General features: G+C 63.5%; 40 protein-coding genes and 1 tRNA gene (1 of these 41 cut by a window edge). 19 read left to right on the top strand and 22 right to left on the bottom strand.

All coding sequences use genetic code 11. The features are described 5' to 3' along the window. Positions 1-163 precede the first annotated feature (163 nt). Complete coding sequence (locus BLS48_RS11175; protein WP_091577540.1) at positions 164-307, bottom strand: hypothetical protein; 144 nt, start codon at positions 305-307, stop codon at positions 164-166. A gap of 156 nt (positions 308-463) precedes the next feature. On the opposite strand from BLS48_RS11175, the gene BLS48_RS11170 reads away from it, so the two are divergent. Continuing rightward, a complete protein-coding gene (locus BLS48_RS11170) occupies positions 464-1540 on the top strand; it encodes a LacI family DNA-binding transcriptional regulator (protein ID WP_091577538.1) in 1077 nt (358 codons plus the stop codon). A 21-nt stretch (positions 1541-1561) separates the two neighbouring features. Here the strand turns inward: BLS48_RS11170 and BLS48_RS11165 are convergent, their stop codons facing one another. Beyond that, entirely contained in the window at positions 1562-2809 is a 1248-nt protein-coding gene (locus tag BLS48_RS11165) for an OpgC family protein (RefSeq protein WP_091577536.1), read from the bottom strand. Positions 2810-3011: 202 nt separating this feature from the next. On the opposite strand from BLS48_RS11165, the gene BLS48_RS11160 reads away from it, so the two are divergent. Beyond that, positions 3012-3671 carry an alpha/beta hydrolase gene (locus BLS48_RS11160; RefSeq protein ID WP_091577625.1) on the top strand — a complete coding sequence of 220 codons (660 nt, stop codon included), beginning with the start codon at positions 3012-3014 and terminating at the stop codon, positions 3669-3671. A gap of 135 nt (positions 3672-3806) precedes the next feature. Here the strand turns inward: BLS48_RS11160 and sthA are convergent, their stop codons facing one another. Then, on the bottom strand, positions 3807-5195 hold the full coding sequence (gene sthA, locus BLS48_RS11155; protein ID WP_091577624.1) for a Si-specific NAD(P)(+) transhydrogenase: 1389 nt from the start codon (positions 5193-5195) through the stop codon (positions 3807-3809). 209 nt (positions 5196-5404) lie between these two features. Here sthA and BLS48_RS11150 point away from each other — a divergent pair, with 209 nt between their 5' ends. The 3 genes from BLS48_RS11150 (at position 5405) to BLS48_RS11140 (ending at position 7793) form a co-directional block, all read left to right on the top strand. Next, complete coding sequence (locus BLS48_RS11150) at positions 5405-5875, top strand: RDD family protein (protein WP_091577534.1); 471 nt, start codon at positions 5405-5407, stop codon at positions 5873-5875. A 138-nt stretch (positions 5876-6013) separates the two neighbouring features. Beyond that, a complete protein-coding gene (locus tag BLS48_RS11145; RefSeq protein WP_091577533.1) occupies positions 6014-6778 on the top strand; it encodes an arginyltransferase in 765 nt (254 codons plus the stop codon). Positions 6779-6896: 118 nt separating this feature from the next. Continuing rightward, a complete protein-coding gene (locus BLS48_RS11140; protein ID WP_091577531.1) occupies positions 6897-7793 on the top strand; it encodes a DMT family transporter in 897 nt (298 codons plus the stop codon). 26 nt (positions 7794-7819) lie between these two features. Here BLS48_RS11140 and BLS48_RS11135 read toward each other — a convergent pair whose 3' ends face one another. Continuing rightward, the gene (locus tag BLS48_RS11135) at positions 7820-9034 is read right to left on the bottom strand and encodes an AI-2E family transporter (RefSeq protein ID WP_091577529.1); all 1215 of its coding nucleotides are present in this window, start codon (positions 9032-9034) and stop codon (positions 7820-7822) included. 235 nt (positions 9035-9269) lie between these two features. Next, a complete protein-coding gene (gene parC, locus BLS48_RS11130) occupies positions 9270-11522 on the bottom strand; it encodes a DNA topoisomerase IV subunit A (protein ID WP_091577527.1) in 2253 nt (750 codons plus the stop codon). Positions 11523-11850: 328 nt separating this feature from the next. Here parC and BLS48_RS11125 point away from each other — a divergent pair, with 328 nt between their 5' ends. Beyond that, positions 11851-13041 (top strand): hypothetical protein, encoded by a 1191-nt coding sequence (locus tag BLS48_RS11125; RefSeq protein ID WP_091577526.1) that lies wholly within the window; start codon positions 11851-11853, stop codon positions 13039-13041. 118 nt (positions 13042-13159) lie between these two features. Here the strand turns inward: BLS48_RS11125 and aspS are convergent, their stop codons facing one another. Further along, positions 13160-14950, bottom strand: a complete 1791-nt coding sequence (gene aspS / locus BLS48_RS11120) for an aspartate--tRNA ligase (protein WP_167365041.1) — start codon at positions 14948-14950, stop codon at positions 13160-13162. Between the two features lie 198 nt (positions 14951-15148). Between aspS and BLS48_RS11115 the strand changes: the two genes are divergently transcribed. Both BLS48_RS11115 and rnd read left to right on the top strand, forming a co-directional pair. Continuing rightward, complete coding sequence (locus tag BLS48_RS11115) at positions 15149-16393, top strand: MFS transporter (RefSeq protein ID WP_091577523.1); 1245 nt, start codon at positions 15149-15151, stop codon at positions 16391-16393. Between the two features lie 76 nt (positions 16394-16469). Continuing rightward, positions 16470-17621 (top strand): ribonuclease D, encoded by a 1152-nt coding sequence (rnd, locus tag BLS48_RS11110; RefSeq protein ID WP_091577521.1) that lies wholly within the window; start codon positions 16470-16472, stop codon positions 17619-17621. Between the two features lie 37 nt (positions 17622-17658). On the opposite strand, the gene BLS48_RS11105 is transcribed toward rnd, so the two are convergent. The 3 genes from BLS48_RS11105 to guaB are packed head-to-tail and all read right to left on the bottom strand — an operon-like array spanning position 17659 to position 20181. Then, entirely contained in the window at positions 17659-18078 is a 420-nt protein-coding gene (locus BLS48_RS11105) for an MAPEG family protein (RefSeq protein WP_091577520.1), read from the bottom strand. Between the two features lie 29 nt (positions 18079-18107). After that, positions 18108-18728, bottom strand: a complete 621-nt coding sequence (locus BLS48_RS11100) for a hypothetical protein (RefSeq protein WP_091577518.1) — start codon at positions 18726-18728, stop codon at positions 18108-18110. Then, positions 18679-20181 (bottom strand): IMP dehydrogenase, encoded by a 1503-nt coding sequence (guaB, locus tag BLS48_RS11095; protein ID WP_091577517.1) that lies wholly within the window; start codon positions 20179-20181, stop codon positions 18679-18681. The genes BLS48_RS11100 and guaB overlap by 50 nt, the downstream gene beginning before the upstream one ends. A gap of 283 nt (positions 20182-20464) precedes the next feature. On the opposite strand from guaB, the gene BLS48_RS11090 reads away from it, so the two are divergent. Then, positions 20465-21886 (top strand): MFS transporter, encoded by a 1422-nt coding sequence (locus BLS48_RS11090; RefSeq protein WP_091577515.1) that lies wholly within the window; start codon positions 20465-20467, stop codon positions 21884-21886. A 10-nt stretch (positions 21887-21896) separates the two neighbouring features. On the opposite strand, the gene BLS48_RS11085 is transcribed toward BLS48_RS11090, so the two are convergent. Both BLS48_RS11085 and BLS48_RS11080 read right to left on the bottom strand, forming a co-directional pair. After that, positions 21897-22688, bottom strand: coding sequence for an RlmE family RNA methyltransferase (locus tag BLS48_RS11085; RefSeq protein WP_091577513.1), 792 nt, complete (start codon positions 22686-22688; stop codon positions 21897-21899). Between the two features lie 136 nt (positions 22689-22824). Continuing rightward, on the bottom strand, positions 22825-24264 hold the full coding sequence (locus BLS48_RS11080; protein ID WP_425284676.1) for a Ppx/GppA phosphatase family protein: 1440 nt from the start codon (positions 24262-24264) through the stop codon (positions 22825-22827). Between the two features lie 291 nt (positions 24265-24555). On the opposite strand from BLS48_RS11080, the gene BLS48_RS11070 reads away from it, so the two are divergent. The 3 genes from BLS48_RS11070 (at position 24556) to BLS48_RS11060 (ending at position 26489) form a co-directional block, all read left to right on the top strand. After that, positions 24556-25488, top strand: coding sequence for a lysylphosphatidylglycerol synthase domain-containing protein (locus tag BLS48_RS11070; protein WP_091577508.1), 933 nt, complete (start codon positions 24556-24558; stop codon positions 25486-25488). Between the two features lie 173 nt (positions 25489-25661). After that, positions 25662-25735, top strand: a tRNA-Gln gene (locus BLS48_RS11065). 133 nt (positions 25736-25868) lie between these two features. After that, positions 25869-26489: a hypothetical protein gene (locus tag BLS48_RS11060; RefSeq protein ID WP_091577622.1), complete on the top strand. Its 621-nt coding sequence runs from the start codon at positions 25869-25871 to the stop codon at positions 26487-26489. 384 nt (positions 26490-26873) lie between these two features. On the opposite strand, the gene BLS48_RS11055 is transcribed toward BLS48_RS11060, so the two are convergent. Further along, complete coding sequence (locus tag BLS48_RS11055; RefSeq protein WP_091577621.1) at positions 26874-27560, bottom strand: D-lyxose/D-mannose family sugar isomerase; 687 nt, start codon at positions 27558-27560, stop codon at positions 26874-26876. 291 nt (positions 27561-27851) lie between these two features. On the opposite strand from BLS48_RS11055, the gene BLS48_RS11050 reads away from it, so the two are divergent. Further along, positions 27852-28910 carry a D-TA family PLP-dependent enzyme gene (locus BLS48_RS11050; RefSeq protein ID WP_167365039.1) on the top strand — a complete coding sequence of 353 codons (1059 nt, stop codon included), beginning with the start codon at positions 27852-27854 and terminating at the stop codon, positions 28908-28910. Positions 28911-29057: 147 nt separating this feature from the next. Next, the gene (locus tag BLS48_RS11045; protein WP_091577505.1) at positions 29058-29348 is read left to right on the top strand and encodes a hypothetical protein; all 291 of its coding nucleotides are present in this window, start codon (positions 29058-29060) and stop codon (positions 29346-29348) included. A gap of 57 nt (positions 29349-29405) precedes the next feature. Here BLS48_RS11045 and BLS48_RS11040 read toward each other — a convergent pair whose 3' ends face one another. From BLS48_RS11040 to hutI, 9 genes are all read right to left on the bottom strand, one after another. After that, positions 29406-30164: a heme ABC transporter permease gene (locus tag BLS48_RS11040; protein WP_091577503.1), complete on the bottom strand. Its 759-nt coding sequence runs from the start codon at positions 30162-30164 to the stop codon at positions 29406-29408. 108 nt (positions 30165-30272) lie between these two features. Next, positions 30273-32057, bottom strand: coding sequence for a glucan ABC transporter ATP-binding protein/ permease (locus BLS48_RS11035; RefSeq protein WP_091577502.1), 1785 nt, complete (start codon positions 32055-32057; stop codon positions 30273-30275). Positions 32058-32572: 515 nt separating this feature from the next. Beyond that, positions 32573-41155 (bottom strand): glycoside hydrolase family 94 protein, encoded by an 8583-nt coding sequence (locus tag BLS48_RS11030; protein ID WP_091577500.1) that lies wholly within the window; start codon positions 41153-41155, stop codon positions 32573-32575. 267 nt (positions 41156-41422) lie between these two features. Continuing rightward, a complete protein-coding gene (locus tag BLS48_RS11025; RefSeq protein ID WP_091577619.1) occupies positions 41423-42010 on the bottom strand; it encodes a HutD/Ves family protein in 588 nt (195 codons plus the stop codon). Between the two features lie 12 nt (positions 42011-42022). Continuing rightward, on the bottom strand, positions 42023-43696 hold the full coding sequence (gene hutU, locus BLS48_RS11020) for a urocanate hydratase (protein ID WP_208604607.1): 1674 nt from the start codon (positions 43694-43696) through the stop codon (positions 42023-42025). Beyond that, complete coding sequence (locus BLS48_RS11015) at positions 43693-44067, bottom strand: hypothetical protein (RefSeq protein ID WP_143019407.1); 375 nt, start codon at positions 44065-44067, stop codon at positions 43693-43695. The genes hutU and BLS48_RS11015 overlap by 4 nt, the downstream gene beginning before the upstream one ends. 27 nt (positions 44068-44094) lie before the next feature. After that, entirely contained in the window at positions 44095-44913 is an 819-nt protein-coding gene (gene hutG / locus BLS48_RS11010; protein WP_091577496.1) for an N-formylglutamate deformylase, read from the bottom strand. Continuing rightward, a complete protein-coding gene (gene hutH, locus BLS48_RS11005) occupies positions 44913-46454 on the bottom strand; it encodes a histidine ammonia-lyase (protein ID WP_091577494.1) in 1542 nt (513 codons plus the stop codon). Before hutH ends, hutG begins: the two co-directional genes overlap by 1 nt. Then, the gene (hutI, locus tag BLS48_RS11000; RefSeq protein WP_091577617.1) at positions 46451-47683 is read right to left on the bottom strand and encodes an imidazolonepropionase; all 1233 of its coding nucleotides are present in this window, start codon (positions 47681-47683) and stop codon (positions 46451-46453) included. Before hutI ends, hutH begins: the two co-directional genes overlap by 4 nt. A 97-nt stretch (positions 47684-47780) precedes the next feature. Between hutI and BLS48_RS10995 the strand changes: the two genes are divergently transcribed. Next, complete coding sequence (locus BLS48_RS10995; RefSeq protein WP_091577493.1) at positions 47781-49133, top strand: formimidoylglutamate deiminase; 1353 nt, start codon at positions 47781-47783, stop codon at positions 49131-49133. Next, the gene (gene hutC, locus BLS48_RS10990; RefSeq protein ID WP_091577491.1) at positions 49130-49870 is read left to right on the top strand and encodes a histidine utilization transcriptional repressor HutC; all 741 of its coding nucleotides are present in this window, start codon (positions 49130-49132) and stop codon (positions 49868-49870) included. Before BLS48_RS10995 ends, hutC begins: the two co-directional genes overlap by 4 nt. 44 nt (positions 49871-49914) lie before the next feature. Here hutC and BLS48_RS10985 read toward each other — a convergent pair whose 3' ends face one another. After that, a complete protein-coding gene (locus BLS48_RS10985) occupies positions 49915-50259 on the bottom strand; it encodes a RidA family protein (protein ID WP_091577489.1) in 345 nt (114 codons plus the stop codon). 226 nt (positions 50260-50485) lie between these two features. Here BLS48_RS10985 and aztA point away from each other — a divergent pair, with 226 nt between their 5' ends. The 3 genes in view from aztA to aztC are tightly spaced (at most 33 nt apart) and all read left to right on the top strand, a layout consistent with a single transcriptional unit that may run on beyond the window. After that, complete coding sequence (aztA, locus tag BLS48_RS10980; RefSeq protein WP_091577488.1) at positions 50486-51313, top strand: zinc ABC transporter ATP-binding protein AztA; 828 nt, start codon at positions 50486-50488, stop codon at positions 51311-51313. Further along, positions 51313-52188 (top strand): zinc ABC transporter permease AztB, encoded by an 876-nt coding sequence (aztB, locus tag BLS48_RS10975; protein ID WP_091577486.1) that lies wholly within the window; start codon positions 51313-51315, stop codon positions 52186-52188. Before aztA ends, aztB begins: the two co-directional genes overlap by 1 nt. 33 nt (positions 52189-52221) lie before the next feature. Beyond that, positions 52222-52259, top strand: partial view of a zinc ABC transporter substrate-binding protein AztC gene (aztC, locus tag BLS48_RS10970; RefSeq protein ID WP_091577485.1) — the start only. 904 nt of this gene lie beyond the right edge of the window; only the first 38 of its 942 coding nucleotides appear in the window; its start codon is at positions 52222-52224; its stop codon lies beyond the right edge, outside the window.

Raw genomic sequence — 52259 nt, 5'->3', positions numbered from 1 at the left:
CGAACCCCAATAAGGTAAGCCGAAAGGCTGGAAGTGTGACTGTCCCTCGATCATCACCTGCATCTCAGTGATCCGTTCTCTCTGCGGGTGCGGCCATCTTTCATGCCACCTCCTTTAAAAATTTGAATCGATCCAATCGATCAGCAAGAAAATGCGGCGCCATTCAGCTCCGCTTGCGCTCCACGAGGAACCGCAACTCACGAACCCATGGGCTGGCGATGCCACGGCGCCTCTGCGTTGTGGTGCACGAGGCGATGCTCCAGTCGTTGCGATAGATGTCCTCGAACAGAAAATTGACGGGGTGCATGGCACATCTCCCTCGGCCATGAGTTGAATCGATCCAATTGTTAGACCGCTATCCACTTGGATCGATTCAAATATATCCCCCGCCGAGCCTTTGATCAAGTCAAAATTTGAACCGATCCAACGAAAGTGTTAGGTAGGACGCAGTCAGGAGACGAAGATGGCGCCAATGACCTCTGGAAAGACAAGACCGGTCCGGCTGGCAGACATCGCCAAAGCGGCCGGCGTGTCGCACGGTACCGCGTCCAATGTGTTCGCGCGCCCGGAGATCGTGCGCGAGGAAGTCCGCGAAAGGGTCAAGGCCGCGGCCGAGGCAATGGGATATGGCGGACCGGACCCCAAAGGACGGCTGCTGCGCGCCGGCAAGGTCAACGCCATCGGTGTCGCCACTGGCGAACCCCTGTCCTATTTTTTCGACGACCCTTTTGCCCGGGTGATGATGGCCAGCATTTCGCAGGCTTGCGACGCTACCGGCGCCGGGATCTCGCTGGTCTCGGCCGCCAACAGCGAACAGCTGGCCTGGAACATCCAGAGCGCCCTGGTCGACGGGTTCATCGTCTTCTGTATGGAGGGCGATTCGCGACTGGTGCAACTGGCACGCGAACGCAAGCTGCCCTTTGTGGCGCTCGATCTCGATTCGGACGACCAGACGGTCGCGGCGATCGGTATCGACAACATCGCCGGGGCTGGCCTGGCGGCTCGCCATCTGGCCGAGCTTGGGCATCGTCGCTTTGCCGTGCTTGCCCTGCCCTGCGCGGACGCCGGCTTCGGTCCTACCACCCAGGCACAAGTGGAGATGGCCCTCTATTCCGGTACGCGAGACCGCCTGCGCGGCTATTTCGCGGAACTCTCCAGTTTCGACATCGACGTCTCGCTTGTGCCGATCTACGAAACCGTCAATGACGAGAAAAGTGTCTGGGCCGGCCTCGACCATATTTTCGCCGGCGCCGAGCCGCCAACGGCAATCCTGGCAATGTCGGACAGGATCGCCCTGCATGCACTGGACTGGCTGCGACAGCATGACATCGCCGTGCCGGGCGACGTTTCGATCGTCGGCTTCGACGGTGTCCCGGAAGGCGCGATCTCCGAGCCGCCGCTGACCACCGTCGCCCAGCCGATTGCCGAGATGGGCCGCCGCGCCGTCAAGGCGATCCTGGAAAATGACGGCTCGCTCAGCCGGCAATTGCTGCCGGTCGACCTCGTGGTGCGGGCCTCGTCCGGCCCCGCGCCGGCCTGAACCGCCGGCCGCCTCAAAGCGTCATCGGCTCACTCTTGCCGTCATGGGTGACATGCCGAAAGATGCGTGGACGGGCGGCGGCGCGTTTGGAACTGGCCTGCTTTTCCCCGACCAGCCAAGGCCTGAAAGCCATTCGAGATAATAGGCAAGCGCGAACTGCATGGCGATGCCGGCGGCAATCAACAGGCTGTCATAGGCGAACCCGCCAGGATTGATCTGCTTGAGCACCTGCGCCGCCATGGCGAGCACCGTGCCGGCAATGAAAACCGGCAGCGATCGCTTGCCCAATATGGCAAGCGGGTGATCGCGCCCGGTGCGAAACAGGTTGGAAATCGCCGGGAATGCAACGATCAGGTAGCTCACCGCCAGGATATGCAGCAGCCTCGGCAGCGACAGAAACGTCTTGTCAAAGCCGGTCAGCACGGAAGGCAGGCCAAGCCAGGAGATCTGTCCCCAGAGCGGGCTGTGCACCCACACCAGCGCCGTGACGGTGTAAGCCAGAGCCGCGCCAACCACCCAGCGATTGACCGGGATGCTGCCGCCGCGACGCACATGCAGTGTGCCCGCCAAGCCGATGTTGAAAAGGAACTGCCACGACAGCGGGTTGAGGAACCAGAATCCGGGCTCGGGATAGTTCGGCGGCGCGATCTGGTAGATCCCCGCCACCAGCCATAGCACGCCAGAAGCGGCCAGCGCCGGCAACGGCCGGTGGCTGACAACAAGCAGGAAGACCGGCGCCAGCAGCAGCAGAACCGCATAGACCGGCAGGATGTTGTTGTAGCCGAGCTGATGACCGAGCGTCACGATGCCGACCAGAACTTCCGGCGTGTTCTTCATGAGCGGCTCGATGTTGATCAGCTTCAATAACTCCGGCCGCCTGGCGAATACCGCCGCGGCGCAGAACAAGGCCATGACCGCCATGGTGGTGACGATGTGGGCGGCATAGAGCACGCCGGCGCGTCGCCACATTTTCAGGGTCGCCAACAGCCGGTTGCCGGGCTGAAATTTCCGACCATAGGCAAGAGCGACCGAGATGCCGGAAATCAGCACGAAGACCTCGGCCGCGTCCGAAAAGCCGAAATTCTTGTAGGTCAGATATTCGAAGGCGGTGCCCGGTACATGGTCGACATAGATAGTCAGCAGAGCGAGAGCGCGGAAGACATCAATGCGCGTGTCGCGCTCCGTGACACGCGCATTGCCGTCCGGGACACGCGTGTCGCGATCGGGGATACGCGCAGAAGCGCGATCCGGGGAAATTGGGGTGGTCATCGACAAAAGGCCTCAAAGCTGGTTGTTCATGCCGGCAATGCGACCCCCGGCGCACCGCTTCGATTCCTCCCACGGGAATGATATCGGCGAAGAAACGGACTGTAATGCGCCCGGTTCAATCAACTTTCGCGGAGCTTGAAAATATTGCGTTTTGAAGCCGGCAAAATGAACAAAAGCAACTCGAAATCAAAAGGCTGTGATCGTGACTGAACAAGCCTTCGAAGACGTCGTCTCGCGGCGCGATCTGGGTTTTTTCTACCGCCTCTACCGGCCCGCCAATGCGACAGGCGAAGTGCTTTTTCTGCTGCATGGATCCGGCGTCGACGAGACCACTCTGGTCCCACTCGGGAAACAGATCGCGCCGCGCGCGGTGCTGGTGGCGGTGCGTGGCCGTATCGCCCAGGAAGACGGGTTCCGCTGGTTCACGCGGATCACCCCGACGCGCTTCGAGCAGCATAGCATTCGCGAAGAGGCGGACGCGCTTGCCGGGTTCATCGGCGAAGCGGCGCGACATCACAATCTCGATCTCTCCCGCACGACGTTCCTCGGCTACTCGAACGGCGCCAATCTGCTTTCCAGCGTTATGCTGTTGCATCCCGGCCTTGTCGAACGAGCCGCATTGCTGCGGCCGATGCCGGTGCTGGACGATGTACCGCCGACGGATCTGTCAACGGTGCGGGTGCTCATCATCGCCGGCGCCGCCGACCTGACCTATGCGCCCTTCGCGCCGGCACTGGTGACGCTGCTCAGCCAGCACGGCGCCGACCTTGACGCCCGGATCGTTCCGTCGGGCCACGAATTCGGTGGCGCGGATGCGGCAATCGTCAGGCAGTGGCTGACAGCGCCTCCCGAGGCTGGTTGACGGCGGCGAAACCATCATCCGGGGCTGGTATGCAGCGCGGGGCGACGCTCTAACTGACTCAATGTGCCTGCCGTTGCTTTTCACTCGCGCTACTGGCGGATCGATGGCGGGAGAGCGGCCGAATGAACTGGTCGCCTACCCTCGCCCCATCCTGTTCCACGCGTCGAGCCCGGCAATCTTGTAAGCCTCGGCGAGCGTCGGATAGTTGAAGGTGTTGTTGACGAAGAAATCGACGGTGCCGCCGAGATTGATCACCGCCTGGCCGATATGGATCAGCTCGGTGGCCCCCTCGCCCACTATATGCGCGCCAAGCAGCCGGCGCGTCTCGATCGAGAACAACAGCTTCAGGAAGCCGGTGTTGACGCCCATGATGTGGCCGCGCGAGGTTTCGCGGAAGCGCGCCACGCCGACCTCGTAGGCGGCCCCACTCTCGCGCACCTGTTCCTCGGACTGGCCGACTGTCGAGATCTCCGGCACCGCATAGATGCCGTAGGGAAAGGTTTCCGGTGGCGGCGGCAAGGGCACGCCGAATGCGTGGCAGGCCGCCACTCTGCCTTGCTCCATCGAGGTGGAGGCGAGGCTCGGAAAGCCGATGACATCGCCAGCGGCGTAAATGTTTGCCACGCTGGTCTGGAAAGTCTGCTGATCGACCTTGATACGTCCCCTCGGGTCGGCGTCGATGCCGACAATATCCAGCCCCAGGCTGCCGACATTGCCGGTGCGACCGGCGGCGTAGAGCACGACCTCCGAACGAATGGTGCGGCCATCAGCCAGTTCCACCTCGGCGGTGTCCGGCTTGGATCGGATTTCCTTCACCGCGCTGCCCAGGCGGATCGTCATGCCGCGATCGCGCATCTGGTGGATGAAATCGTCAACGATCTCACGGTCGACGAAATCAAGGATCGAGTTGCGCGGCTCGACCAGCGTCACCGGCACATCGAGCGCGGAAAAGATCGTCGCGTATTCGACGCCGATGACGCCGCCGCCGATCACGGTCAGGGTTCGCGGCAGACGGTCAAGCTCCAGCATCTCGTCGCTGTCGAAGACGCGGGTCTTGTCGAAAGGCACGTCGCGCGGCCGGTGCGGCCTTGTGCCGACAGCGATCAGTGCATGGGCGAAACCGACCTCGCTGTAGTCGCCGGTGTCGGTGGTCAGGCTGACCTTGTTGGGGCCAAGAAATTTCACATCCGCGCGCGCGCTCTTGACCGTGTTGCGCATGAACTGATGCTGCAGCACCTCGACCTCGTGATCGAGCGTCTTGTGCAAGCGTTCGATCAGGTCGCCGACCGAGATGTCCTGCTTGACCCGATAGCCGCGGCCGTAGAAGCCGCGCTCGCGCCAGCCCGAGAGGTTGAGCACCGTTTCGCGCAGCGTTTTCGATGGGATGGTGCCGGTATGCACCGATACGCCGCCAAGACGCCGGCCCCGGTCGACCACCAGCACCGATTTGCCGAGCTTGGCCGACTGCACCGCTGCGCGGCGCCCGGAGGGCCCGCTGCCGATGACCAGCATGTCGTAGTCCATGGTGCCCCGTCCCTCTGCCCTGCGCGCTTTGTTGCGCCGCAGCAAGCTAATGCTATCCGCAAAGCAAATTCAACCGATTCGCATTGCATCTCGTGCCGTCCGAACCTTGCCCGCCGTGAAAAGCTCGATCTTGATTCCGCCGCGGGCCTTCACCATTTCAATGCCGAGCGGCCCGCACCCTATGTCGGGCCCTATTACGAGGAAATGACATGAACGCGCGCGTTCTCGACGGAGAAATCATCATAACCAGGCTTGACGACGTGCGGGCCTATGACGGGGTGCGCACGCGGCGCATCCTGGCCTTCGTGATCGACTATGTCATTGTCGCGCTGCTCACCATCCCGTTCGCCATACTGGTGTTTTTCCTCGGGTTGCTGACCCTGGGCCTTGGCTGGATGCTGTTTGGCGTCCTGGTGCCGGCCGTCGCCATCCTCTACATCTGGAACACGCTGGGCAGCGCCGACCAGGCCACGACGGGCATGAAAATGATGGGCATCCGCCTCGACCGGCTCGACGGCAGGCCGATCGACGGTCTCACCGCCGTCGTCCATTCGGTGCTGTTCTGGGCCGGCAACGTCATCCTGTCGCCGCTGGTCCTGCTGGTGACTTTGTTCGCCGATCGCAAGCGCACGCTGCACGATCTGCTGCTTGGCACGGTGGTCAGCCGCACCGACCGCTGACAGCATTTCCGGGAGCGCCGCGGGCCGTTTCGGTGCAAATGTGAAGCGTCGTCTCAACCACGCCCACACAATCCTGTTGAATTTTTCGCCGTCCGCGCCAAAGGTAGAGCGATTCGAAGGAGTGTATCCAAAGACTCGATGACGCAGCATCCGACCCAGTCGCCGCAGTTCTTCCTGACCGCGCCGTCGCCGTGCCCCTATCTCGACGGCCAGTTCGAGCGCAAAGTGTTCACGCACCTCGTCGGCGACAAGGCGTCGGAGATGAACGACCTGCTGACGCAAGGTGGCTTCCGGCGCTCGCAAAACATCGCCTACAGGCCGGCGTGCGAGACCTGCCGCGCCTGTGTTTCCGTGCGTATCCTGGCCCAGGAATTCGTCACCAGCCGCAGCATGAAACGCGTGCTGCAGCACAATTCCGACCTCGTCGGCGCCATGCACGGCGCCGAACCCTCCACCGAACAATATTCCCTGTTCCGCAGCTACCTTGATGCCCGTCACCGTCGTGGCGGCATGTCCGACATGACGGTGCTCGACTACGCCATGATGGTCGAGGACACCCATGTCGACACCAAGGTGATCGAGTACCGGCGGCGCGGACCCGACACCTTCATCACCGGCAAGGGACAAGGCGAGCTGATCGCGGTGGCGCTCACCGACAAGATGGCCGACGGCCTGTCGATGGTCTATTCCTACTTCAATCCCGATTTCGATGAGCGCTCGCTCGGCACGTTCATGATCCTCGACCATATCGCGCGCGCCCGGGCGATGGGCCTGCCCCATGTCTACCTTGGCTACTGGGTCAACGGCTCGCGCAAGATGAATTATAAGATGCGCTTCATGCCGCAGGAGCATCTCGGCCCAAAAGGCTGGGAGCGCTACACCAACGAAGCGGTTGCACGCTGAGTTTTTCCACGATCCACGCTTAAATTGTTTCAAGGCAGGGATGCCGGTCTTTCAGCCGGTTGGCTGGAGAGTGCGCCATTGCGCCGGGTCACCTGCATCTCATTGCGAAAGTTGCCGCATGTCCTCCCACAACGACCACCAGAAGGGCCTTTTGATAACCGCCATTGGCGGACTGACACTGACCGTCGACATTCCGCTGATCCGCCTCGCCGACGGCGGCGCATGGACGATCCTGTTGCTGCGCACCGGCACCACCTTCGTCGCGGCCATGATTATCTGGTCGATCTGGCGCGCGCTCAGCCGGAACGCCCCGCAGCTCATCCCCGGCTGGTCCGGCCTCGTGGTGGCGATATGCTACGGGCTGACCTCGATCACCTTCGTCACCGCCGTCTATCACACCTCGACCGCCGACCTTGTGTTCATCCTGGCTTTCAACACCGTGTTCGCGGCATTGCTGTCCTGGATATTCCTGAAGGAGAGGCCGCGGCTGGTGACGCTCGCCGCGATGCTGATCATGATCCTAGGCGTGCTGGTCATCGTCGGCGGTTCTGTCGGCACCGGGCACCTGTTCGGCGATTTCATGGCGCTGTGCTCGGCTTTCTTCATCGCCGTTGCCATCACCATCTCGCGCGCCAGCGGCAAGGATATGGGGTTCACGGCCCTGGTCGGCGTCCTTCTGCCACTCGCGCTGGCGGCATTCATGGTCACTGGCGAAGGCATCCAGGTGAATGCGCCATGGTGGATCATCTTCAACGGCGCCGTCGTCATGCCGATCTCGTTCTTCTGTCTCGCCAACGGGCCAAAGTACATTTCAGGGCCGGAAGTGGCGATGTTCTACCTGCTCGAAACCGTGCTGGCGCCGGTCTGGGTCTGGATGATCTTCGCCGAAACACCGACCCGCAACAGCCTGATCGGCGGCGCGATCCTGATCATCACGCTGGTCGGGCATTCGCTTTGGCAGCTGCACGAGGGACGCAAGCGCCGTACCGACCTCGCGGTGCATCATCCGGCCTAGCGTCATGGCGCAAGCCGGCTTCGGGATCAGGCGTTGGCTTTCTTCACCGCGACAGGCTCCGGCAGAACCTCTATTCGCCGACCAGCTTCGATTTCCGCCACCGAATCGGGAACCACTTCATCGGCCAGTTCCACCTCGCGCAGCCATTCGCGCCAGATCGCAACCAGCAGGGCCATCAGCACGGGGCCGATGAACAGGCCCAGAAACCCCATGGTCTTGACGCCACCGATCAGGCCGAAAAAAGTGGGCAGGAAGGGCAGTTTTATCGGGCCGCCGACGAGCTTCGGGCGCAATGTCTTGTCGACGATGAACAGTTCGACCGCGCCCCACAGAAACAGCGCCAGCCCGGCCATCGGCGAACCGCTGGCAGCGAGGTAGATCGAGACCAGGGTGAAGGACAGTGGCGCGCCGCCGGGGATAAGCGCCATGACGCCGGTCAGGGCCCCGAGCGTTACCGGCGACGGCACGCCGGCCAGCCAGTAGGCGATGCCCAGCACCAGCCCCTCGCCGATGGCGATGACGGTCATGCCGGTCACGGTCGAAGAGATCGTCGCCGGCACGACACGCGAAATCCGCTCCCATCTCGTCGGCAGGATGCGTTCGCCAAGACGATCGACCTGGCCAGCAAAGTGCTCGCCGTCACGATAGGCGAAGAACAGCGCGATCATCATGAACAACAACGTCAACAGCAGGCCGAAAGCACTGCCGCCGGCAGCCAGCACGCCGCGGTAGATGCTGCCGATATTGGCGCCGCTGACCAGCTGGATCAGTTCACCAATGCCGCCGGGATGGCCGATATTGGTCGTCCACTGCTCGTTCAACCACTCGCCCACGACAGGCAGCGTGGCGATCCAGTGCGGCGTGACCGCGCCGTGCCGGTTGGTCTCGATCGCCCAGCCGACCCATTCGCGCACCTCGTTGATGGCGTAGGTGCCGGCAAGCGCGATCGGGATGACCAGGAAGGCGAGAATGAACAGGATGGCAAAGGTCGCGGCGATGGTGCGGTTGCCGCCGACACCGGCCAGCAGCCGCCGATAAAGCGGCCAGCTGGCGAAAGCGATGACAAGCGCCGCCAGCACAGGAAACAGGAAACCGTGAAAGAAGTAGACGCCGGCGGCGACGATCAGCACCAGCAGCCAGCGCGCCGCCGACAGCGGCGGGATGACGGCCGACCTCAACGGCGTCGACAGGCCAAACAGGCGCTGCTGACGTTCCGGCTTCTGGATTTTTGCTTCCTTCAAACGCCTGCCTTTCCCAACACCCTTCCCACTTATGCACTGATATAGTGCAGCAATCGTGACGACATTCCAAATGGTGCTGGTGAAGCTGCTGCGCTCCCTCCCTCGAGGGCGGATGAACAGCCGGTTCGCCGAAGGCGAATTCATCATGCCAATGGCATGTGAAGGGCCGGCGAACGCCCGGATGTCGCGAAGCAGCGGGGTCCGGCAAGGTTGTCAGTCAGCGATGTGCCCGGCTTTAACCGAACTTCCCCGTCCTGGGGAACCCTTTTGGCACCATGCGTCCAGCCGAAGCACGAGCGCCGATCCATTCGGCCAGTTCCTCGCGCGACCTGGTGAAAGTGCGGTCGGCCGAATCCTGCCAGGTGAGGCCGGTCTCCAGCGTGAACGGCTTGAGGTCGAGAAGGCCACCGTCCTTGTATTTCTGCAGGCGCACGCCCTTGCCGCGCCCCATCTCCGGAATCTCCGAGAGCGCGAACACCAGCATCTTGCGGTTCTCGCCGACGATGGCCAGATGATCGCCCGTGACCGGCACGCAACGCTGCGCCTCATCGGGCGCCTTGACGTTCATCACCTGCTTGCCCTTGCGGGTGTTGGCGACCACCTCTTCCTCCGGCACGATAAAGCCATTGGCGTCATGCGAGGCCAGCAAGAGCTTGCGCTTCGGATCGTGAACGAAAGCGGTGACGATGTCCTGATCATTGTCCATGTCGACGATGATGCGGATCGGCTCGCCGTGACCACGCCCGCCGGGCAGCCGGTCGGCGCCGATGGTGTAGAATTTGCCGCCGGTGGTGAAGACGAGCACCTTATCGGTGGTCTGGGCATGGAAGGCGAGCTTGAGGCTGTCGCCTTCCTTGAAGATCAGAGTCGAGAGATCGGCCAGATGCCCCTTCATCGCTCTCAGCCAGCCCTTTTCCGAGACGACCACGGTGACCGGCTCGCGTTCGATCATGGCGTGCGCAATGTCGGTCAGATCGTGCTCGGGCGCATCGGCGAACTGGGTGCGGCGCTTGCCGAGCTCGGTCTCTGGGCCGAACTTGTCACGGATGTTGGTGACTTCCCACTTGATGGTCGCCCATTGCTTGTCGTTTGAAGCAAGCAGTGCCTCGATCTGCTTCTTCTCGGCGCTCAAGCCGTCGAATTCCTTGCGGATCTCGAATTCTTCCAGCTTGCGCAAGGCGCGCAGCCGCATATTGAGAATGGCTTCGGCCTGGGTATCGGTGAGTGACCAGCGGGCCATCATCACCTGCTTGGGCTCATCCTCTTCGCGGATGATCCTGATCACCTCGTCGATGTTGAGGTAGGCGATCAGGTAGCCGGCCAGAATCTCCAGCCGCTTTTCGATCTCGCCGAGGCGATGTTTCGAGCGGCGGACCAAAACATCGCGGCGGTGCTCGAGCCATTCCTGCAGCACGCCCTTCAGCGACAAGACGTTGGGCACCTTGCCCCGCGACAGGACATTCATGTTGAGCGGGAAACGGCTTTCAAGCTCGGTAAGCTTGAACAGCGATTCCATCAGGATGCCGGGGTCGACCGAACGGCTCTTCGGCACCAGCACGACGCGGATGTCCTCGGCGCTCTCGTCCCTGATATCCTCGAGCAGCGGCAATTTGCGCGCCATCAACAGCTCGGCGATCTTCTCGATCAGCCGCGCCTTCTGCACGCCATAGGGAATTTCGGTAACGACGATGCTCCAGGTGCCCCTGCCCTGGTCCTCCTGGCTCCACTTCGACCGGACACGAAAGCCGCCGCGCCCGGTCTCATAGGCTTCGAGGATAGAGGCGCGGCTGTCGACGATGATGCCGCCGGTCGGAAAATCCGGGCCCTGGACGAAGTCCATCAGCTTCGCCACCGGTGCATCGCGATGCTCGATCAGGTGAAGTGCCGCATCGCAAAGCTCGGCCGCGTTGTGCGGTGGAATCGATGTCGCCATGCCGACAGCGATGCCTGACGAGCCGTTGGCCAGGAGGTTCGGAAAGGCGCCGGGCAAGACCACCGGCTCCTCGTCCTCTTCATTGTAGGTCGGCCGATAGTCGACGGCGTCCTCGGCGATGCCGGACAAAAGCTCGGTCGCCACATCGGTCATGCGCGCTTCGGTGTAGCGCATGGCGGCGGCGTTATCGCCGTCGATGTTGCCGAAATTGCCTTGCCCGTCGACCAGCGGGTAGCGCATCGAGAAATCCTGCGCCAGCCGTACCAGCGCGTCATAGATCGACTGGTCGCCATGCGGGTGGAACTTGCCCATCACCTCGCCGACGATGCGGGCGCATTTGGCAAAGCCCTGGTCCGGATTGAGGCGCAGCAGGCGCATCGCATGCATGATGCGGCGATGGACCGGTTTCAGTCCGTCGCGCACGTCGGGCAGCGCCCTGTGCATGATTGTCGACAGCGCATAGGCAAGATAGCGCTCTTCCAGCGCCTTCTTCAGATCGACCGGTTCGATATGATCGCCGCCGCCATCTTGAGGCGGCAAAAGCCTTTTTCCCATGGGCAGGGACTAGCCGAGCGGGTGATTCGCGGCAAGAGGCAGGCAGATGTCCCGCCCCTTCTGCAACGTCAAACCGTGCCTTGGAGGATCTTGGCCAACATCAACCCGTTACATGCGGTCTCTATGGCGAAGCGCAGTGAACATCCGGCAATCGGATATTCATGACAAATTCACCGGTTTGCGCAAAGACGGTGGGATCGGATTTGCCTTTCGCCGTGATTTTTGACCATTGTGCCGGGACACGCCTTTTTCCCGTCCAGTTCGTCACGGAATGGTGATGGCGCAAAGAATTGAAAAACAATTTCAGGACACTCTCAGGGAACTCGCGATGACAATCAAACGCTCGACTCTTAGGAAATTAGCTTTTTCGACCTTTTTGCTCACGCTGCCGCTAAACGCGGCCCTCGCACAGGACACCGCGGTCGCCGACCGACTGAAGGCAGCGCTTGCCGCCCAGGGTGTCGACGTCTCCTGGACCGGCGTAACCGGTGACAACACCAGCATGGTGCTGCAGGGCGTCTCGGTCAAACCGGCGGCCGAAAAGGAAGCCCTTGCCATTGGCGACGTCAAGCTCGAAGGCGTCACCGCGGCAAACGGTGGCTATGACATCGCAACTGTCTCGACATCGGCATTCGAGCACAGCAAGGATGGCGTCACCCTCAATCTCAGCCCCTTCGTCATCCATGACATGACGGTTCCGGCCGACGGCACCACCGGCCCGCTGGGTTCGCTGATGATGTACAAGTCCGCCGAACTCTCGAACATGACGGTCAAGGTCGCCGACAAGACCGCCTTCTCGATGGACGGGCTCGCCATCGAGATCACACCGCCGGCGGACGGCAAGGCGATGGAATTCACCGGCACCACGGAAAAGTTCAACGCCGACCTGACGCTGGTCGACGACCCGAAATCCAAGGAAGTCATCGACGCGCTCGGCTACCAGAACATCGCGGGCAATTTCGAGATGGCCGGCACCTGGCAGCCGGCTGACGGCAAGATGGAACTGTCGAAATACGACATTTCCGTCGAGAACGCCGGCACGCTCGGCATGACCTTCGATCTCGGCGGCTACACGATGGACTTCATCAAGTCGCTGCAGGAGATGCAGAAGAAGATGGCGGCGCAACCTCAAGGCGCCGACAATTCGGCACAAGGCATGGCCATGCTCGGCCTGTTGCAGCAGCTTTCGTTCAACAGCGCCTCGATCCGCTTCGACGACGATTCTTTGACCAACAAGGTGCTGGAATATGTCGGCAAACAGCAAGGCATGTCCGGCAAGGACATCGCCAACCAGGCCAAGGCGATCGTGCCGTTCGGCATGGCGCAGCTCAACAACCCTGAACTGACGGCGCAAGTGACGGCCGCTGTCAGCAAATATCTCGACGATCCGAAGAGCCTCGAAGTTTCGGCCGAGCCGCCGGCATCGGTGCCGTTCGCGCTGATCATGGCCGGCGCCATGTCCAACCCGCTCGACCTGCCGAAGACGCTCGGCGTCTCGGTCAAGGCCAACGAAGACTGATCGAAGCGACCTCGACATGCGCAAAAGCCCGGCAGCGATGCCGGGCTTTTTTGTGGGGATTGGCGAATCGAATGAATCGGTTCGGACGGTTCTTTAAAGCGTCGCCCGAAGCTCGCGATCATGCGTCCTTCTTGGGCACCGCAACGCGCAGCGCCAGCTCGCGAAGCTGCTGCGGGCTCGCTTCCGAAGGGGCGTTCATCAACAGGTCGTAGGCCTGCTGGTTCATCGGGAACATGGTGATCTCACGCAGGTTCTTGGCGCCCACCAGCAGCATGACGACGCGATCGACGCCGGCGGCCATGCCGCCATGCGGCGGCGCGCCATACTGGAAGGCGCGGTAGAGGCCGCCAAAGCGCTCCTCGACCGTGGCGCGGTCGAGCCCGACCGTCTCGAACGCCTTGACCATGGTTTCGGGCAGATGGTTGCGAATGCCTCCGCTGGCGATCTCGAACCCGTTGCAGACCATATCGTACTGGAAGGCCTTGATGCCGAGCAGGTCCTCGCCGTTCAGCGCATCGATGCCGCCCTGCGGCATCGAGAACGGGTTGTGGGCGAAGTCGATCTTCTTCTCCTCCTCGTTCCATTCGAAGAAGGGGAAGTCGACGATCCAGCACAGCTCGAAGCGCTCGCGGTCGACAAGGTTCAGTTCCTCGCCAGCGCGCGTGCGCGCCGCACCGGCAAAGGAGACGAATTTCTTCGGGTCGCCGGCAACGAAGAAGGCGGCGTCGCCGTCGGCAAGGCCGAGCTGTTGGCGGATCGCCTCGGTGCGCTCCTCGCCGATGTTCTTGGCGAGCGGACCGGCGCCTTCGAGTTTGTCGCCCTCCTTGCGCCAGAAGATATAACCCAGTCCCGGCTGGCCCTCGCCTTGCGCCCAGGAGTTCATGCGGTCGCAGAAGGCGCGGCTGCCGCCGGTCTTTGCCGGAATGCCCCAGACCTCGGCCTTCGGGTCGTTGGCGAGGATATTGGCGAACACCTTGAAGCCGGAATCGCGGAAGTGGTCGGAGACGGCCTGCATCTCGATCGGGTTGCGCAGGTCGGGCTTGTCGGAGCCGTATTTGCGCATGGCGACATCATAGGGGATGCGCTGGAATTTCTGCGTCACCGGCTTGCCGTTGGCGAAGGTCTCGAACACGCCCCGTATCACCGGTTCCATCGTCGACAGCACGTCGTCCTGCTCGACGAAACTCATCTCGAGGTCGAGCTGGTAGAATTCGCCGGGCAGGCGGTCGGCGCGCGGATCCTCGTCGCGGAAGCAGGGCGCGATCTGGAAATAGCGATCAAAGCCCGACACCATGATCAGCTGCTTGTACTGCTGCGGCGCCTGCGGCAGCGCGTAGAAAGTGCCGGGATGGATGCGCGACGGCACCAAGAAGTCGCGCGCGCCTTCCGGCGACGAAGCGGTGAGGATCGGCGTCGAGAATTCCGTAAAGCCGACCTCGCCCATGCGCCTGCGCATCTCGGCGATGATCTTGGTCCGGGCCACGATGTTTTTGTGCAACGTGTCGCGGCGCAGGTCGAGGAAGCGATACTTCAGGCGGATATCCTCGGGATAGTCCGGCTCGCCGAACACCGGCAGCGGCAATTCCTTGGCTGCCGACAGCACCTCGATCTCGCGGGCGAAAATCTCGATCTCGCCGGTCGGCAGGTTGGCGTTCGTGGTCTCTGGCAAGCGAGCCTTGACCTCGCCGTCGACACGGATAACCCATTCGCCGCGCACGGTCTCGGCGACCTTGAAGGCCGGCGAATCCGGATCAGCGACGATCTGGGTCAGGCCATAATGGTCGCGCAGGTCGATGAAGAGCAGGCCACCATGATCGCGTACGCGATGCACCCAGCCCGACAGGCGAACGGTCGAGCCGACGTCGCTCTTTCTCAACTGGGCACAGGTATGGCTGCGGTAGCGGTGCATTGTCATTGGTAAAAGTCCGGGGTGCTAGGTTGCAGGCCGAAGCGTCAAGCCCGGCCTCAAAATTTGCGCGAAAAGCGCATGGGAGGCCGGATTTGTCAAGGCAAGCGAGGCTGGCGGCAGAGGGTCTTGCCGGAATTGCCGCTGGCATTGGCCAAGGTGATGGTCCAATAAGGATCACCAACCCGTGATCGCCTCCTGATGTCCTCCATCCGCCCGCTGCTCCCGCTCCTTCTCGCCGCAGGCATCCTGCTCGGCGGCAATGGGCTGCAGAGCACGCTGATCGCACTGCGCGGCGCGCAGGAGGGGTTTTCCGCCTCCGCCATCGGCCTGATGGGCACCTTCTATTTCGCCGGCTTCCTGCTCGGCTGCCTGGCCATCACCCGCATCATGAAGGCGGTGGGCCATATCAGGGCGTTTTCAGCGCTGGCGGCGATCGCCTCGGTCGGCACCTTGCTGCTGGTGCTGGTCCTCGATCCGGCGATGTGGTGCGCGGTGCGCTTTATCGGCGGCTTCTGTTTCGCCGGGCTGTTCACCATCGTCGAAAGCTGGCTGAATTCCGGCGTCGCCAACAAGGATCGCGCCCGCGTGCTGGCGATCTACCGGATGGTCGATACCGGTTCGGTAACCGGCGCCCAGTTCCTGATTCCCGTTTTCGGCGCCGGCGGCTTCACCATCTTCGCCATCATGTCGATCATGATCACGCTCTCGCTGGTGCCGGTCTCGCTCGGCGACCGCTCCAACCCGACCCCGCCCGAGGACGTCAAGCTCGACCTGGCGCGCGTCTGGCGGATTTCGCCGCTCGGTTGCTTCGGCTGCATCGCCGTCGGCGTCGCCAACAGCGCCTTTCGCACCCTGTCGCCGGTCTATGCCGAGCAGATCGGCATGTCGGTCGCCGATGTCGTCACTTTCGTCAGCGTCGGTATTTTCGGCGGTGCCATCATCCAATATCCTCTCGGCTACCTGTCCGACCGCTGGGACCGGCGCCGGGTGCTGCTGATAACGACCTGCTGCGCGATGCTGGCGGCACTGGCGCTGGTGTTCATCGCCGGCAGCAATCCGACGCTTAATTTCGTCATCATCTTCATCTTCGGCTGTTTCGCCATGCCGCTCTATTCGCTGTCGGCGGCACATTCCAACGACCGCGCCGACACCGGCGAGTTCGTGCTGATCAACGCGGCGCTGATGCTGTTCTACTCCTTCGGCGCCATTGGCGGGCCGTTCGCCGCCTCGACGGCGATGCAGTATTTCGGGCCGAGCGCGCTGTTCGTGTTCAGCGCCGTGGTCTACGCGATCTTCATCGCCGTTATTCTCTACCGGATGCAGGCCCGGTCCGGCGTACCAGTGGGCAAGCGCGGCCGCTTCACCGCGCTTTTGCGCACCTCGACGGTTTTCGCGCGACTGGCCAGAAGAAACAGCGACCCGGACGGTCCGGTGGGGTCGTAACGACGGTGCCGACGCTTGACGAAAGCCTTGCCGGCTGAAATTGAAGAAGACCCTACTCTTTGCCAAAAGCGATTTGATGCACGTCATCACCACCCAGAAAGAACTCGAGACCGTTCTCGCCGCTTTCGAAAAGTCGGATTTCGTTACCGTCGACACCGAATTCATTCGCGAAACGACCTTTTGGCCGATCCTGTGCCTGATCCAGATGGCCGCGCCTGGCGTAACGGCGCTGATCGACCCGCTGTCGCCCGACATCGACCTCGCGCCGTTCTTCAAGCTGATGGCCAACGAGGCGGTGGTCAAAGTCTTCCATGCCGCGCGGCAGGACATCGAAATCATCGTCCACCTCGGCGACCTCGTCCCGCATCCGGTGTTCGACACGCAAGTGGCGGCGATGGTCTGCGGCTTCGGCGACAGTGTTTCCTACGACCAGCTCGTGCAGCGGATCACCGGCGCGCGGCTCGACAAGTCATCGCGCTTCACCGACTGGCGCCACCGGCCGCTTTCCGACAAGCAGCTCGACTATGCGCTGGCCGACGTCACCCATCTGATCGAGGTTTATCAGCACCTCAGCGCCGAGCTGGCGCGGGAAGACCGCGCCCACTGGCTGAACGAGGAGATGGATGTCCTGACCTCGCGCGAGACCTACGATCCGCACCCCGAGGACGCCTGGAAGCGGCTGAAGATGCGGCTGCGCAAGCCGCAGGAACTGGCGATCGTGCAAACCGTGGCCGCATGGCGCGAGCGCGAGGCGCGCGAACGCGATGTGCCGCGCGGCCGCGTGCTCAAGGACGACGCCATCTACGAGGTGGCGCAGCAGGCGCCGCGTGACGCGGCAGCCCTTGGCAAGCTGCGCACGACACCGAAGGGCTGGGAGCGCTCCTCGACGGCAACGGCATTGCTTGGCGCGGTCAACACCGCCCTTGCCTTGCCCAAGGAGCAAATGCCGAAACTGCCAAAGAACTTCCAGCCGCCCGAGGGCTCGAGCGCGGCGGCGGAACTCTTGAAAGTCCTGCTCCGGATCGTCGCCGAAAAGGAGGGCGTGGCCTCGAAGGTGCTGGCCTCCAGCGACGACATCGATCGCATCGCGGCCGAAGGAGAAGCCGCCGACGTACCGGCCCTGCAGGGCTGGCGGCGCGCCGTATTCGGCGAGGCGGCGCTCAAGCTGGTGCGCGGCGAGATCGGCATCAAGTTCGACAACCGCAAGATCGCGGTGTTCGACCTCTAGGTTTGCGAAGCGACCCTCCCACGAGGGGGGTAACTGCTCACACGGCCCCGAGCAGGTGAAGCGCGAACCATATCCAGGCGACCAAGAGGATCACCGCCCCGACGAAGAAAGACCGGCTGCGCAGGAGCAGATTGTTGCTGGTCAGGTGAACCCAGGCATGGAAATAGCGGGACGCGACAAAGATCCACATCAGCGCCAGGGTCAGATAGTTGACGCCATTGGTCAGGTGCAGCGCCAGGCACAGCACGTAGAAAAGCACCGGCAGTTCGAACTGGTTGATCAAATTGTTGGCAACGGTGACGCTGGATGACGGTTCGGTCGAGCGCACCTTGTACTGACCGACCTTGGCCTCGCCTGACTTGACCGCGAAATACCTGCGCCGGCCCATGACGCCGTAAACAATGTAGATCAGCAGCACATGCGCCAGGATAGGCCAGAAGATCGCGGTCTGGTTCATGGAACCCCCTGCCCTGATGCCGGATCAGGTCAATGTTGTTTCTGTGCCACCAGCCAGAAAACGGCAATGACGATGAGCGGGATGGCGAGAAGCGCGAATTTGGTGACGATCAGCGCCGAGGCGAAAGACAGCGAATCCGGATTGGCCGAAAGGAAATCCGACAGAAGGCTGGCCACCGCTATGTTCTGGGCATAGTCGGCAAGCGTGTAGGGCAGAACCAGTACCAGCGCGAAGATCGACTGAACCTGTCCCGGCAGCACGCGAAAGTTCTTCAGGCGCCGGCCAGTGGCCAGGACCAGGCTGACCAGCGTCATCGACAACAGCGCCGGGAACAAGAGATCGAAGGTCAGATAGTGCCAGACGAGAATGGTCTCGCCACCGCGCCGACCGAGCGCCGTCAGCCAGGCCATGCCTTCATCCGGCGTGAAGCCGAGAAAGCGCGTATCGAGTGACGGCAAGCCGCCGCTCAACTGGCGGAAGTAGAGGAATTCCAGCGCCGTCATGGCGATGAAGATCGCCGCCGACAGGAAACAAAGCGCGGCCGCGTGGCGTGGCAGCCGCAGGATCGTCGCTGTCAGGCTTCGCCCGAGCCCGTACGGATCAGACTCCGCCGGGATAGTTCGGGCTTTCGCGGGTAATCGTGACGTCATGGGCGTGGCTTTCACGAAGTCCGGCGTTGGATATGCGCACAAAGGTGGCGCGTTCGCGGAAATCGGCAAGATCGCGGCCACCGACATAACCCATAGCGGCTTTCAGCCCGCCCGCAAGCTGGTGCAGCACTCCAGACACAGGTCCTTTGTACGGAACCTGCCCTTCGATGCCTTCCGGGACCAGTTTCAGCGTGTCGCGCACCTCGGCCTGGAAGTAGCGATCGGCGGAACCGCGCGCCATGGCGCCGACAGAACCCATGCCCCGATAGGCCTTGAAGGAGCGGCCCTGGTGCAGATAGACCTCGCCTGGGCTTTCGTCGGTTCCAGCCAGCAGCGAGCCGATCATGGCGGCGCTGGCACCAGCGGCGAGCGCCTTGGCGAGATCGCCGGAATATTTGATGCCACCATCGGCGATCACCGAGACACCCGATTTGTGCGCGGTTTCCACCGCCGACATGATGGCCGAAAGCTGCGGCACGCCGACCCCGGCAACGATGCGGGTGGTGCAGATGGAGCCCGGTCCGATGCCGACCTTGACGGCGTCGGCGCCGGCGTCGATCAGCGCCTGCGTGCCTTCCGCGGTGGCGACATTGCCGGCCAGGATGCGAACCGAATTGGAGAGTTTCTTGGCGCGCGTCACCGCGTCCAGCACGCGCTGCGAGTGGCCATGCGCGGTGTCGATGACCAGAAGATCGACGCCGGCCTCGATCAGGCGCTCGGCGCGCTCGTAACCGTCGTCGCCGACGCTGGTGGCGGCGGCGGCGCGCAGGCGGCCCTGCGCGTCCTTGCTGGCGTGCGGGTTGAGCTGCGACTTCTCGATGTCCTTGACGGTGATCAGCCCGACGCAGTTGCCCTGCTTGTCGACAACGACCAGTTTCTCGATGCGATGCTGATGCAGCAGCCGCTTGGCCTCGTCCTGGTCGACATTCTCCTTGACCGTGATCAGGTTCTCGCGGGTCATCAATTCGTAGACCTTCTGCGCCGGATCGGACGCAAAACGCACGTCGCGGTTGGTCAGGATGCCGACCAGCCGGCCGATCTTCTGGCCGCCGGTGCCGCCATTCTCGACCACCGGAATGCCTGAAATCGAGTAGGTGCGCATCAGCGAAAGCGCGTCGGCAAGGGTGGCGTCGGGGCCGATGGTGACGGGATTGATCACCATGCCGGATTCGAATTTCTTGACCTGGCGCACCTGCTCGGCCTGCTCGGCCGGCGTGAAATTGCGGTGGATGACGCCAATGCCGCCCGCCTGGGCCATGGCGATGGCGAGGCGCGCCTCGGTGACGGTATCCATCGCCGCCGACAGGATCGGCACATTGAGGTCGATGTCGCCGGCGATGCGGGTGCGCACATCGGTCTCGCCGGGCATGACCTCGGAATGACCGGGCTGCAGCAGCACGTCGTCAAAGGTCAGCGCCAGTGCGCCGGTGGACGTTTCGATGATTTTTGCCATGGCCAGCCCTCGGAATACAAAAAAGCGCTGGACCGGAATGGACAGCGCCGACTCGTTTCTTCCCTTTCAGGATTGGCGCTGGCTGGTACCACGTCCCGCCGCCGATGAAAAGCCGATGATTTCACGCTCCCGGAAAGGTGAGTTGTTGCCGAAAGGACGCCACCTACGGTTGCCGGTCGCATAAAAGTGACAGCAAATTAATGCGACATCCGTGTCCAGCCGTGATACCCGCCCCTCGTACCGGTTTGCCCCCAGCCGGAAAGACTCTGAAACGGGCACGCTCGTGAATCGCACCATCCCGCTCATCCTGGCGGTCGCACTTTTCATGGAAAACATGGATTCGACCGTGATTGCCACATCGCTGCCGGCGATTGCCATCGACATCCACACCAGCCCGATCGCGCTCAAGCTGGCGTTGACGGCCTATCTCGTGTCGCTGGCGATCTTCATTCCGATCAGCGGCTGGATGGCTGACCGTTTTGGCGCCAAGACTGTCTTTCGCGCCGCGATCGCGGTCTTCATCGTCGGCTCGATCGCCTGCGCGCTTTCCGGTTCGCTGCCGGCTTTCGTGGTTTCGCGCTTCCTGCAAGGCATTGGCGGCGCCATGATGACACCGGTCGGGCGGCTGGTGCTGGTTCGGGCGACGCCGAAAAGCGAACTCGTCGCGGCGATGTCATGGCTGACCGTTCCGGCGCTGGTCGGGCCGTTGGTCGGTCCGCCCGTCGGCGGCTTCATCACCACCTATTTCACCTGGCACTGGATCTTCCTGATCAATGTGCCGATCGGCCTGATCGGCATCTGGCTGGCGACGCGTTTCCTGCCGGAGACCGAACCGGCGGAAACGCCGCCGCTCGACTTCATCGGTTTCGTGCTGAGCGGTCTGGCGGCATCCGGCGTGGTGTTCGGCCTGTCGGTGGTCAGCCTGCCGGCCCTGCCGCCGATCGCCGGGTTCATCACCGTGGCGGTCGGGCTGGTGTCGGGCGTACTCTATCTATTGCACGCCCGCCGCGCCAAAAATCCCCTGCTGGCACTCGAGCTGTTCCGCAACCAGGTGTTCCGCTCCTCGGTGCTTGGCGGCTCGCTGTTCCGCATCGGCATCGGCGCCGTGCCGTTCCTGCTGCCGCTGATGTTCCAGATCGGCTTCGGGCTGACGCCTTTCCAGTCCGGCATGATCACCTTCGTCTCGGCGATCGGCGCCATCGGCGTGAAATTCGTCACCGCGCTGATCTTCCGCGGCGCCGGGTTCCGCCGCGTGCTGGTCGTCGGCTCGCTGGTCGCCGCGGCGTCGATTGCCGTCAACGGCCTGTTCACCCCCGACACGCCTTATCTGCTGATGCTGGCCATGCTTCTGGTTGGCGGCTTCATCCGCTCGATGTTCTTCACCGGCGTCAACGCACTTGCCTATGCCGAGGTTTCGGCGGCCGACACCAGCAAGGCGACGCCGATTGCCGCCGTGTTCCAACAACTGTCGATCGCGCTTGGTGTAGCGGTGGCCGGCGGCATCCTGGAAGTGTCGACGAGCATCCATGACAGGTCGCTGACGCTGGCGGATTTCCACACCGCCTTTTTCATCGTCGCGGCGATATCCGCCGCAGCGTCGCTATCCTTCATCCGGCTGGCGCCCGATGCCGGCAATGCCGTTTCCGGCCATGGCCGGCTGACAACGCCCAAAAAGCTGGAAACGGTAAGCCCGCCCGGCAATTGATCCGGCTGAGTCAAGCTTCGGGCTCGCCCTGCCCTTCGTTGTCGCTCCGGGCGCTCGAAGCTTTCGAAACGTCCACTGGACGTTCCGATCCGCCTGACGGCGGCTCCCGCCCCTTGAAGTCCTTTGCCAGCAGATAGAGCTCGACCGATTCGTCGCGCGACGCCGGCGGCTTGACGTGGTGCACCGAGCGGAAGTTCTTCTTGAGCATCGAGAGCAGCTCGTTTTCGGCGCCGCCCTGGAAGGTCTTGGCCAGGAAATGCCCACCTGGCTTCAGGACCGACAGCGCGAAATCGGCCGCCACCTCGCACAGATGCATGGTGCGGATGTGGTCGGTCCGCTTGTGGCCGGTGGTGGGTGCCGCCATGTCGGACAGCACGATATCCGGATCGCCACCCAGCGCCTCGGCCAGCTTCTGCGGCGCCAGCGGGTCGAGAAAATCCATCAACAGCACCGGGGCGCCGGGCACCGCGTCCATTTCCAGATAGTCGATACCGACGACATGTGGGTTGTCGGCCGTCGATTTCGTCCGCGCGGCGGCGACCTGGCACCAGCCGCCCGGTGCGGCGCCCAGATCAATCACCTTCATGCCGGGCTTCAGGAGATGGTGCTTGTCGTCGATCTCGATCAGCTTGTAGGCCGCGCGCGAGCGATAGCCGTCAGCCTTCGAACGCTGGACATAGGGATCGTTGATGTGGCGCTGCAGCCAGCGGCGCGACGATTCCTTCAGGCCGCTCTTCTTCTTGATCCGCGTCTTCAGCACGCGAATGCTGGCTGATCCTGGTTTTTCCGGTTTCTTGGTCATTGCCTGATTTCTTGTTTGAGCATGATCTCCAGCGAGAACCGGTCGCGACTTTTCGCTGACGCGGTCCTTCGGTTCGGGATCATGATTTCTTGTCCGAGCATGATCTTTTCCGAAAACCGCTCGCCACTTTTCGGGATCATGCTCTGCCACGCCCATCGTTGCGCCAGACGCCGTCATCGGCCATCAACTCGCTCAATATGCCTTCGCGCAGGCCACGGTCGGCGACGCGCAGCCGCTCCGACGGCCACACGGCGCGGATCGCTTCGAGGATCGCGCAGCCGGCCAGCACCAGATCGGCACGATCGGCACCGATACAAGGGTTGGCGCAGCGCTGCTGGAAATCCCAGCCAACCAGTCTTTCGACCATGCGATCGACACTGTCGCGGTCCATCCACAGCCCGTCGACACGGCGGCGGTCGTAGCGTTCGAGGTCAAGGTGAACGCCAGCCAGTGTCGTCACCGTGCCCGACGTGCCAAGCAGATGGAAGTTCGGGCTGGCCTTGAGATGGCTCAGCCGGTCGCGGCCGTCGAAGCTGGCCAGACGGCCGGCGACGTCGTCGACCATGGCGGCGAAGATTTCGCGCGTCACCGTGCGGCCACCGAAACGCTCGGCCAGCGAAACGACGCCGACCGGCAGCGACGTCCACGACACGATGTGGTTGGCGAGCCGCGGCGAACGGCGGCCGCTGAGATCGATCAGCGCGATTTCGGACGAGCCGCCGCCAATGTCGAACAGCACGACGCCTTGCGTGTCGCGCTCGACCAGCGAGCCGCAGCCGGACACCGCCAGCCGCGCTTCGGTCTGGCGGTCGATGATTTCGAGCTTCAAGCCGGCCTCGCGCTCGACGCGCTCGAGGAATTCGACGCCATTTTCCGCCGTGCGGCACGCTTCGGTGGCGATCAGCCGGGCCTTGCGGATCTTGCGGTTGCGCAGTTTGTCGCCGCAGATCTTCAGCGCCTCGACGGCGCGGTCCATCGCCGGCTGGCCGAGCCGGCCATTGGCGGTCAGCCCCTCGCCCAGCCTGACGATGCGCGAAAAAGCGTCGATGACGCGAAACTGACCATGCCGCGTCGGCACGGCAACCAGCAGCCGGCAATTGTTGGTGCCGAGGTCGAGCGCCGCGAACACCGGGAGCTCCTGCATTGGCGGCCGACGCGTGCCCTGTTCGGGCCGCACCGGCGCGGCAGCGGGCGAGGCCACCGCCTCCGCCGATCTGCGCGCTTCATTTGCCGGGGCAGCGGTTTTGCCTGGCGCCGGCGACCCAATCTCCGCGGGCCGCGCCTCGTCGCGCGCGAAAACCTTGCGCCCGCGCCTTCGCTTGCGCCGTTTCTTGGGTTTGCCCTTGTTGGTCGCGTCGCCCGCCTGCCCGTCGGCGGAGCGCGCCTCCGTCGGGCGGCGCTGCTGCCAACTGGCGGTTCCCGAGCCAACCGGCCCTGGGGAAGCGCTGGACGCGCCCACCTCCGGCGCGCCGGCGCCGGTGTCGCGGTCTTCCACTGTCGTTCCTTCCGGCGCCGCGCGAACCGATGATGGACGCTGCGGGCGCTTCAGTGTTTTAAGTTGCCGCCAGACTAACAGTGCCGCGCCCGATCACCAAGAGCCGCATGCTGAATTTTGCCGGCTGGGCGCACCAACCGCCTTTCCGGCCGCGCCGCGCAATGTATCCGCAAGCCTGGATTGGCAGCGCAACCCTGCCGGCGCCTGCCTTTCGGCCGCTCTCGACAAGGACAACCCTGCCGGTTGCCGGCGCGACAAGCGTTCGCGGTTGAATAGCCGGCTTCAATGAGGCATTCCTGAAATGGAAGAATCCGGACCAGCCGGTCTCCCGACAGAAAAGGAAGCGGATCCGCAACGCATGGCAATCAGGCAATGAACTGGAGACGCTATTTCTGGCCGGTCGTCGGCCTTGCGGCGGTGATTTTCTCGCTGCTGCTGCTCTGGCACGAACTGCGTGGCATCTCGCTCGACGATGTCTGGGGCGGCATATCAGCGATTCCGACCCGCGGCTGGATCCTCGCCGCACTGAGTTCGGTCATCGCCTATGCCTCGCTCGCCGGCTACGACCACATCGCGCTGCTGCATATCGGCAGACGAGTCTCGTGGCTGTTCGTCACCCTGTGCTCCTTCACCACCTATGCGCTGTCGCACAATATCGGCGGCTCGGTGTTTTCCGGCGCCGTCATCCGCTACCGAGCCTACGGCACCAGAGGCCTGACCGGCCAGGATGTCGGCATCCTGGTGGCGATCTGCTGGATCACCTTCGTGCTGTCGACGCTGCTCGCCTCCGGCCTTGTGCTTGTCTTCGAGCCGCAGATACTCGACCGGTTTTCCGGCATCGCCCATCACGGCCTGTCGCAGGGGGCGGGCGTCGTCATGCTGCTGCTGGTCGCCGCCTATATCTTCGGCAGCTGGCTGCATCTGCGCCCGCTGAAGATCGCCAGCTTCCAGTTGCACTATCCGGCGCTGCCGATCGTCGCCCGGCAGTTGCTGATCGGCCCGATCGAACTGCTGGCGGCCGCCGCGATCATCTTCTTTGCCCTGCCCGAGGCCCACAATCCCGGTTATTTCGTCGTGCTAGGCGTCTTCCTCGTCTCGTTCTCGATCGCGCAGATCTCGCACGCGCCGGGCGGGCTCGGCGTGTTCGAGGTGGTGTTCCTGGCCGGGCTTTCCGACATGGACCCGGTCGGCGTGCTGGCGGCGCTGCTGGTGTTCCGGCTGTTCTACCTGATCATCCCGCTGATTCTAGGCCTGGGCGTGGTGCTGTACTTCGAACGCTCGCAATTCAGCCGCAGCGAGAGCTGAGGCGGGATAGGCACGAGACCCAGCGCGACGTTTGAAACGTGGCGCCTGAAACCCGCCGACAAAACCTGCCGATTGAACCGCAGAGCAGGCTTGACTATTTTCCGCTGGCGGCTACAAGGCAGCGCTCACAGCGGCTTGCCCGCTCGGCCCGCGCGGTTCATGACCGCGCCTGCTGGGGAATAGGTTAACGGTAGACCCACGGACTCTGACTCCGTTAGTCCTGGTTCGAATCCAGGTTCCCCAGCCAAACTTGATCAGGATCGACCGCCTAGCTCCAGTATTACCAAGGGTGCGCATTCTGTTGCCTTAGCGAAAGATTGGTGGCGTTTGGTTCATTCCAATGGCTAAGCTCCATAAACTTTCAGGCACGAGGCCACATGATGGTCACTGACTCCGAGTTTATTCTCGAAAGCATCAGCCAAGGCTGCGTGATGCTTGCCGATGGTGAGTTCTTCATCGACAGGCTGGTGAAGTATGTCGGCAACGGAAGGATCCGGTGGCACGTCGAGTTTCGTGGGCATCGCGTCGAGTTCACGACCGGCCAGCTAAAAAAGCAGCCTACCTTCCGAAGAAAGATGCTCGAACAGGCCGGTGTGCTGCCGCCCCAGCGCGCCGGGGCCAACTACAGGCGATGGGCCATCGCGTTGAGGAAGAGTGCCGTCGAGCTTCCCTGGCGGGATAGACCGGTCGATGCCGGCTTCGCCATCGACAGGCTTGTCGGTCATGGGGGCGACCGGTGGACGGTTGAATACCAAGGCAAGGCAATCAAGTTCACGACGACCAAGCTCCGCAGGCAAACCAGTTTCCGCAAGAGGATGCTGCTCAAGGCCAAGGTGCTGCCGCCCCAGCTGGATGCGGTTGCCTATCGGAAGTGGGTGGACTGGCTGATTCAAAACGCCACGGATGCCGCACCGCAGGCCGGCGATACCTCGATCACCGAGAAGAGTTGGCTTGACGACCTGCCAGAGCTGGCTGGCTGGCAAAACGAAGGGACCAAATAAGGGCAGCTGGCGCGCCGCCCTTCGCATCCCATCAGCACCAAAACAACAACCGCAACCTGTCGTCGCCCTAAGCCGTTAGCAGGAAGGCGCCCTATAGCGGCGATGGCACTCATGGCGTTTGCCATGCCTACAGATTTCGGCACACACTGATAGCGAAGGAATCTGGCCACAGGCTTCTCGGCCGGCCACTTGAATGGAAGACATGGATCGCTTCGACCTCGGCGCCTACCGCCGCCCCATCTCCACCCTAGCGGTGGCGCTGGCCAAGGCGGACGTGCCGATCAGTTCATCTTGCCTGTGCAGGACAAGCGTACAGCCAGCGCCAGGCTGCTGTCATTGAGGTGACTTGAGCGCCGGCCCCGGCCGGCGCCTTAGCGTCTGGACCTAGCCCAGCCACTTCTCGTAGTCGGACACCAGCAGGTGCACCGGCGCTGTATCCTCGTCGATGTTGGAAAAGCGGCCGATGGGCTCGCGGAAGACATTGTCGGTGAGGTCGTCATTGACGGTCGACACCTCGCCGATCAGCACATCCTTGCCCTCGGCCCAGAAGGCGTGCCAGACGCCGGGCAGCAGCGTCACGCTCTGGCCGGGGTCGAGCTTCAACAGCCCGCCCGCAGGCAGCCTGTGGATGGTTCCGTCGACAGGCACCGACACCTCGGCCTTGGGATCGATGCCGCCGTCGCGATCGTGCATGAACAGTTCCAGCACCAGCTTGCCGCCGCCACGGTTGATGATGTCCTCGGCCTTGATGTTGTGGCGGTGCATCGGCGACAGCTGGTCCTTGCGCGAGATCATGATCTTCTCGGCATAGAGCATGCCCATGCCTTTCTTCATGTCCTCGTAGCGGCCATTGCGAACGGTGAACAGGAACAGGCCGAGCTCCTTGAATTTCTCCTGGCCGTAGTCGGTGATGTCCCAGCCGAGCCGGGAGGTAAAGATGGCCGAGGAGTCGACCTGGCGCGCCTTCATTTCCTCGGGCGACCAATAGGCGAAGGGCGGCATGATGTAGCCGAACGAGCGGATGAAAGCGTCGGCTTCGCGGATGATGTCGTTGATGGCGGAGCGTTTCATGATCATGGGTCCTTCGTGTCGACTTTGCTCAAGCGCGCGGCGTCTGACGGGGTTCACGCGATACGCTTGAAGTTGTTAGCATGCATGTCGTTGTCCCAAACCGCTACGCATCTTTGAGCGACATGCATTGGCAAACCGCATAGCCGAACACCGATGCGGTGTCGATCCGTCTTGCCGCCCTGCACCGCCTTGCGGCTTGTGCGCATGGACCACAGATCCGCCCGGCTGGCCGCGTGACATCGCGCGCTTTCAGGATCATAACCCCTGCGGATTTTCATAGGGTGACAGATGATGCCGACCATCCACGACCTCGATACGCCCTCGATCCTTATCGACGCGGCGCGCGCCGAAGCCAACATTGCCCGCGCGCAGGCCCATGCCGACAAGAACGGGCTGAAGCTGAGGCCGCATATCAAGACGCACAAATTGCCCTACTGGGCGAAGAAGCAGGTGGCGGCCGGCGCCGTCGGCATCACTTGTCAGAAGATCGGCGAGGCCGAGGTGATGGCCGACGCCGGGCTCACCGATATTTTTATCCCTTACAACATCCTCGGCCGCGCCAAGCTGCAGCGGCTTCTGGCATTGCATCGCCGTATCACCCTGTCGGTGACGGCGGACAGCATGGAGACGCTGGAAGGGCTGGCGGCGACTTTCACCGACGCCGGCCATCCTCTGCCGGTGCTGGTCGAATGCGACACCGGCATGGGCCGCTGCGGCGTGCAGACGGCTGACGAAGCGATTGCGCTGGCAAGACAGATCGACAAGGCTGGCGGCCTCGTCTTCGGCGGGCTGATGACCTATCCGGCCGCCGGCCGCGCGGCCGAGGCCGAGGCCTGGCTTGCCAAGGCCAGGCAGGCGCTTGCCGCATCGGGCCTCGCCTGCGAACGCATCTCCAGCGGCGGCACGCCGGACATGTGGCGCTCCAGCGGCGCATCGGTCGTCACCGAATATCGCCCCGGCACCTACATCTATCTCGATCGCTATCAGGTCGCCAAAGGCGTCGGCACTCTCGACGATTGCGCGCTGACGGTGCTGTCGACGGTGGTCAGCCATCCGACGCCGACGCGCGCCATCCTCGACGCCGGCAGCAAGGCGCTGTCCAGCGATACGCTGGGGCTCGCCGATTTCGGCGAGCTGCTCGGCGTGTCGGGCGCGCGGGTGACCGGCTTGAGCGAGGAGCACGGCACCGTCACGCTTTCGGACCAGGCCAAGCTGCGCATCGGTGAACGCGTCCGCGTCGTGCCCGACCATTGCTGCGTCGTCACCAATCTGTTCGACCAGGTGCATCTGATCTCAGGTGAAAAGGTGCTGGAAACGCTGCCGGTGGTCGCGCGCGGCCGCACCGGCTGACGCGAACATCCAAAACCCGTGTCCAGGGCATGGTGCATGGTCGACCCTGTCTAAGGTTCTGCTTGTCCCCGGTGTTCCCTTACGTCAATCTGGCTTCAGCAAGCCGGCCATTGGATGGTTTGCGGCTTGCTCGGGAGGAAAACAAAAATGGCTTACGCAATCACGCATTATTTTCCTGGCGGCACGAAGGAGCAATACGAGGCGTCAATCGCTGCTGTGCATCCAGCAGGCGGAAAAAGCCTGCCAAAAGGCCAAGTCTTCCATGTTGCCGGCCCGTCGGCCGGTGGCTGGTCAATTGTCGCGGTTCACGAATCCAAGAAGAGTTGGGAGCAATTCCGGGACGATATCCTGATGCCTCAAATGAAAACGGGCATCAAGGGCGGGTTCACCTCGCCGCCTCAGGAGACCGCGTTCGAGGTTCACAATCTGCAGAAATGACAAGCTGTTCAGAGACGATGAACGCTTGATCTGTCAGTGCACCGGCGCAATGGCGCCCTAAATCCGCTCGGCCTGCCTGGCGGCGACGCGACGCATTGCAATGACCCGGCGGCGGCGGATTTCCGTACGCATCGCCATCAGGTGCAACGCGAAGAACAGCACTGTGAAGCCGACGGCCATGACCAGCAGCGGCCACAGCAGGCTGGGATCGATGGTCGGCCCGCCGAGCCGGAACACCGAGGCCGGCTGGTGCAGCGTGTTCCACCAGTCGACCGAGAATTTGATGATCGGGATGTTGATGAAGCCGACCAGCGTGATGATGGCGGCGGCCCAGGCGGCGCGCCCGGCATCGTCGAGCGCACGGGTCAGCGCGATGATGCCGAGATACATCAGGAACAGCACGAAGACCGAGGTCAGCCGCGCATCCCAGACCCACCAGGTGCCCCACATCGGCTTGCCCCAGATCGAACCGGTGACCAGCGCCAGGGCGGTGAAGACAGCCCCGATGGGGGCCGCGGATTTCAGCGCGACATCGGCCAGCGGATGCCGCCAGACCAGCGTGCCCAGCGCCGAGATTGCCATCAGCGTGTAGCACATCATAGCGAGCCAGGCGAAAGGCACATGGAGGTACATGATGCGGACGGTGATGCCTTGCTGGAAATCCTCGGGCGCCGCGAAGCTCATATAGAGCCCGATGCCGAGGATGAGCGCGGCGATCGTTGCCAGCCATGGCACGATCTTGTCGGCCAGCCCGACGAAGCGCGTCGGGTTGGCAAGATCCATCCAGCCGGTCAGGCGTGAAGTCATGTCGCTCATGCGGCTCTACATAGACCGGCGGCGCGTTTGGGGCAATCGAGCGGCGGTGTCGCAGGCGGGTCTTGCCTTCTCCCTTTTCGGGAGAAGGCGGAGGCAGCACTAACCCTATCAGGCGGCTGCTTCCTGCTGCTGCTGCTGAACGGTGCGGCTGAGGCGGCGAACCTCCTCGTCGTTAAGCAGGCCACCGGCGCGCAGCAAGCTGGCAAACCGGCCATTGCGCATCGAAAGTTCCGCGAAGCCGCCCATCTCGACTACCCTGCCCTTATCCATGAACACGACCAGATCGGCGTCGCGAACGGTGGTTAGGCGGTGGGCGATGATGAAGGTGGTGCGGTCGCGCCGCAATTCGTCGATCGCTTCCTTGACGCGGTCCTCGGTCTCGACGTCGAGGGCGCTGGTTGCCTCGTCGAGCACCAGGATCGGTGCGTCCTTCAGCACGGCGCGGGCAATGGCGATTCGCTGACGCTCGCCACCCGACAGCTGGCCGCCGCGTTCGCCAACCAGCGTATCGTAGCCGCTGCTCTTGGCCAGGATGAAGTCCTGCGCGGCAGCCGCGTTGGCGGCGGCATGGATCTCGTCATTGGTCGCATCGGCGCGGCCGACGCGGATGTTGTCCTCGATAGAGCGGTTAAGCAGGCCGGCATCCTGGAACACGGTGGCGATCGAATGACGCAGCGACTTGCGGGTCACGGTGCGAGTGTCGATACCGTCGATCAGGATACGCCCATGGGACGGCGAGAAGACGCGCTGCAAGAGGTTGATGAGCGTGGTCTTGCCGGCGCCCGTCGGGCCAACGATGGCGACCGTCTGACCGGCCTGAACCTCGAACGACACGTCGTCGATGCCTTGTCCCGAATTGGCGAATTCGAAGCCGACATTCTCGAAGCGGACATGGCCGGTGACGTTGGTCAGATCGCGCAAGCCATCCGGCTCGGCGGCGTCAGCGGCGGAGTCCTCGAGATGGTAGAAGTCCTCGAGCTTGGCGCGGGCCTCGGAAATCTGGTTGGCGAAGGCCGACATCTGGTCGAGCCGCGCGATCAGCAACGTGGCAAAGCCAGTGAAGGCGATGACGTCGCCGATGCGCAACTGGCCATGGGTGACCAGATAGGCACCGATCAAAAGCACCACCATCATCGAAATGGTCGACGACAGGCGGTGCAGCGCATTGGCCATCGCCCACCAGTCGAGCACCGGATTCTGCGCGTCGAGCAGGTTCTTCACGTAGCGGCGCAGCGTATCAGCCTCATGGCCGAGGCGGTTGTAGCTCTGCAGCACGGCGACGTTGCTGACCGAATCCGTCACATGCGCGAACACCTGGTGATAGTGACGCTCAACGGCGGCCTGGCCAGCCTTGGTCCGCTTCATCACCAGCCGGCCGATGCCCACATAGAGCGCGCCGAGCGCCAGCAGGACCAGCGACATGCGCAGATCCATGCTGATAGCCGTCGGCACCAACAGGACAAGGGCAACGGCAGTGGACAGATGCTGACGCATGAATTCGAGCCACAGGCTGAACAGCGTCTCGACCGCGCGCAACAGCGTGTGCAAGGCGTTGGAGGTGCCGCGCTGATGGTGCCAGGCGAGCGGCATGGTGATCACGCGTTCGAAAGACTGGCAAAGCACCTCGCTGCGCCGCTTGTGGGCGAAACGGTCAGCGCCGCGCGCCACCAGAACGAAGGCGACGATGTTGAAGGCGCCCAGGCCCGCCCACATGGCAAGCGTGGTAAACACGGAACCGCGCTCGGAAATCGCATCGATCACCCGGCCGAACATGATCGGCTCGAGAATGGCGATGATGGCGAGAGCGACGTTGGCCGAACAGATCAACGCGACGCGTTTCTTGTCTTCGGCCAGATAACCGAGCGCTCGCCAGTAGATTTGCAGAAGGGTCACCCCAGTTACTCCGCCATGCTGTTTATTGTGCACTGCATCATTTGACTCGTACCGCTTGATACGTCGCAAAACAATGGCCGTGTACCTCTTCAGTTCCCTTCGAGCGAACAAAAGATGGCGACGTTCCGAAATCTGCCGTGATCACCTAACGGTTTGAGAAGACAGCTAAAATGTCAGGCATGCGGCGGAATCATGGCAGACGGCTCGTGCTGCCGAAATTTTAATCACGAGGCATGTCAGGCGAATGACGAGGGGCTGAAATCGCCTTCTGAACAGTACGCGCAAAGTAACGCGTCCTGGCGGCTCCCAGCGATGGCGGCGGGCCAAGATTCACCGCGTGGGAGCGCCCAAGCGGGATGCATCAAAGTATTGATTCTAAATGATTACCAGTCCCGACCTGGGCCGCGCTCTCGATCACGGCGCCAAGCGACTTGGCGCCATGTTCCATCATGTCGTTGTCCCGAAGGCCGCTTCCCCCGGGGCCAACCCGAGGGCGTGCTGCTGGGCGACATGCGTCAGGCCGGGATTCTGATGACGACGTCAGCAACCTCGCCACTTTTCAGCTCAACCGTCGAAACCTTGGTCTTCGCCCCATTCAGCTCCAATGAAATCGTCTTGGCCTTATTGTCGCGGATGACGCGAACCCTGAGTTCCGCACCCAGCATCTTGAGGGTCGCCGAATACCCGTCCCAGTGGCTGGGGAGCTTCGGCTTGAACTGGATGCGCTTGCCACGCCGTTCGATGCCCAGGATGCCTTCGACCGCCGCCCTGTAGAGCCAGCCGGCGGAGCCGGTGTACCAGGTCCAGCCGCCACGGCCGCCCTTGTCGCCTCCGGCATAGATATCGGCCGCAACCACATAGGGCTCGACGCGATAGTGCTCGGCCGAGGCCTCGTCGATCGCATGGTTGACCGGATTGAGCATCGAGAAACAGCGATAGGCCTCGTCGGTCAGCCCCATTTCGGCGAGCGCGATGACGAACCATGTGGCGGCGTGGGTGTACTGGCCGCCATTCTCGCGAACACCGGGTGGATAGCTCTTGATGTAGCCAGGATCCTTGTCCGTCTTCGAGAAGGGCGGTGTGAACAGCTTGACGATCTTGAGCTTGTCGTCGACGAGCAGCTTCCTCGCCTGCTCCATCGCCGTCGTCGACCGCGCCGGATCGCCCTCTCCCGAAAGCACGCTCCAGGACTGGGCAATCGAGTCGATCTTGCACTCCTGCGAGGATCGCGACCCGAGCGGCGTGCCGTCATCGAAGCTGCCGCGCCGGTACCATTCGCCGTCCCATGCCGTACTCTCGAGCCCCCGCTTCAGCGCATCGGCGTGCTTTGTCCAGGCCTGCGCATGCTTGACATCACCCTCGGTCTTGGCGACGGCGGCGAAGTCACTCAGAGTCTTCAGCAGGAACCAGCCAAGCCAGACGCTCTCGCCCTTGCCCTGCTCGCCGACGCGGTTCATGCCGTCGTTCCAGTCGCCGCCGAGGATCAACGGCAGGCCGGCAGGGCTGCTGCGCTTGATGGCAAGATCGAGCGCCCGCGCGCAATGATCATACAGCGAGGCCGTCTTCTTCGAAACTTCCGGAGTGAAGAAGGCATCGTGCTCGCCCTCGCCCAATGCCTGTCCGTCGATGAAGGGCAGTTGCTCCTTCAGGATGGTGGCGTCGCCGGTCACCAGCAGATAGCGGGCCGTGGCATGGGCCAGCCAGACCACGTCGTCGGAGATCATGGTGCGCACTCCGGCCCCGGTGCGCGGCAGCCACCAGTGCTGCACGTCGCCTTCGGGGAATTGCCGCCGCGCGGCGTTCAAGATCTGGTCACGCGCCAGCTGCGGATCATGCGCCAGCAACGCCAGCGTGTCCTGCAACTGGTCGCGGAAGCCGAAGGCGCCACTTGCCTGATAGAAGGCGGAGCGGGCGCGGATGCGGCAGGCCAGGCTCTGATAGGGTAGCCAGTGGTTGACCATGGCGTCGAGCGCCTTGTCCGGCGTCTCGACCTGGATGGTGTCGAGGAAGCCGCGCCACTCGCGCTCGTTGTCGGCCAGCCGCTTGTCGAAATCCTTGCCCCGGTGCTCCTGCACCAGAGCGCTGGCTTCCTCGACGGACTCGGCATCGCCAAGCAGCCAGAGCAGCGTCACGTCGCCACCGGCCGGAATCTCGATGTCACGAGCGATCGCCGCGCAAGGATCGTCTCCAGCCTCGACGCGGCCCGATAGTGCCGCGCCACTCAGTGCCGCGTGCGGAAGCTCGCTGGTGCCGTGCCGGCCGAGGAACTCCGAGCGGTCGGTCGTCACCGAGTGCACGCCGCCGTCGGCGGCCAGGAACGCCACCCGCTCGCTGAAATCGAGCCCGTAGGGGTTTTGCGCCAGCAACGCGCCGGTGGCAGCGTCGCGAGACGGGACGATGGTTGCCGCCGTGCGCGACCGATGCCCGCCCAGCACCCATTCGGCGTAAGCATAGACACGCAGCCGCGCCGGCACCGAACCGGAATTCTGGATGCGCAATCGCGAAATCTTCACCGGATCGACCGGGTCGACGACATAGGTAAGATCCATCGACAAGGGCCCGCGCTTCGAGCGGAAAGTCGAGAAACCCTGGCCGTGCCAGGCCTCGTAGGTCATCGAGGGATCGCGCACCACGGCGGCGAGCGGCGAGAACGCCTTGCCGCTGGCCTGATCGTAGATGTAGAGGCCCTCACCCGGCCGGTTCGAGACCGGGTCGTTCGACCACGGTGTCAGCTGGTAATCGCGGCTGTTGCGGCTCCAGGTAAAGGCAGCCCCCTCGGCCGAGATGTGGAAGCCGAACGAAGCGTTGGAGACGACGTTGATCCATGGCTGCGGTGTGGTGCGCCGGCCGGCGAGGCGCACGACATAGTGCCGCCCGTCGCCATCGAAACCGCCAAAGCCGTTCCACTGGCTGAGCCCGCTTCCGTCGGCGCTGGCATCCGCCACCGCCTGCGAGGCATGCGCCATCGGCGCAAGCGACGGCAGTTCACGCGGAACCGGCGATCCTGACGGCTGCAGGGGTTCGCGCGCCTGCAGTGCAGCCGCCTCGGCCCGTTCGATCTGATCGAAGATGGTGCCGTTGCGCGTGTGCAGGACCACGCGGGCGACGGCGAGCAGCGTCTTGTAGGTGGTCTCGTCCATCAGGTCGCGGCGGACCGCGAAAATGTGCTGGCGAGGCCCGAGTTCCTTGCCGCGCAAGCGGCTGTTTTCGCACAGCGTCTCGACCGCACGCTGCAGGTCTTGGACGTAGGAGGACGCCTGCTCGTTGACGACGACGAAATCGATCATCATGCCGCGGGTGCGCATGTACTCCTGGAAACGCAGCGCTTGGGCGACGATCTCCAGGTCGGCAACGTCGCCGATCCTGACCAGGAAGATCGGGAAATCGCCCGAAATGCTGGTCGGCCACAGGCTCGACTGCTTGCCCAGCCCCGAGGCGATGGACTCGGCGGGGAGACGCAGGAACGGATCCGGATAGATCAGGTAACGCGCCAGCTTCTGCACGTTTGCTGCATCGGTCAGGCTGAGGCCCATATGGCGGGTCTGCACCTGGCTGCGGGTCCAGGCGAGCATGGCCTGGCGAGCGAAACTCTCCGGGTGGTCGAGCCGGGCGACGGCCTCCTCCAGTTCAGTGCGGTTGGCGCCGACGACGGTCCAGAAGGTCAGGGATATCTTCTTGTTGGCGGGCACCCGCACCTGGCGGCGCAGCGAGGCGATGGGATCGAGCGTGAAGCCGGAATGGCCCCCAAGCCTGGCGCCCGGATCGAAAGCGGCCGCGTCGACGATGGTGCGGCCACGGCCGATGAAGGCACGCCTGTCGGTCTCGGCCTCGGCATCACGCGCCAATCCCGACGGATCGGTGACGAAATGCACCACCGCGACATCGGGCTCGCTGGTTTCGCGCTTGCGCCGCGTGGCGAAGATCGCACCGTTGTTCGATGCGATCTCGGTCTCGACGAACATCTTCGAGAAGGCCGGATGCGCGTTGTCCGATGCCTCCAATCCGAGCACCAGTTCGGCAAAGGAGGTCACTTCGATGTGACGGTCGGATGGCCCGTCATTGTAGAGAGTGACCCGACGGCCCTCGCCATTTCCTTCCGAAATGACGATGCATTCGACCTCGGAGCGCAAGGTGCCCACCGATTTGACGAAGCTCGCCTTGTCGTCGGAGAACAGGGTCTGCGCCTTCTCCTCGGCCGCGCGCTTCGGTTCCGCGGTCGCCGACCACCAGTCGCCGGTGCCGGCATCGCGCAGGAAGATGTAGGAGCCGAGCCGGTCCTCGGCGGGGTCCGGCTGCCAGCGGGTGACGGAGAGATCGCCCCAGCGGCTGTAGCCGGACCCGGTCGCGGTGACCATCACCGAATAGCGTCCGTTGGACATCACACTGGTCGAACGCAGCGCCCGCAACGGATCGAGCACGATGCGGGTGTCGGGGCTCTCGATCTCGGTCTCGTCCTTGGCGCGTTCGTCGGCCTCGGTCCTGACGGTTGCGGTCGGGATGTCGCGCGGCGCCCGCTCCTGCAGCAGCAATTCGGCGGATTCGATAACCGGGTCGCTGTGGAATCGGTCGCGCATGCGGCCTTCGAAGATGGCATCGGCAACCGCCACGATCGACATGCCCGAATGGTGGGCCATGTAGTTCTGCACGACGACATGATTGGTGCCTTCCGGCACGCGCTGCGGCGTGAAGTCGACGGCGTCGTAGTAGCCGTGGCGGCCAAGCGCACCGACCTCCCGCAACCGGGCGAGGTTCTGCACGGCTTCACGCGGGTTGAACTGCGCCGCCAGCACGGTCGCGTAAGGTGCAATCACCGTGTTCTGGCCGAGACCACGCTTCAGCCCGAGGCCAGGGACGCCGAAATTGGTGTACTGGTAGGTCAGTTCGCGGTCGCGGGCGTTGTAGGCCGCTTCAGAAATCCCCCATGGCACGTTCTTCTGGCGGCCGTACTGGATCTGACGCTTGATGATCAGCTTGCTGGTCTGGTTGAGAATGCTGCCTTGCGGCTCCTTCATCACCAGCGGCGGCATCAGATACTCGAACATCGAGCCGGACCACGACATCAGCGCGCCCTGGAAGCCGATCTCGACGATCGGCCGGCCAAGACGGAACCAGTGCTCGGTCGGCAGGTCGCCCTTGGCGATGGCGAACAGGCTGGTCAGCCGCGCCTCGGAGGCGAGAAGATCGTAGCAGCTTTCATCGAGTTGGTGTTCCTCGACACGGTAGCCGATCGACAGCAGCTTGCGTTCAGGCCGCATCAGGAAGGAGAAATCCATTTCGAAGGCAAAGCGGCGCGTGCGCTCGCGCAAGGTCAAGAGCTTGGCGCGCAGGGCCTCGACGGCGTTGTCGTCGCTGTGCGCGTCATGGACATGCGCCTCACAGCTGGCTTCTAGCCTTGCCGCCCAATCGACGATGATGTCGCTCTGGGCCGATGCGGCCTCGGTGTGGATGGCTGCGGCGAGTTTGCGTATTTCGCCGGCCAGCACGGCCAGATTGATGGTGCGGATCGACGCCATTTCCGGCTGCGCCTTGATGGTCTCGACCGCGCGCCGCATGCCGTCGAGACGGTCCGCCAGGCGCTGACGCAACGGGCGCAACTGGCGGCGGTCGTCAGGCAGATCGTCGAGGCTTTCGCTGAGGATGGTGACCGTGTCGAGAATGCCTTCGAAATCGCCCTGGAGGTGGACGGAGGGCGCTTCCGCCCACTCGGCACAGGCTGCCGCCACTGCCACCAGATGGCCGGCAAGATTGCCGCTGTCGACGGCCGAAATATAGAGCGGATAAAGCGGCTTCAGTGTCGTCGTGTCATACCAGTTGAAGAGGTGGCCACGGTCGCGCGGCATGCCCTCGATGGTGGTCATCGTGGCGTCGATGCGGGTAATGGCATCGGACAGGCTGATCCAGCCGAAGTCTCGCGCCGAGACGACGGACAGCAGATAGACGCCGATATTGGTTGGCGAGGTGCGTGGCGCCACGACCGGCGCCGGGCTTTCCTGGAAATTGTCCGGCGGCAAATTGTGATGCTCGGCCGTTACGAAGCTTTCGAAATAGTGCCACGTGCGCCGCGCAACCGTGCGCAGCGCATGGATGTCGGCGGCCGAGATACGCAGCCGGTCCTCGGTTTCAGCCGAACGGCTGATCCAGGCGGCGATGGCCGGCGAGGCGATCCAGAACAGGGCGAAGAAGAAGGCGACGAAGGCGCCGGTGGAATCGGCCAGCACCGGTATGGCTAGACCGACGAAGCCGATGATCACAGCGCCATACATCATGCCGTAGTAGGAGCCGAGATCGTTGTCGCCGCTCTTGTGCGCCTGCGAGGCGGTGCGCCATTCCAGCAGGTTCTGGCGGCTGACGAACAGCCGGTAGAGCGTGCGCACGATGGCGTCGCCCATCATCCAGGCGTTATGCGCCATCAGCACGATCTTGAGCGCCACCATCGCGGTGCCGAAGGCGACGTCACGCGCCAGCGCCGAGAAATGACCGCGCGGCGTCTGGTCGCCGCTCTTGGGCAGGATGGCGTTGACGACGTCGAATGTCGGCGCCATGAACAGGCTGAGGATCAGCAGGGCCTGCCATTGCGCGGCCTGCGTGAAGGGCAGCAGCGTCCAGCCGGCGATCGCCGCCATCACCCAGAAGATCGGCGTCAGCGAGCGGCGCAGGTTGTCGACCATCTTCCAGCGCGACAAGGCCGGCACGCCGGAGCGCGGATCGAGGATGAAGCCAAGAAGCTGCCAGTCGCCGCGCGCCCAGCGATGGTGACGCGAGGCGTCGACCGAGTAGCGTATCGGGTAGTCCTCGACCAACTCGACGTCGGTGACGAGCGCCGAGCGCGCCAGCGCACCTTCGAGCAGATCGTGGCTGAGGATGGTGTTTTCCTCGATGCGACCCCGCAGCGCCGCCTCGAAGGCGTCGACATGATAAAGGCCCTTGCCGGTGAAGGAGCCGTCGCCGAAGACGTCCTGATAAAGATCGGATACGGCAAACACGTAAGGGTCGAGGCCGCGATTGGCCGAGAAGACCCGCTGGAAGAACGACGCGTCGTCACCACTGGTCAGAGACGCGGTAATGCGCGGCTGCAGGATGGTGTAGCCGGCCGTGACCACACGCTTGGTCGCGTCGAAATGCGGACGGTTGAGCGGATGGCAGAGCTTGCCGACGAGAGTCGCGACGGCGTCGCGGGTAGTGCGCGTGTCAGCATCGAGCGTCATCACATGGACGACGTTTTCCGGCAGCGGCACGTCGAGCGGCAGAAACGTGGTGTCGCTATCGCCGCGCAGCAGGAGGTCGAGCTCATGCAACTTGCCGCGCTTGCGCTCCCAGCCCATCCAGGCGCCCTGGGCGGCGTTGAAGAGCCGGCGCCGGTGCAGGATGTAGAAGCGCGGTGCGCCTTGCGAGGGATAGCGGGCATTCAGGCGGGCGACCTCGGCGCGGGCGAATTCGAGTATTTCGGTGTCCGCCGCATCGATCTCGGTCTTGCTATCTGGCCAGTCCGACAGCAGCGCGAAGTAGATTTCATCCGCCGTGTTGGCGAGGTGATGAACCTCAATGTTGCGGATGTTTTCCTCGACGTCGTCGCGCGAGCCGATCAGCGACGGCACCACCACCAGGGTGCGCGCCTCGGGCGGTACACCGTGCTTGTAATCGTAGCCGACGAGGCGGGTCGGTTTCAGGAACAGCGATACGACGGTGTTGAAGAAGGCGAGCGCGCCCTCGCTGGCCGGCACTGCAAACAGCGCCAGCATCAGGACGATCGACGGCACTGACAGACCCAGATTGGCCAGTGCATTGCCGGAGAGGACGAGAAGCAGAGCCGTCAGCGCAAACACCGGTACGACGATGCCAAGCCATCCGGTCTTGCGGAACGCGCGTTTGGTGGTCTGGCTCACTGTCGGCCGGTAGCCGATCGCCTTTTCCAGTTCCAGCCTGCGCGGGCCGACGAGAAAGAAACCGACATCGGTGTGGGCGGACGCAGCCGGAGCGGCATCGCCTTCACTCTCACCAGGGATGGTCCCGCTGGCAGCGTGACCGGCCAGTTCGATGGCCTTCTCGGCGACGCGATATTCCGAAAGGTTCGAGCGGCGCGCCAGTTCCTCGATCGCGGTCCGGTACTGGTCACGCGAGAAGAAGTCGAGCGCGGCGAAATCGGTACGCTCGCGCAGCACGGTATCGATGCGGCTGACGCCTTCGAACCACACCGTCCAGTCGACGTCGTTGATGAGGCGCAGGCCGCGGATGATGTTGCCGGTCGTCACATTGCCGCTGGACAGCGTGTGATGTTCGGAAATGATGATTTCCTCTGCGTCGGAGCCGGTCTTTTCGAGCTCGCCTTCCAGCCATTCCAGGGCCTTGCCGGCGTTCTGCGATCCATCGCGCAAGCGGTAGAGCAGCTGGGTGGCGAAGGTGGTGTCCTGCGCGTGGGCGCTGAAGTTGGACAGGATCGCCTGTCGGTCGGGGGTGTCGTCGGTCGCCAGAACCTTGTCTGCCACGTCGTTGGCGATCTGGCGCATCTGGCGGGTGCGATTGACCCTGACGGCCAGCCGGCGGAGATTTTCGATCAGGACGAAGCGCAACAATGACGGCAGCGCCCAGAGTTCGCCGATCTTCAGCGGCTCGACCGACTGAAAGCCCTGGACGATCGACTTGAACATCGTCGCCGAGACGGAACTGTCCGAATGCGCCACATAGGTCCAGGCCAGTGCCAGCGCGCGCGGCACGCTGCCGCTATCGGGCAGTTTCAGGGTGGGCAGCTGGCGGTAGAAGCGGCGCGGCAGGTCGCGCTTGACCTGGAAAATGGTTTCCTCAACCAGGTAGTTGTTGTCGAGAAGCCACTGTGCCGCCGGCGTGATCGTCTCGCCTCGCGCTTGCGCGGCGTTGGTCGAACGGTAGACCTCCAAAATCTTCTTGGCGCTGTCGCGGATACGCGCCTGAAAATCGAACGGCGTCAGGCCGAAGAGATCCGTCAGGTCGCCTTTTGCCAGGCTTTCGCCAAGCAGCCGAAGGCGGTCTTCGGGCAGGAAATTGGATCGGATCGGCTCTTCCGTGATTACCGGGAAGCTCGCGCTTGTCTTCTCGATTTGGGCAGGGTTCGTCTGAATATTCATTGAAAATTCCGTATGCGGCACTCAGCGGCGTCACCGCCACGGCAATGGCCCTAAAACCGATTCAAATGCAATTGGTTGCATAAACCCCAATTGCCGAAAGTTTGTTTCCGCACCACGACAGGGCGTCATCTCTCAGCAAAAATTCAAAGACGTGCGCCCCTCTTGCCGTCAAGATCGATCGACGGAGAGGATTCAGGCTTTTTCGTGATGCCGCCAGCAGCTTACGCTATATTTCGCCGGCATCGCGATCATGTTTGGAAACAACCGTTAATCGTTGCCGGTGATGCCGCCGATCCGGATCACGAACAGCGTCGTGTCATGGGCGGGTTGGACAACCACGCAGGCGGTGTCCGGGCCAGGAAACAGCGTGTCCAGCGGCCCGAGGTGAACCGGTTCGGTGCCGGGCACAATGATTTCCCCATTCAGGCACAGGATGAGGGTCGCCCTCGCCTTGGTCTTGATTTCCACCGGCGCTGAAACCACCAGGCGCTCGACCGAATGCGTCGTCCGGCTCCGGCGGGTCATGACATTGAGATCGGTGATCGGCCCGCCAATCAGCGTGGCTGCGGTCGGCACGTCAGCCGGGAAGGAAAGCGGTGCGGTCGCTCTGGTGACTGATATCGGCGGGCGGCCAGCAATATCGAGGGCAATGCCCTCACCTTCGAGCACGGAAAGCGTGCGATCAATCCCGGCAAATTGCGAGAACGGGCCGCTGCCTTCGACGCGCGCCATCGAGACGCGCCAGTCGAAGTCTTCGAGCCCGGCGCCGGCAGGCGAGACGGCGATTTCCATCGTCACGCCACCGCCGTTCTTCCACGGCATCGACCGGTATTCAGATGCCCGCAGGACGCGCATCGGTTCAACCACTTACCCGAGAATACCGGGCAGATTGAGCTGGTGCTCCTTCGCGCACTCGATGGCGATGTCGTAGCCGGCATCGGCATGGCGCATGACGCCGGTCGCCGGATCGTTCCACAACACCCGCTCCAGGCGTCTGGCCGCCTCGGGTGTGCCGTCGGCGACGATGACCATGCCGGCGTGCTGCGAGAAGCCCATGCCAACGCCGCCGCCATGGTGCAGCGACACCCAGGTGGCGCCTGACGCCGTGTTGAGCAATGCGTTGAGCAGTGGCCAGTCGGACACCGCATCCGAGCCGTCCTTCATCGATTCGGTCTCGCGGTTGGGCGAAGCGACCGAGCCGGAATCGAGGTGATCGCGGCCGATGACGACCGGCGCCTTCAACTCGCCCTTTGCGACCATCTCGTTGAAAGCGAGGCCCAGCCTATGCCGATCGCCAAGACCAACCCAGCAGATGCGGGCCGGCAGGCCCTGGAAGGCGATCCGCTCGCGCGCCATGTCGAGCCAGTTGTGCAGGTGGGTGTTGCCGGGTGTGAGTTCGCGCACCTTGGCGTCGGTCTTGTAGATATCCTCCGGGTCGCCGGAAAGGGCTGCCCAGCGGAATGGGCCGATGCCGCGGCAAAACAGCGGGCGGATATAGGCCGGCACGAAACCGGGGAAAGCGAAGGCGTTCTCGAACCCCTCCTCCTTGGCCACCTGGCGGATGTTGTTGCCGTAGTCGAGCGTCGGCACGCCGGCGTTCCAGAACGCCACCATTGCCTCGACATGTTCGCGCATCGAGGCGCGGGCGGCCTTCTCGACCGCCTTCGGGTCACTGACGCGCTTCTCGCGCCATTGCGCCATCGTCCAGCCCTTAGGCAGATAGCCATTGATGGGGTCGTGGGCCGAGGTCTGGTCGGTGACCATATCGGGGCGAATGCCGCGCCTGAACATTTCCGGGACGATCTCGGCGGTATTGCCGAGCAGGCCGACAGACTTCGCCTCGCCGGCCTTGGTCCAGCGCTCGATCATCGCCATCGCCTCGTCCAGCGTCTCGGCCTTCTCATCGACATAGCGGGTGCGCAGACGGAAATCGATCGAGTCCGGATTGCATTCGATAGCCAGACAGCAGGCGCCGGCCATCACCGCCGCCAGTGGCTGGGCGCCGCCCATACCGCCCAGTCCACCTGTCAGGATCCACTTGCCTTTGAGATTGCCGCCATAATGCTGGCGGCCGGCCTCGACGAAGGTCTCGTAGGTGCCCTGCACGATGCCTTGCGTGCCGATGTAGATCCACGAGCCGGCCGTCATCTGGCCGTACATCATCAGGCCCTTCCTATCGAGCTCGTTGAACTTTTCCCAGGTCGCCCAGTGCGGCACAAGGTTGGAGTTGGCGATCAGCACGCGCGGTGCGTCGGGATGCGTGCGGAAGACGCCGACCGGCTTGCCCGACTGGACCAGCAAAGTCTCGTCATCTGCCAGCGTCCTCAGGGAGGCGACGATGCGGTCGAAGTCGTTCCAGGTGCGCGCCGCCCGGCCGATGCCGCCATAGACGACCAACTCGTTGGGATTTTCGGCAACGTCCGGGTCGAGATTGTTCATCAGCATGCGCAGCGGTGCTTCGGTCAGCCAGGAGCGTGCGCTGATTTCCGTGCCACGCGGGCTGCGGACTTCACGGATGTTGTGGCGAGGATTGTTCATCATTGTCCCTTTCGAATGAGGTGCGCGGCGTTGCGGTGGCCGTCGGCGCTGATCCAGGTGACCTGCTCATGGGCAGGGTCGGAAGTATCGATGGTCATGGCGTAGCAGGACCAGACGTCCGAGGGCGGCCACAGCGAACAGTATTGGTCGCCACGCACATCCCAGCGGCCCGGCGACCGGGCGCCACCTTTCGTGTAGATCGTGGCCCCGCCATCATCGAAGCTTTCCGCCCAGTCAGGGCCTTCGGCGCGGGCATCCTTCAAGGTGGCGAGAATGTCCGCGCCCTTCATGGCCACTTCGGCGGCGGCCGCCGGAACGACCGCGGCCGAGAGCAGCCCGACGGCAAGAAGAAATGTCCTGGCATGTCCGGTCATGGCATCCATCCCGAAAGCGCTGCCTGATCAGCGTTGCGCCCAGGCAATCGCGGTCTTCAGAATCTTTTCCAGCGTGGCACGGATCGGCGCCGCGAACTCGGCATCGTAAGGAACCGGCCAATTGTCAGGCGCGCCCGTGCCTTCCGGCTCGCGCATGTAGCCACGGTTTGACAGCTCCATCTGCAGCGCATGGATGCCATCTTGAGGCTGACCGAAATGGCGCGTGATCCAGCCGCCCTTGAAGCGGCCGTTGACGACAGAGCTCTCGCCGGTTTCGGCCATGATCCGAGCGACCATCGCCTGCAAGTCAGGGTCAGCGCTCTTGCCATCGTTCGTGCCGAGATTGAACACCGGCAGAGTGCCCTCGAACAGCCGCGGCAGCACCGAGCGGATCGAGTGGCAATCATAGACGACGATCGTCTGGTGCAAGGTTCGCAGCCTGTCGATCTCGGCCTGCATGGCGGCATGATAGGGCACGAAGAATTTCTCGCGCCGCTCATCGACCTCCGACGGCCCCGGCTCCTCGCCTTCGCGGTAAAGCGGATCGCCGTCGAAAGTCTCGGTCGGGCAGAGACCGGTCGTCGTCTGGCCGGGATAGAGCGAGGCGCCGGACGGGTCGCGATTGACGTCGATGACGGTGCGCGAGATCGCGGTGTGAACGACAGTCGCTCCGAGGCCTGCGGCGAAATCATAGAGCTTGTCGATCCACCAGTCGCAATCGCGGCGACCGAGCCAGGGCGACACCAGCCGATTCTCGAGGCCAGCGAGGTCGATGCCGGTGTGCGGGATCGACACCAGCAGCGGTGCGGTGCCGCGCGTTACCGTAAGCCAGGGCGTTCTGGTCATCATGCTGCTCCCGAAATCGACGGCAGCGCTATCGCGCCGGCAGCCTTGACTGTCGCGCCGCTGCGCACCATGGCGATGGCCTTTTCCATATCGGGGTGGAAATGCCGGTCATTGTCGAGATGCGGCACCTCGGCGCGGACTAGTTTGCGCACCGCTTCGAGCGCGGCGCTCGACGCCAGTGGCGCATGGAAGTCGCAGCCTTGCGCGGCGGCCAGCAATTCGATGCCGATCACTGCTGTCGCATTCTCGATCATGCCGATCAGCCGGCGCGCGCCATGCGCGGCCATCGAAACGTGGTCTTCCTGGTTGGCCGAGGTGGGAATGGAATCGACGCTGGCCGGATAGGCCTTCTGCTTGTTCTCCGAGACGAGAGCAGCCGCTGTCACCTGCGGGATCATGAAGCCGGAGTTCAGGCCCGGCTTCGGCGTCAGGAAGGCCGGCATGCCGGATAGTGCGGGATCGACCAGCATGGCGATGCGGCGTTCCGACAACGAACCGATCTCGCAGACGGCGAGCGCGATCATGTCGGCGGCAAAGGCCACCGGCTCGGCGTGGAAGTTGCCGCCGGAAAGTGCCGTGTCGTCCTCGGCAAAGATCAGCGGATTGTCGGTGACGCCATTGGCCTCGGTGCCGAGCGTGTCGGCCGCCTGCCGCAGCACGGTGAGTGCCGCCCCCATCACCTGCGGCTGGCAGCGCAAGCAATAAGGATCCTGCACGCGCTCGTCGCCGACCCGATGCGATTCACGGATGGCGCTGCCGGCCATCAGATTGCGCAGGGCGTCCGCCGTCTCGATCTGGCCAGGGTGCTTCCTCAGCAGGTGGATGCGCGGATCGAAGGGGGCATCGGAGCCCCTTGCCGCGTCGGTCGACAGCGCACCGGCGACCAGCGCCGACTGGTAGAGCACTTCGGCCTCGAACAAGGCGGCGAGCGCATAGGCCGTTGAAAACTGCGTGCCGTTGAGCAGCGCCAGCCCTTCCTTGGCGCCCAGCGTCACCGGCTCCAGCCCGTGCGAGACAAAGGCGACCTTGGCCGGGAAACGGCCGTGCGGGGTAAAGCATTCGCCGACGCCGATCATCACCGCCGTCATGTGCGATAGCGGCGCCAGATCACCCGACGCGCCGACCGAACCTTGCGCCGGCACCACCGGGATGACGTCGTTGGCCAGCATCGCTTCGAGCAACTCGATGGTTTGTGGCCTCACCCCGGACGCGCCCTGCGCCAGGCTGGCGAGCTTCAGCGCCATCATCAGCCTGCAAACAGCTGATGGCATCGGCTCGCCGACGCCAGCGGCGTGCGAAAGCACGATGTTGCGCTGCAAGGTCTCGAGATCCTCGGCCGGGATGCGAACGCTGGCCAGCTTGCCGAAGCCGGTGTTGATGCCATAGACCGGCTCACCCTTGGCAACGATCCGCGCCACCGCCTCGGCGCTCGCCTTGATTTTTGGCCTGCAGGCATCGTCCAGCTTCGGCACGGCGCCGCGATAGATGGCGCGCCAGTCGGCCAGCGTTGCATTGCCGGGCTTGAGGGTCAGTTCAGTCATTGTCCTCTCCAGATACGGGCATGCAGCGGGTTGAAACCCATGCGGTAGACGAGTTCGGCGGGGCGCTCGATGTCCCAGATCGCCAGGTCGGCGGTTTTGCCGGCTTCGAGCGTGCCGGTTTCGCCAAGCAGGCCCAGCGCACGGGCGGCCTCGCGGGTGACGCCGGCAAGGCATTCATCGACGGTCAGGCCAAACAAGGTCGCCGCCATGTTCATGGTCAAAAGCAGCGAAGTCAGCGGCGAGGTGCCGGGATTGTTGTCGGTGGCGACAGCCATCCTGACGCCGTGCTGTCGGAACAGACCGATCGGCGGTTTCTTCGTTTCGCGGATAAAGTAATAGGCGCCGGGCAGGATCGTCGCCACGGTTCCCGCCTTCGCCATCGCCGCCGCACCGGCCTCATCGGTATATTCGAGATGATCGGCCGACAACGCGCCGTAGCGGGCGGCGAGTTCGGCCCCATGCAGGTTGGACAGTTGGTCGGCATGAAGCTTGACCGGCAGGCCGGCAGCTTTGGCGGCGTCGAAGACACGCGCCATCTGCTCCGGCGAAAAAGCGATACCTTCGCAAAAACCGTCGACGGCATCGGCCAGCCCTTCGGCGGCGACCGCCGGGAGAATTTCTTTTGCGACCAGATCGATAAAGGCGTCCTTGTCGCCCTTGGCTTCCGGCGGCAGCGCATGGGCGCCAAGGAAGGTTGTGCGGATCGTCACCGGCCGCCTGTCGCCCAGCTGGCGGGCGGCACGCAGCGACTTCTGCTCATTTTCGAGGTCGAGCCCGTAGCCGGACTTTACTTCAACCGTGGTTACGCCCTCGGCGATCAGCGCATCGAGGCGAGGCAGCGACTGCGCGACCAACTCATCCTGGCTGGCGGCACGCAGCGACTTGACCGAGGAGACAATGCCGCCGCCCGCTTTTGCGACTTCTTCATAGGTGGCGCCGGCCAGCCGCATCTCGAACTCGTTTGCACGGTTGCCGGCGTGAACAAGATGGGTGTGGCAATCGATCAGGCCGGGCGTGATCCAGCGGCCGTCGCAATCGACCGTCTCGTCCGGAGCAAGCGTTGCGGGCATCTCCGATTCGGGACCGGCGTAGACAATGCGGCCGTCACGCGCGGCGACCGCGCCATGTTCGACAACGCCAAGTCCGGCAGAACTTTCGGCCATGGTGACAAGGCGCGCATTGCGCCACAGGCGAAGCCCCCCTGCCCGGCCTTTGCTCTCTGCAACCATCATCTTTTCCGTTTCAATCGGTGGCGATTATGTATATACATATTGAAACACACTGCAAGCGCTATCATCGCATGAGAACAGAGAACGGGAGAGAAAAGTGACTGATATCTTCGCGGAACAGGCACTCCTTCCCGATGGCTGGCACAACAATGTGCGCATCACCCTCGCCAAGGGATGCATCGCAACTGTCGAGCCTGAAAGCATTGCGTTGGCTGGCGACGAACGCCACTCTATCCTGCTGCCCGGCATGCCCAATCTGCACAGCCACGCCTTCCAGCGCGGCATGGCCGGATTGGCCGAGCTTCGCGGCCCCTCCGCCGACAGTTTCTGGAGCTGGCGGGAGGTGATGTATCGTTTCGCGCTGTCGATGACGCCCGATCAGGTCGAGGCAGTTGCCGCGCAGCTCTATGTCGAGATGCTGGAGGCGGGCTTTTCACGAGTCGGCGAATTTCACTATCTGCATCACGACCGCGACGGAAAACCCTACGCCAACCTCGCCGAGATGGCAGAGCGGATCGCGGCTGCGGCCAGCGAAACCGGTATCGGCCTGACGCTGCTGCCGGTGTTTTACGCACACTCCTCTTTTGGCGGCGCGGCCCCCAATGAAGGCCAGCGGCGATTCATCAACGATGTGAACCGGTTCTCCCGGCTCGTTGAGAAAAGCCGGGAATGCGTTGGCACTTTGAATCAAGCCGTCGTCGGCGTCGCCCCGCACAGTTTGCGTGCCGCGACACCTGAGGAACTCACTGCGGTTGCAGCGATGGCACCCGATGGGCCAATCCACATCCATATCGCCGAGCAGGTGAAGGAAGTCGAGGATTGCCTTGCCTGGTCCGGCGCACGTCCGGTCGAGTTTCTGCTTGGCCATGCCAAGGTCGACCAGCGCTGGTGCCTGATCCACGCCACGCACATGACAGATGCGGAAACGGTCGGGATGGCGAAGAGCGGCGCCATCGCCGGCCTTTGCCCGATCACCGAGGCCAATCTCGGCGATGGCACCTTCGCCGCGCCGCTGTTTACAGAACATGGCGGCCGTTTTGGCGTCGGTTCCGATTCCAACGTCCTGATCGGCTTGCCCGACGAGTTGCGTCAGCTCGAATATTCGCAACGCCTCGCGCATCGTGCCCGCAATGTGCTGGCGGTCGCCGGTGGCTCGACCGGTCGCGCGTTGTTCGACGCCGCAGTTGACGGCGGCAGCGCCGCCCTTGGTGCCGGCGCGTCCGAGATTTCCGCCGGCGCATCCGCCGATCTCGTCTCGCTCGATGCCAATGCCCCCTCATTGGCCGGCAAGACGGGTGACGCGATCCTCGATGCCTGGATCTTCGCCAATGGCAGCAAGGCCGACTGCGTTTGGGTGCATGGCAAAAAACAGGTCAGCGGCGGCCGGCATGCAGGGCGCGAGGCCATCGCCGAGCGTTTTCGCAACGTGATGACGGCGCTCTCGGCATGAGCGTGATCGAGACGGCGGATGCGGAAGGTGGCGGCTCGCTGCACCAGCGCATCCTGTCCGATATCAGCGAGAAAATCCTGTCCGGCGCCTGGGCGCCCGGTCACCGCATCCCGTTCGAACACGAATTGACGACCGAGTACAATTGCTCGCGCATGACCGTGAACAAGGCGCTGTCTCAGTTGGCCAAGGCCGGACTGATCGAACGCCGCCGCCGCTCGGGCAGCTTCGTCCGCCGGCCACAATCACAGGCGGCTGTGCTGGAAATCCACGACATCCGGATCGAGGTCGAGGCGCTTGGCCTGCCCTATCGCTACGAGCGCGTGGCGCGGCACAAGAGGCGCAGCAGCGCCGAGGATCGCAGTTTGCTGGAGCTCGAGGCCATCGGATCGGTGCTGGCGCTGGAATGCCGGCATTTCGCCGGCAAGCGGCCGTTCGCGCATGAGCAGCGGCTGATCAACCTGGCCGCCGTGCCAGAAGCGATCGACGAGGAATTCCTGGCCATCGCGCCTGGCCCGTGGCTGATCGGCCGCGTGCCGTGGAGCGAGGCCGAGCACCGCATCCGCGCGGTTGCCGCCGACAGGCACATCGCGGCGGCGCTCGACATCGAGGCCGGCGCGCCTTGCCTGGTGGTCGAGCGTCGGACATGGAGCGCCGAACATCCGATCACCCACGTCCGCTTTACCTACGCGGCCGAGAGCCACACGCTGGTGGCCCGGTTTCGGCCCTCGCAGGGGTAGCGCCATACCTTCTCCCCTTGTGGGAGAAGGCAAAGCACTGGCGCTCAGATCGCCGCCGTGATGATGATCTCGACCAGATATTCCGGTCCGGCGAGCTTTGCTTCACCGGTGGCGCGGGCCGGAGTGTTGCCCTGGGGCACCCACTTGTCCCATTCCGAGTTCATTTCGGCAAAGGTGCTCATGTCGGCCAGCCAGATGATCGCCTGCAGGATCTTGGTCTTGTCCGAACCGGCCTTGGCCAGCAGTTCATCGACGGCCGACAGGATGTCCCTGGTCTGCGAAGCAACGTTCCCGCCCGGCTGACCAACCTGACCGGCCAGATAGACGGTATCTCCGTGAATGACGATCTGGCTCATGCGCGGGCCAACATCGATGCGACGAATGCTCATGGGGCGTTCCTTCCTGTTATCGGTGGCGCCTGTTTAGAGTTGCCGCCGGCTTCGGGCAAGGCCGCCCGGTCAAATCCCCTTGGGCCAACGGCGTATTGCACCTGAACACAGCAAGTTGACCCGGCAGCAGAAACTCCACTCGAGCGGCTTGTTGACTAATGTAATAACATCACATATCCAATCGATCGCTGGCAGCAGCCGGATTTCGCCGCCCCCATGGAACGACATGACCCAGACCTGCCTGACATTCCGCGACCTGACGCTTGGCTACGGCAGCCACCCGGCGATCCATCATCTCGACGGCACCATCCGCAAGGGCTCGCTGACAGCCGTGGTCGGCGCCAACGGCTCCGGCAAATCGACGCTGATGAAAGGCATTGTCGGCGTCTTGAAACCGATGGCCGGCGAGGTCATCCGTGCGCCCGGGGTGCGTGCCGCCTACCTGCCGCAGCAATCGGAACTCGACCGCTCCTTTCCCGCCCGCGTCGTCGATCTGGTCTCGCTTGGCCTGTGGCCGAGACGCGGCCTGCTCGGCCGCTACACCAAGGAAGATCGCGATGACGTCAGCCAGGCGCTGATGGCGGTCGGCCTCGGCGGCTTCGAAAAACGTCCGATCGACACTCTGTCGGGCGGCCAATTGCAGCGGACGCTGTTTGCCCGCGTGCTGTTGCAAGACGCCAACCTCATCCTGCTCGACGAGCCGTTCAACGCCGTCGACGCCAAGACGGTGGGCGACCTGATCGCACTGATCAAGCGCTGGCATGGCGAGGAACGCACCATCATGGTGGTGGTCCATGATCTGGACCTGGTGCGCCAGAATTTCCCCGAAACGCTGCTGCTGGCGCGCCAGCCAATCGCATGGGGCGAGACCAGGGAGACACTGAAGCCGGAAAACCTGCTGCGCGCCCGCCGCTTCCACGAGGCCTGGGAAGAGAACGCGCCCTGGTGCGAGCCGGAGGGCCACGATCATGCCCATGATCACAGTCATGGGCATGGGCATGCACATGATCATAGCCATGATCACCATCACGGCGCCGGGCCGAGGGCTGCCTGATGGACATGCTTTACGGTCTCTTCATCGCGCCGTTCGCCGACTTCGGCTTCATGCAGCGGGCACTTGTCGGCTCGCTGATGCTGTCGCTCGGGGCTTGCCCGGTCGGCGTCTTCCTGATGCTGCGGCGCATGAGCCTGTCGGGCGACGCCATGGCGCATGCCATTCTTCCGGGTGCGGCCGCCGGCTTCCTGCTCTATGGGCTGGAAATCCTGCCGATGACCATTGGCGGCCTGATCGCCGGCATCGTCGTCGCGCTCGGCGCCGGTGCTGTCTCGCGCTTCACCATCCAGCGCGAGGATGCCTCGATGGCGGCCTTCTATCTGATTTCACTCGCCATCGGTGTGCTGATGGTGTCGATCCGCGGCTCAAGCGTCGATCTCATGCATGTGCTGTTCGGCACCGTGCTGGCGCTCAACAATGAAGCGCTGACGCTGATCGGCGGCATCGTCGCGGTGACTTTGGTCAGCCTCGCCATCTTCTGGCGGGCACTGGTCGCCGAGTGCCTCGATCCGCTGTTCCTGCGTTCGGTTAGCCGCTTGGGGAGCCCTGTGCATTTCATCTTTCTCGGCCTCGTCGTGCTGAACCTCGTCGGCGGCTTCCAGGCGCTCGGTACCTTGCTGTCAGTCGGACTGATGATGCTGCCCGCCGCCGCCGCCCGCTTCTGGACCGTGCGCGTCGAGCCGATGTGCGTGCTGGCGGTGCTGATCGGCTTTGCTTCCTGCGTCGCCGGGCTGCTCTTGTCCTATCACGCGTCGCTGCCGTCCGGCCCGGCCATCATCCTGTCCGCCGGCGTCGTCTATTTCGCCTCGATCCTGTTCGGCACGCGCGGCATTTTGCGCTCGCGCATCATCCATCACCGCCACAGAACGGCCTGATCCTCACCCATCCCCCTAGAAGGAGACCCGCTTATGCTGAAATCGATCCGTGCCGCCCTGGCAATGAGCGT

This window comes from Mesorhizobium qingshengii (assembly GCF_900103325.1).
Lineage (GTDB): Bacteria > Pseudomonadota > Alphaproteobacteria > Rhizobiales > Rhizobiaceae > Mesorhizobium > Mesorhizobium qingshengii.
The sequence above is the reverse complement of the archived record's forward strand: the minus strand, read 5'-3'. Positions and strand labels throughout refer to the sequence as shown.

What these genes read in the sequence shown, in the direction of transcription:
- BLS48_RS10985 (WP_091577489.1), bottom strand. Translation starts at nt 50,259, where the DNA reads ATGAGCATTCGTCGCATCGATGTTGGCCCGCGCATGAGCCAGATCGTC.
- BLS48_RS11025 (WP_091577619.1), bottom strand. Translation starts at nt 42,010, where the DNA reads ATGCGCGTCCTGCGGGCATCTGAATACCGGTCGATGCCGTGGAAGAAC.
- BLS48_RS11175 (WP_091577540.1), bottom strand. Translation starts at nt 307, where the DNA reads ATGCACCCCGTCAATTTTCTGTTCGAGGACATCTATCGCAACGACTGG.
- BLS48_RS11125 (WP_091577526.1), top strand. Translation starts at nt 11,851, where the DNA reads ATGACAATCAAACGCTCGACTCTTAGGAAATTAGCTTTTTCGACCTTT.
- hutC (WP_091577491.1), top strand. Translation starts at nt 49,130, where the DNA reads ATGAGCGTGATCGAGACGGCGGATGCGGAAGGTGGCGGCTCGCTGCAC.
- aztA (WP_091577488.1), top strand. Translation starts at nt 50,486, where the DNA reads ATGACCCAGACCTGCCTGACATTCCGCGACCTGACGCTTGGCTACGGC.
- BLS48_RS11170 (WP_091577538.1), top strand. Translation starts at nt 464, where the DNA reads ATGGCGCCAATGACCTCTGGAAAGACAAGACCGGTCCGGCTGGCAGAC.
- hutU (WP_208604607.1), bottom strand. Translation starts at nt 43,696, where the DNA reads ATGATGAACAATCCTCGCCACAACATCCGTGAAGTCCGCAGCCCGCGT.
- rnd (WP_091577521.1), top strand. Translation starts at nt 16,470, where the DNA reads ATGCACGTCATCACCACCCAGAAAGAACTCGAGACCGTTCTCGCCGCT.
- BLS48_RS11015 (WP_143019407.1), bottom strand. Translation starts at nt 44,067, where the DNA reads ATGACCGGACATGCCAGGACATTTCTTCTTGCCGTCGGGCTGCTCTCG.
- BLS48_RS11055 (WP_091577621.1), bottom strand. Translation starts at nt 27,560, where the DNA reads ATGAAACGCTCCGCCATCAACGACATCATCCGCGAAGCCGACGCTTTC.
- sthA (WP_091577624.1), bottom strand. Translation starts at nt 5,195, where the DNA reads ATGGACTACGACATGCTGGTCATCGGCAGCGGGCCCTCCGGGCGCCGC.
- BLS48_RS11150 (WP_091577534.1), top strand. Translation starts at nt 5,405, where the DNA reads ATGAACGCGCGCGTTCTCGACGGAGAAATCATCATAACCAGGCTTGAC.
- BLS48_RS11105 (WP_091577520.1), bottom strand. Translation starts at nt 18,078, where the DNA reads ATGAACCAGACCGCGATCTTCTGGCCTATCCTGGCGCATGTGCTGCTG.
- BLS48_RS11040 (WP_091577503.1), bottom strand. Translation starts at nt 30,164, where the DNA reads ATGAGCGACATGACTTCACGCCTGACCGGCTGGATGGATCTTGCCAAC.
- hutH (WP_091577494.1), bottom strand. Translation starts at nt 46,454, where the DNA reads ATGACTGAACTGACCCTCAAGCCCGGCAATGCAACGCTGGCCGACTGG.
- BLS48_RS11100 (WP_091577518.1), bottom strand. Translation starts at nt 18,728, where the DNA reads ATGACGTCACGATTACCCGCGAAAGCCCGAACTATCCCGGCGGAGTCT.
- BLS48_RS11050 (WP_167365039.1), top strand. Translation starts at nt 27,852, where the DNA reads ATGCCGACCATCCACGACCTCGATACGCCCTCGATCCTTATCGACGCG.
- parC (WP_091577527.1), bottom strand. Translation starts at nt 11,522, where the DNA reads ATGGGAAAAAGGCTTTTGCCGCCTCAAGATGGCGGCGGCGATCATATC.
- BLS48_RS11145 (WP_091577533.1), top strand. Translation starts at nt 6,014, where the DNA reads ATGACGCAGCATCCGACCCAGTCGCCGCAGTTCTTCCTGACCGCGCCG.
- hutG (WP_091577496.1), bottom strand. Translation starts at nt 44,913, where the DNA reads ATGACCAGAACGCCCTGGCTTACGGTAACGCGCGGCACCGCACCGCTG.
- BLS48_RS11030 (WP_091577500.1), bottom strand. Translation starts at nt 41,155, where the DNA reads ATGAATATTCAGACGAACCCTGCCCAAATCGAGAAGACAAGCGCGAGC.
- BLS48_RS11140 (WP_091577531.1), top strand. Translation starts at nt 6,897, where the DNA reads ATGTCCTCCCACAACGACCACCAGAAGGGCCTTTTGATAACCGCCATT.
- aspS (WP_167365041.1), bottom strand. Translation starts at nt 14,950, where the DNA reads ATGCACCGCTACCGCAGCCATACCTGTGCCCAGTTGAGAAAGAGCGAC.
- BLS48_RS11045 (WP_091577505.1), top strand. Translation starts at nt 29,058, where the DNA reads ATGGCTTACGCAATCACGCATTATTTTCCTGGCGGCACGAAGGAGCAA.
- BLS48_RS11085 (WP_091577513.1), bottom strand. Translation starts at nt 22,688, where the DNA reads ATGACCAAGAAACCGGAAAAACCAGGATCAGCCAGCATTCGCGTGCTG.
- BLS48_RS11060 (WP_091577622.1), top strand. Translation starts at nt 25,869, where the DNA reads ATGGTCACTGACTCCGAGTTTATTCTCGAAAGCATCAGCCAAGGCTGC.
- hutI (WP_091577617.1), bottom strand. Translation starts at nt 47,683, where the DNA reads ATGGTTGCAGAGAGCAAAGGCCGGGCAGGGGGGCTTCGCCTGTGGCGC.
- guaB (WP_091577517.1), bottom strand. Translation starts at nt 20,181, where the DNA reads ATGGCAAAAATCATCGAAACGTCCACCGGCGCACTGGCGCTGACCTTT.
- BLS48_RS11115 (WP_091577523.1), top strand. Translation starts at nt 15,149, where the DNA reads ATGTCCTCCATCCGCCCGCTGCTCCCGCTCCTTCTCGCCGCAGGCATC.
- BLS48_RS11070 (WP_091577508.1), top strand. Translation starts at nt 24,556, where the DNA reads ATGAACTGGAGACGCTATTTCTGGCCGGTCGTCGGCCTTGCGGCGGTG.
- BLS48_RS11165 (WP_091577536.1), bottom strand. Translation starts at nt 2,809, where the DNA reads ATGACCACCCCAATTTCCCCGGATCGCGCTTCTGCGCGTATCCCCGAT.
- aztB (WP_091577486.1), top strand. Translation starts at nt 51,313, where the DNA reads ATGGACATGCTTTACGGTCTCTTCATCGCGCCGTTCGCCGACTTCGGC.